This is a genomic window from Chitinimonas taiwanensis DSM 18899, from assembly GCF_900119825.1.
Lineage (GTDB): Bacteria > Pseudomonadota > Gammaproteobacteria > Burkholderiales > Chitinimonadaceae > Chitinimonas > Chitinimonas taiwanensis.
Genome location: NZ_FPKR01000011.1, coordinates 55,559 through 109,134, shown reverse-complemented (window position 1 = coordinate 109,134; position 53,576 = coordinate 55,559). Strand labels below are relative to the sequence as shown.

The window sequence follows — 53,576 nt, the reverse complement described above, 5'->3', positions numbered from 1 at the left end:
CTATCAGCTCCCCGCCTGCTCGGCATCCCGCAGATTGGGGATAGACGCGGCCGCACCGGTCAGCAGCCAACACCGCCACCAGCCCTAAGGCCCAGGCCCGAACAAGAAAAAGCGCCCACCCGATGGTTCGGGGGGCGCTGATGAATTTTTCGAACGGAATCTGGCGTCTAGGTTAGCGGTGGGGTACAGCGGGCCGCATTCGGCGGCTTGCCGCCGCGCACCGAAACCGCCCTAACTCTCTTCAGTCAGGGCTCGAAGAGAGCGCTGTATTTCAGCAGCATCAACTTCCGGCTGGCTTCGCAACTGTTTGTAGATCCCGTACTTGTATGCCAGATCCACTACTCTAAATCTTGCCTCAGCAGGTGGAGTTAGATATCGCGGTAATATGTCCTCCTGTAACTTCATCCCCGCGTGTGCTACTTGGTGGAGCCTTAATAAAAAACCGGCCAAACTGTCCTTTCTCCAGCCTTCGTAAAACCATCCAGTTTGGTTTGGATATCCTGTCGCATCCCAGCAATTAAGTGATTTGTCCACAAAATTCGAGAACACACAGACGTCATTTACGACAACAAAGTCAGCTTGATCTATCGGCTCAATACCGTGATCTTCATAGAACTCAAGAATCTCAAACCCTGTTTCGATTGGAGAGGCTTTGCACTGCATGGCAAATACACCAAAAGGGACGCGCTTTGCCCACTCCGACATGGGATGCTCGTTACGAATAAGAGCTGTAGTACTACGTCGCAATTTCTTGACTGTGAGTCCCTGCTCAAGCGCGCGGTGAAGTTCAGCCTTATCGGCGATATTAGGCTTTACCTCTACGACTGAGTCCACACCTTCTGCCAAAAGTAAGGTGAATTTGTCTCTAGAACTTACCGTGTATGGGTGATTCGGCGCACAGATTACACAATCAATAGATGCGGCGATGTTGCCAAACGAGTCGCGAACCTTGCCCTTTGCGATCCTATGGGGAAATGGGAAATAACGCGCTAGAAACGCTTGGACAGCATTCTCTCTAAACTCCGCAACTTCTTGTGAAGTGCCTTTGCCCTGAATAGACGCTTTACGAAAATCACTAGATAGTTGCAATGCGTCTTCACGCAATAGTTCGTATAGATCGTTCATAGGAAATTTGGATAAATAATCAGTGGTACGCTTGACTACTGGATTAGCTCACACCAGAGAATATGCCAATCTTAATAGCCTTTATCGCCTCTTCATAGAAACGCTTACCCTTAGACTGTTCTAGAGGGGTTCTCTCCTCGCCTTCGTTCACCGAGAGAGAAAAGCTCATATTGTTCCACTCGTGCACGTGGTAGAACTTTGCTTCCTCTTCGGCGAATTCAAGGTAATACCATGACTCATTATTTCCACCGACACCGCTCTGTCCGATCTTTACACGCATGTTTTATCGCTCACATTAAGTAGAAGTCCTAAACAAAAACTTTAAACAAAACACTGCAACGCCAATTTCTAGTCATTACTTGGCGCGTGATCGCTTTGTATCAGGTTCTAGGTGATCAGGCATCCTACAGCCAAGGGAAAAAGCGTCCCACTCACACAAGGAGCTTGGGGTGCCGCCTCTCGTACAACACATTTATATTAGCTCGCCCTCGCGGCGCGTGCTTGTGCGGCTAGTGCAGACTAGCCAGCCACCGCACGCCAAAGCCCCCACTATCGCGTAACGAAGCAGCGCAAAATGGACTGCCCCCCCATCACTCAACCCAAAACCTTGCACAACACCACGCTGTGATAGCTGCGGCCGCTGAAGCGCAGCGATTCTTCGATTTGGAAGCCGTGCCGCAGGTAGTAGGCAAGCAGGTGGCGGGCGGGCTGGGGCGTGTCCAGGGCCAGGCGGCGTTTGCCTTGGGCGCGGGCACGGCGTTCGGCCAGGCGTAGCAGCGCTTCGCCTACGCCCTGCCCTTGCCAGGCGGGGTCGACGGCGAACTGGTGGATGCTGGCGACATCGGGCGCGCGGTAGCTGTGGGCCTCGCTATGCGGCTGGCTGTCGTACAGGCTCAGCGTGCCGATCAGCCTGCCGTCCAGTTCGGCCACCAGGGCCTGGCCCTGCTGCAGGCGCTGCGCGGTCTGTGCCGCGCTTTGGCGCCCGCTGGCGCAGTCCAGGCCCTTGCGCGCCAGGCCGGCAAACGCGCGGTGCAGCAGCTCGGTCAGCGCCTGGCTCGAATCGCTGTGGCGCCAGGGGCGCAGATAGATGGGCGCGCGCCAGCTTGCAGTGGCACGCATGGCTTAAAAGCGCACCACGCGTTTGCTTTCCACCTGCAGGCCACGGTGCAGCACGGCTTCGCTATCGCGGAAATAGCGCTGCATATCGGCCAGCCACTGGGTGCCGCCGCGCTGGCACAGCAGCAGGCCGCTGCCATCGGGGCTGCTCAGCTCATCCAAGAGGCCATGTGGCTCGGCGGCATCCAGCAGGTGCACGGCCGGCAGGCCGGCGGCCAGCGCGGCCAGGGCGTGGCGCAGTACGGGGGCGGCCGGGTGGCTGGGGTGGGCGTGCAGACAGGCTTCCAGCGAGGGGGCATCGCTCAGCTGTGCGCTCAGCTCGGCATAGCGGGGCTGGCTGTGCAGGAAGAGTAGATGGCACGCGCCGATCTGCTTCGCCACGCTGATGGCCAGCGCTTCCGGCGATAGCAGCGTTTCCTCGCCGTGCGCATTCGGTGCCAGCGGCATCAGCACCGGCACGGCCGGATAGCCCAACCAGTGGCGCAGGATCTCCGCGCGTAGCCCGGCCACGCCGTGCAGGCCGGCGGCATCGGGCTGCGCATCGGCCTGGGCCAGCTCGGCGTCATAGCCACTCAGGCCTATGGCCTGCAGGCCGCTGCGGCTAAGCAGACGCACCAGTTCCAGGTTCAGCTCGGCCAGCGTGCTGCGTGCCAGCTGTTGGCGTAGTGCGGCCGGCGGCGGGGCGCGGTGGCCGGCCACATCCTGCAGCTGCGGGGCGGCCCCCTGCACCAGCAGGGGCCGTGCGCCAAGCTGATGCAGGCTGGCCAGGTCGCGCAGCAGTGCTTCGCGCAGGGCGGGCTGCAGGCAGCTTGGGCCATCCACCATCACGACCAGATACTGGCCCTGCAGCGCGCGCAGATAGGGCAAGGCCTGGCTCAGGGCGGCGGCGGTCGGGGTGGCGGAAGTGAGGGTGGCGCGCGCGGCTGGCGAGCTGGCGGCGGCGCAGAAATGGCGTATCGAAGCGGTGATCATGGCGGGCTTCCTCTCGCTTAGGCGGCCAAGGCCAGCGGTTCCAGCAAGAGGCGGCGCACGGCAGCGGGTGCCTGGGCGCGGCGCAGCGCCTGGCGGAAGGGGCGCGAGCAGAAGCGTTGCGCGGCCTCGGCCAGCAGCTGCAAGTGGGCGGCATTCGCATGCTGGGGCACCAGCAGCACGATGGCCTCGCTAACCGGCCGGCCATCGGGCGCGGCGAATTCGATCGGTTCGCTGGGGCGCACCAGCACCGCCAGCGGTGTGCTCAGGCCCGGTACGCGGGCATGCGGCAGGGCCACACCATGGCCCAGCGCGGTGGAACCCAGCACCTCGCGCTCGGCCAGCAGGCGGGCAATCGGCTCGGCAGCCAGGCCGTAGCGCTGTTGCAGGTGCAGGGCCACCCGTTCAAACAGCTGGGCGCGGTTGCACACCGGCAATTCAAGCAGGATGTCTTCCTCGGGACATAGTCGGGCTAGCGTATACATGGCGACTCCAATCGCATGGCTGGCCTGCTCCCGGGCCAGCCGCGGCGGGACGGTAGCCAGCCGCGCCAGGCGGTGCATACCGTGCCACGATGGTAGTCAGCCCCCTGTATGGGCGGTGCAAAGATCAGGCCGCGCCGAATAGGATTCGTATCAAGATGCGCGGCTAGCCCTTGCCTGCCGCCATTCCACAAAGCGCAGAGAAACAATCAGCAAGACTAGTCCAAGCACCAGCCCCCCAAAAAATGGCCGTGTAGATCAGCATGCTGGCGGGCATGGTGTGTTCCTCCATAACCCCAACATTGCGCGATGTATGCATGGGACATGCCTAGCCAGGCAAAGACAGCGACTAGTTCGCCAAATCGTTCAGATTGAGCTCACTGCCAGCAGGGGAAACCCATCTCGCAGGCCCCACAAATTCGCCACCGCATACCTCGCCTGTTTCCTGGGTAAGAACACGAGCCGTGGCCATTTGAACGAAAACGCAAGATGAGACTTCGTGCCACTGCTTCTTTCCAGCCCCTTCTACATAACCCCCTAGTAGCTGCGCCAAGACCGCATAGCGACCATCCGGAGAAACCAGCGGGCGAGCACTGCCATCGAAGTAACCGTATTCAGGATTCGCCCTCAAGCGACGGACAGGTGCCTGAGGCGCATGTATTGAAACCGCTTTATAGAGCTGCCCCCAGGTCTCACGTGCGTAATGCGCTCGATACAAGCCACCGGGGACACGCTCTGCATAACGAAATTCAATACCCTTCACACTCACAATACCGTCTTGTTCTTTTGCCCAGCATGGCAGTGTGACTGCCATGGCACTGCCTATTAGGAAGGCATAAATGCCGGGAATGAAGACTGACCGTTTGAGATCCATGGTCATTTATCACCTAGCGCTACGCTACCGATCAAGCAGGCAGCATGGTTGAGGGCAACTGGCCCAATGATGGCCTGAAGCATGTTCAAGCGGGCGAATCGCCCCCCCTTATGTCAGGCATGCTTTCTTGCAACATAAGAAGCTACCTAGCGCAGGGCTCTGCCGAATAGCCAATGTACAGCCATTAGATATTCAATCGGTGGCTGCATAGATAGGGTTACATCAAGGCTAAACCCAGGTCGCCGAGCAAGGCATTCAGCGCTTCCACGCAACCGGCTGCGGTGCTCACGCACACGAGACGCGTATTCTCTTCCGCGAAAAAGGCTGCTTCATCTAACGTGCATATCTCAAGCAACTGGAGATTATGCTTAGCAAGCTGTGCCTGGAGCGTGGGCATAAAGAATTCATATGGATCATCACTCTCAACATCGATAGGCATACCAATCTCATCATACAATTCATCGACGCTGAGCAAGATCTCCGAATTTTTGATAGGCAAGAGTGCATTCACACTATCGATCCCCCATGAATCGAATTCACCCCATTCCACGCAGGCACAAAATGCTTCTCCCAATACCTCATCCAACTCCGCAGGTGTATCGCCAAATAATTCAGCAAGGCGCGCATTATTTGCCTTAAAGAATGGGATAGCCTTTTCCAATGCCAAACCCAGAACTATCACGGCTTCGTTTTTCATACATCCCCAATCAAGCATTTCTAAAAATACAAACCATCAAACCATATCGCACAGGCTCTGCCAAATTCCACGCCAGCCTGGACGATTAACCCAAAATCAAACCCTCAACGCTCCCTTCAGAACATATTCAGTCAACAATCTGAGGTTACCCGTGGGCAGCATGATCAGACGTGAAGCGTACCGACTAGCGGTTTGCGTGCAACGTGAATCGCCACAATCCCCAAGGTCAAGCGTTCGAACTCGACGCTTTCAAAACCAGCATTCAGCATTTCCGCCGCCAAGCCTTCTGCTGAAGGAAATTCCTTGATCCCTTTAAGTAAATACTTATAGGCAGAGGTATCTCCGGCAGTCATCAGCCAGCCAAGTAGCGGTATGCAAATGGACATATACACAAGGTAAAGCCTTTGGATAAACGCATAGCGAATATTGGACGCTTCCAGCACAATCAATCGACCACCCGGCTTTAACACTCGCAAAGCCTCCTCCAACACCCGGTGCCGATTGCATATCTTCAGCGCTAGTGAAATCGAATAAGCATCGATACTGGCACTGGGAATGGAGGCCATATTTTCTGCATCCAGACGAACCAAGCTGACATTGCTTGGCATGGGCATCAGCTTTCTATGTGCGACGCCCAGCATCTTTTCACTAATATCAGCGGCAATGATATTTTTCTTCTTGTCGGAGATTTTCGAGAATATTCGAAGCATGATATCGCCCGTACCGGTCGCACCATCCAATAAAGTGACCCATGTTTCGCCAGCAATGCGCTGCGCCATTCTGTGCTTCCAGAGGCGATGTAGGCCAAAACTAAACAAGTCACATAGCCAATCGTAGCGCGATGCGATTCTTCCGAATACATCATCATTTGGCCAGATGAAATCCGCGGCATTATCCGTTAATTTCGACTGATATTCCGCCATAAAAACCTCTCAACAAGCCTGGCTTGTGAAATTCAAAATGCGCTTCAAAGGCGATAGAAATTTGGCCCACCAAAGCTGCTCATATTGACCATTAACGACCGAACAAAGAGACTCATGGGCGTGATCTTCATCGGAATCAGCTTCACCAAGATGTGACTTACCACATCCCCCAAAGCACCCCACCGCGCCCACCAATACATGCAGATACCCTCAATAATTCTGATTAATAGCTCAACCAAAATTGTATTTAACAGGTGAGTCCTACTGGGCCGGCACTGAGTAACAAGTAGCTCGCAATTACCGCCAAGACCCAAAAAATAACCCAAAGCATAGCCTTGGGTTGACGTACCGACTGAAATTTAAATCAATTAATTAAACGAATTAATCCCTGTATCAAGAAAATCACCGCAATAACCAGCAAAATATTTTTTTGCTTACCACTGAACTTGTAGACGCCATCCTTCCTTTTAGCGTAGACCTCACCGGTAAGGCAGATAAGAATCGTAGCCGGACAAAATATCAGCATCGTTATAACAACAAACCATCTTTTTCTAAACCATTGAATATTCTCGTAACTTAGATCAACCGGCTCAAAAGCGTCATGTGCCACCTTATGCATCTCCACAGGTAATTAGTAGTACCAAGATTAATTCAACGCCCAAAAAGATATGTTCAAACACATCACTACGACATAGGGTTTCGATCACTGCCTGACGTTCTGGCGCTTTTTATCAGCTCTTGCTTGATTAGGCATCCCGCAACTAGGGGAAAAATTACCCGACTCCAGAAGCCTGCACGCTGCCTGTCACCCAAGGAGCGACTCCAACCGCATAGCTGACCTGCTCCCGGGCCAGCTGCGGCGGGACGGTAGCCCGCCGCGCTGAATAGGATTCGTATCAAGCTGAGCGGCTAGCCCTTGCCTGCTGCCAGACCCGCGCAGGGGTCGGGCCGGTACTGGCGCGGCAGCACCCAGCTTTGGTCGTAGGCTTGCGGTTCAGGGCTTTCCAGCAGGCCCAAGGCGCGCGCCTCGGGCAGCCAGTGCGGCACGCCCAGGTCACGGCGCACATGGCCGTTGCCGGCAATCAGCACCACGCCGCGCGCGCGGTAGGGGGCGATGGCGTCGGCCATCACCACATCGCGGGCGATCTGCGCGCGCGCCATGCCGGGCAACAGGCTGTCCGGCAGCTGATTGCAGTGGCCGATGGCAATCGCGCGCATCTGGCCGGCCTGCAGCGCATCCGGCACGCCGGCATCCAGCTGGTAACGCGCAATCTGCTCGGCCGATAGCGCGGCGGCATAACCCTGCTTGACCACCTTGCTCGCATCGGCGCGCGACAGATTGGCCGCCACGATGGGCAAGTCGTAACGCAGCGCCAGCACCAACAGCGGGCGATAGAAATCCCAGTGCCAGCCCTTGCCGGCTGGCTTGGCGCGGGCGATCAGCGCGTCCACATCCTGCGGCGCCTCGCGGCGCGCCGCGTCGATATCGGCCTGGCGCTCGCGGTCGAATTGCTCGAAGGCCAGCGCCGGGCGCCAGCCGGCCGCCAGGGCCCGCTCCAGCGCCTGGGCGCGCAGCGCATGCACTGCGGCGTTGTCGTGCACCTCGCCGATCAGGGTAAAGCCGGGCTGGCCAAGCGCGGCGCGCAAATCGGCCACGGGCTGGGCCGGGGTGCTTGCGCAGCCGGCCAGCAGCAGCGTGGCCGCCAACACGGTGGGCAGGGAATAGGACATGGGAAGACTCGCAGGCAAAGCCGCCGTAGCGGCGTGGTTGGAATACAGCGTAGACGGCTGCGGCGCCGGGCCGCAGCCCACCAGCAGCTAAGCCACCTCGCCCACCGCCAGCTGCCAGTGGCCGGCCGCATCGGGCCAGAGGCGCACCGGCCATTGGTAGGCGCGGCTGAGCTCGGCGGCGCTCAGGCAATCGGCCGGCGCGCCCTGGGCGAGCAGGCGGCCTTCGCCCAGCAGCAGCACATGGTCGGCCCAGCGTGCGGCCTGGGGCAGATCGTGCAGCACCGCCACAATGGTGCGGCCCTGGGCCACTTCGGCGCGCAGGCGGCGGAATAGCAGGGCCTGGTGCTTGAGGTCGAGGTGATTGGTCGGTTCATCCAGCAGCCAGAGCGGCGCATCCTGCACCAGGAGGCGCGCCAGGCCCGCGCGCTGGCGCTCGCCACCCGATAGCTGGCCCCAGCGGCGCTGCTGGGCGCCGAGCAGGTCGAACTGCTGCAGTGCGGACGCGACACGTGCGAGGTCCGGCGCGCTAGCCTGGCCAAAGCTGCCCAGCGTGGGGCGCAGGCCCAGCAGCACATAGTCGTGCAGGCTCAGTGGCAAATCGGCCGCGGCAAACTGGCCCAGCCAGCCCAGCTGGCGCGCGCGTTCGGCCAGCGGCATGGCGGCCAGTGGCAGGCCATGCAGCAGCACCTGGCCCTGGCTCGGGGCTTGCAGGCCGGCCAGCAGTTTCAGCAGCGAACTCTTGCCAGCACCATTCGGGCCGACGATGGCGGTAAAGCGCCCGAGCGGCAGCTGAGCGTCGATGCCCTCCAGCAGCGCGCGCGTGCCGGCCTGCAGGCCGAGCTGACGCAGCAGAAAAGCCGGCATGGCCGGTATGGCAGCGGCGTTCATGCCAGCCTCCGTGCGCGCAGGCGGAATAACCAGAAGAAGCACAGCGGGCCGATAAAACCGGCCAGCAGACCCACCGGCAAATTGACCGGGTAGGCAATGCCACGCGCCAGCGTATCCATCAGTAGCAGGAAGAGCGCACCGGCGAGGCTGGATACCCAGATCAGGCGCCGCCGCCCACCGCCGAGCAGCAGCGCACAGGCATTGGGCACCATCATGCCGATAAAGCCGATGATGCCGGCCACCGACACCGCCGCGCCCACAGCCAGCGCGGCGCCGATGGCGGTCCACAGCCGTACACGCTCCACCGGCACCCCCAGGCTGCGCGCCTCATCCTCGCCCAGCAGCAGGCAGTCGAGCTCGCGCCCCATGGCCAGCAGCAGGGCGATGCCGGCCAGGGCAAACGGCGCGGCCCAGGCCAGCGGCGCGCCGGTGCTGCTGCCCAGCTGGCCCGATAACCAGCTCATCGCGCTGCGCAGGGTCAGGTCATCCGATAGAAATAGCAGCATGCCGGTGGCCGCCGCGGCCAGGCTGCCCAGCACCAGGCCAAGCAGCAAAAGGCTGATCTCGCCCCCGCCCAGCAGGCGCGACAAGCCCAGCAGCAGCCAGGTGCTGAGCAGCGCGCCAATAAAGGCCGCCGTGGGCAGGCCGATGCTGACCAGACCCAGCGCCATCACCGCCACCACGGCCAGGGCGGCGCCGCTGGCGGTGCCGATCAGGCCAGGGTCGGCCAAGGGGTTGCGGAACAGCGCCTGCAGTGCGGCCCCGGCCGCCGCCAGCGCCGCGCCCACCAAGAGGGCCGACAGCACGCGCGGTAGGCGCAGCGCGCTGACCAGCGGGTCGGCTAGGTCCGGCCACTGCCAGCCATCGCCGGCAAAACCGAGCGCGAACACGATCAGGCCGGCGCTGGCGGCCAGCAGGGCCAGGCGCGGTAATAGGCCATAGAGGCCCGCCAGCAGGGGAGCAAACACAGGCGGACGGTGCGGCCAGCGCAAACGGGCTTCGGACGTGGGCATGACAGTCGGCTCACAAAACGCATAAAGCGCCACACGCCTTGGCCAGCAGGCTGCCCCCATCAGGGCCAGCCATTGGCGAAAGGCGCGGGCGGGGTTCAGCTCAGGCTTTTCAGTTTCTTCACCGCGGCCGGGCTGCCCAGGTTCACGCTGAAGAATTCATGCACGGGCACTTCGAACACCTTGCCCTGCTTGCCAGCCGGCGTGCTGGCGATATCGGCACGCTGGCGCAGCTGGGCCAGGCCGCCGTACACGGCCTGATTGTGTTCGGCCACCAGGATCAGATCGGGCGCGAGCTTGGCCAGCGCCTCGGCATCCAGTGGCTTGTAACCGCTGATGCCGGCCGCGGCATTGATGCCACCTGCGGCGCGGATCAGCGTATCGGACGGGGTATCGCGCCCGGCCACCGTCTTGCCTTCGTAGGTGATCAGAATGCGCTTGCCCAGCGCGGCCTGCGGGCGCATGGCCTGCTGCCAGTCGCCGGCCAGCTTGGCGGCCTGGTTTTCGGCCCCCACCAGGGCGCCCACCGCGCGGATCGCCTCGGCGTAGTCGGCACCATCTTCGCGGCTGCCCACCTGCACGGCGCGCAGGCCGAAGTCCTTCAGCTGGCTCCAGATGCCGGCCGGCATCACCATGCGGCTGCCAATGACCAGGCTGGGCTTGAGGCGCAGGATGGGCTCAGCGCTGAGCGAGCGCGACAGGCCGATATCACTGGCCTGGGCCAGGGCCGGCAGCTTGGCCGAGCGGTCGCGCCCGACCACCGCGTCAGCCTTGCCCAGCGCCACTACGATTTCAGCCACATCGGCGCTGAGCACCACAATGCGGTCGGTGGCCAGGGCCACCTGGCTGAGCAGCGCGGCAACGGCCAGGGCGAGCGATTTACGCAGCATGGGCAAGCTCCAGATCAGGCAGGCTGAGCGCCAGCTCAGCCCAGGCCGCCAGTTCCGGCTTGCCCGGCTTGCGCTCGCCAAAGAACTGCACAATCAGCTCGCCGGCCGCGTCATAGCACTCAAGCGAGGTCACTTCGCCATCGCGAGTGGGCTTGCGCACCACATAGGCGTGGGCGAACAGGTCCATGCGCAGATGCAGATTGAAGCCCGGATCGAGCACATTCAGCCACGGCCCCATCGGCACGATCTTGTTGACCGGGCCGGTGTGGATTTGCAGGCAGCCATGGTTACCGGCAAACACCATGATGGACAGCTGGGTGCGCGCCGCCGCATGCAGCAAAAGGCTCACCGATTCCAGCGTAACCGGGCGCACATAGCCCTGCGGCGCCAGGCGCAGCGCCTGCGGACGGCGCAGGCCAAAGCGGCGCAGCAGCGGGAAGAAATCGTGGGTGTCCTGCAGATTGAGCCAGCCCTGGCGGAAGGCGGCCAGGTCGATGGCGGCGTCGGGCTGCTCATTGGCGGCCTCGCGCTGCAGGTCGACTTCCACGCAGGCATGGCTGCTGGCGTAGCGGCTGACCAGCTCGTCGTAGGCGGCGGCATCGGACAGCGGGGTCAGGAAGATCTTGTGCACCGCATCGCCATGCCGGTCGAAGAACTGGATGGACGGGCGCTCGCCGCGCAGGGCAAAGCCGTAGCGCCAGCTGTGCAGGAAAAAGCGCAGGTCGATCTCGGGGTTGAGCGCCAGGCCCATCTCGCCCTGGATGCTGACATTGGCGTAAATGCCGGTCTTTTCGTGTACGGCCGCTTCGTTGCGGGTCAGGGTCATCACCGGGCCCAGCACTTCCAGCGCGCCCAGGATGTCGGCCCACTTGGGGAAGAGCGTGGTGGAGAGCGGATCGGCCGCCACCAGCTCGGCTTCGCTGACGCCCAGGCGGGCCGCGGCATCACGCGCGCGTATCTTCGGCTCGGCGGCCTTCAGGTGCAGATAGTTCTGCCAGAGCGTGCTTGCATTCATGGTTGCACTCCTTCGCAAATGAAAAAATGGCATCGGGCAGCGCCGGCTTCCCGGACGACGCTGCCCCTGCCAAAGGCCAGTTCTGGCCTCCTCCAACAACAGGGTGAGTAGCTGGCCGCAAGGCTTGCGCCCTGGGCTGGTACGGCAGTCAAACCGACGCTACGCTACTCGGAACCTCAGCCAGTACCTCCCCGCCCGGCAAAGCCGGGCGCTACAGGGCATAGCGGAATCAAGCGGCTGTCGCTGATTGATTCCACTCCCCCCGCCCTCGCCTCCGCGAGGGAGCTTCGCTGACGCTCAAGTTGATTCGCGCAGTACCTACTTAAAAGCGGTATTCGAAATTGGCCGCCGCGGTGCGGCCGGCCTGGGTGTAGCGATCAAGCACCGTGCTGGCGGCGGCCTGGCCCTTCACATCGCTCCACAGCCAGTACTTCTTGTCGGCCAGGTTGTAGATGCCGGCCTGCAGGCTGGCCTGGCGTGTGAGCTGGTAGCTGGCGCTCAGGTCAAGCACGCCATAGCCGGGTGCCTGGAACAGGGTGGCGGCGCTGGTGCGCGTCTTGGCGCGTGCGCCGCGCAGGCTCAGGCTGCTGCCCCAGCCCTGGCCAGCGTAGTCGAGCGCCAGCAAGCCGTTGAGCGGCTCCACGCCGTCGTAGGGCACATCGCTTTCCAGGTCGTCGGCCTTGGCATAGGCCAGCGCACCGCGCAGCTTGAGCTGCGGCAGCAGGCGCCAGGCGGCCTTCAGCTCCAGGCCCTGGATACGGATGCGGCCAAGGTTCTGCGCCTGGAACTCGGTGGCCACGCCGTTGGCATTGGTATCCACAGCCGACACCAGGGTGGAGGCGATGAAGTTCTTGTAACGGTTCTGGTAGGCGGTGGCGGCCAGCTCGAAGCGCTCGCCCTGGTAGCGGGTGCCGAATTCCATGCTGCGGCTGGTTTCCGCCTTCAGGTCCGGGTTCGGGCGGATTTCATAACCCTGGGCGGCGTTCACGAACACCAGCACGCCGTCGTCGAAGTTCGGGGTACGGAAGCCAGTGCCGAACTGGGCAAAGCCGGTCCAACCCTGTGCCAGCGGCAGGCTGAACATCAGGCGCGGCGAGACGGCCGAGTCGGACGATTTGCGCACGCTGGCCGGATTCGGATTGGCATTCGCATACAGCGCGTCGGGCTTGGGGGTGAGGCTGTAGCGGTCGTAGCGCAGCGAGGGGGTGACTAGGAGGCCAGAGGCGAAGGCGATCTCGTCCTGCACGAACAGGCCGATCTTCTCGCTGTCGTTGTCGGGGAAGGTCTTCTGCGGAAAGACCTCGCCGGCCACCACGGTGCTGACGCTGCCATTGGCATTGATCTGGGTGCGCATGCGCGGCCGGCTGGATTCGGTGTGGTCATAATCGGCGCCCCACACCACGGTATGCAGCAGGCTGCCCTGGTCGAAACGCTGGGTCAGCTGGGTATCGATGCCCCAGGCGGTCTGCTCGAAACCCGAGTTATTGGTGCGGCGCACATTGCCGGCGCGGCTTTCCAGCGTGTCTTCGCGGCTTTCGCCGTACTGGCGGTAGACCGAGACATGGGCGGCGCTCAGGCCGCGCGCTTCGCCCTGGTAGTCGTAGCTCAAGCTGCTGCGGTCGCGCTTCATCGTGTCGGTGCTGGTCTGGGCCAGCACGGCGGCGCTGCGGCTGCTCAGGTAATCGCCCTCGCTATGGCGGCGGAAGCTGTCCTGGGTAAAACCGAGGCTGTGGCCGCGCGCCAGCTGCCAGTTCAACTTGGCCAGCAGCGCATCGCTATGCCAGTCGAGCGGGTTGGCGGTGGTGCGCGCGCTGCTGGCGCTGTCGTTCTTGCCCTGGGTTTCGTTGTTCTCGCCCTGGCGGCGCGTGTAGCTGAACAGCGCGCTGACATCGACACTACGCAAGGCGGCGGCGGCGGCGGCCTTATAGCTGTCATCCACGCCGTAATAGCCGAGGCGCATGCGGCCGCCCACGCTGGCGTCCTTGTCGAGCAGATCGGCCACATTCAGGCTGCGGTAGGCCACGATGCCACCGAGCGCATCGGCGCCATACAGGCCCGAGTACGGCCCCTTGACCACTTCCACTGCGCTCAAGCTGTCCAGCTCGACCATATCGCGCCCGGAAATCGCCGCGCCGCCGCCCATATACACCTGGGGCAGATTCACCCCGTCGATGCTCATCTGCACGCGGTTGCCATCGATACCGCGGATGCTGACACCGGCATTGCCGCGCCGGGCCGGATCGCGCGCCACATCCACGCCGGGCTCATCGGCGAACAGGCTTTGAATATCGTGCACCCGGCCGGCGTCCTCGCCCTCGGGGGCCAGCACCGACACATTGGGTGCCACGGCATCGGCGTCCTTGGCCAGACGAGTCGCGGTAATCGACACGGCCGGTAGCGCATCGGCCGCGGCAGCATCGACAGCCGCACTGGTGTCGGCCTGGGCGGGGAGCAGGGCCAACGCAGTGGCCAGGGGGGTAAGGCGAAGTAGAAGCGTGTTGCCAGTCATTATGTCCAGGGTCCAAAAAATGCCCCGCCGCCGAAAAGCGGCGGGGGCGTATAAGGGCTGGCTTGCTGGCACGGGGCTGGCTGGCTGGCTACATCGTCATGGAAGGGTGGGCTGCGCCATGCGCAGCGGGTTCATTTGGTCAGGATCAGCTTGCCGTTGCGGGTCATGCGCAGGCGATAGATCTCGCCACGATGGGCAATCTCCAGCTCCTGCCGACCCTGCAACAGCGTCAGCGCATCGAGGCGGATACGCTCGAGCGACTGGGCTGATGGGGCGGCCTTGTTCGGTTCGTTTTTCATGGATGAATGATAATTGTTATCATTTGATAAATGCAAGTCATTCTTATCTAGTGCGAGAAATGCTTGGCGCAATCTCTCTCGAACAAGGCTCACCCAAGGACGAAGAGCAGGTGAAATTCCTTATGCATTCATGTACCTAAGCAACATCTTGCAGATGCATGAGTGGCAAGAGAAGGCTGTGCGTGTTGTACGCCCGGCAGCTCAGCAAAGCACAGGGCGAGCGCTGCCCGGCTGCGCAGCGACAAGGGGAAAATGAGGGCGTAAAGGCCAGCGCCGCCGGCATGGCCCCACACCAGTCGAAACGCCGCCATGCGCCAAGCACGCCGCCGGCTTGAACAAAACCCCGCTTAGGAGGCTTTGTTGCTGACCTGCCTTACGCACGACGACACTTTGCGCTAGCCTGCGCGCTTGTGCGGCCCTCAAGCATCTGCGTCCAATGCCATCTCAGGGTACGAGCGCTAGTGGCAGCGCATGCAAAGTGTTGTTGGACCTGCCGCCTTGTTAGGCGACATGCTATGGGAAGTACATCAAGGACTTCGCGGCAACAGCGGGTGGATAACTCAGGTCGTTTTAATATTTTTGTTGCCCCATTTGGGGTCGGATTAGGGTTAGAGAACACATCTATGCCCATGCTCAAAGCATCCTCATCCATGCATGCCATCGCTAACCGAATCCTCAGCCTTAGGCGACGGAAGTTCCTCCATTCCAAGCCGCTCTTTGAGCAATTTCGTCCGATCTCAGCAATAGACATCGACCAGATCGAGCGCCAGGTAGGCGCCACAATCCCGCAAGACCTAGCAGCCTGGTTGCTGGCAGTCGGATACGGTGATCTGGATGAAAGTTTGAGCTTCAGGTTTGAGTGGTTTAAGTGGTTTAAGTGGGTCGAACACAGTGAGCTGGAGGACTTGGTCATTTTCGCTCAAGACGAACTAGGTAACTTCTACGCCTTCGTTCCAGAGCGCGGCACCATCGTATTTCTCTCAAGGTCGGCTCCAACGTACACCGTTCTAGCCAGTAGCTTCGTTTCATTCATGAGCGAACTCGAACGTCGTGATTTCAAGCTCATCGAGTGGGCGGAGTCCCTTCCGGCACTGCCCTATGCAAGGGATGCCTAATCCCCCACCCAACGCATTGACACCAACGTGGCTTTACCACTTAGCCATGTAGGGCGGGTTGGCTTTATCACCCGCGCAGAAACCACGCTGATTTCAGCTAAAACGAGCGGTGTTGTGTAATCCGATTTTTGCGGGTTACGCCTACGGCTAACCCGCACTACCACTGTTGCCTTTGGGCCTTATTTCATCCGTGCCCCAATGCGTCATTCCACAGTGGGCCGCCTAACTCAAACCTTGTGCAACCCGTCACGCCATGCCCGAATACGCCGTCGCCGCCGTCATGATCCACGTTGGAAACGTCCCAGAAGCATTAGCTTGGTACCAGCGCGCATTTCCCGATGCGGTTCGTCAGCGCTTGCCCGATTCAGACTTTGAATATCTTTGCCTTGGCAATGTCAACCTCGAGCTTGTGCCATCAGACGTCAAAGTACCCTCTGGTCCTGCCGGCTCTGTTGTCTACTGGCAGGTACGCAATTTCGAGGCATCGCTCCAACACTTCCAAGCCATCGGTGCACGTTTGTATCGTGGCCCAATGCTCATTGAGAACGGCCAGGCCATATGCCAAGTCCAGGACCCTTGGGGTAATTGCATCGGGCTTCGTGGCCCTTCCACCGAAAGCCGGCAAAGTTAGAGTCCACCCGATACAGACATGTAGGGCATGGTTGGCTCCATCAAGCCACTTGGAAATCCCGCTGATCGCAGCTGAAACCGTCGGTGGCGTGCAATCTGATTATTTTGCGGGTTACGCCTACGGCTAATCCCCCTACCAACTATGCCGTCGAGAGAGAGGCCACGCTGTGCTTGGCAAACGCGTGGCTTGATCAGCGTGCGCGGCGGCGCTATGGCGTCGGCTTGAGCGTCGCCGAGCGATTCGCCAGTCGTGCCGCGAAGTGCTTCATCCGTTCGAATTCCGCCATGTCCGGCTGGTAGTTCATTTGCTTGGGCCATTGTTCAGCGGCGATACGGTGCCAGTAGCGCACCTCACGCCCATCGCCGCTGCGGTCGTTGTTACGGTAGATGTATTCGAGGGGTTTGCCACCCTCGAAGCGCCAGGTGCGCTGAATGTCGCCCGGCTCTTCAATGTGCACCTGCTCTTCACTGCGCACCTGCATCAGCTGGCCGTCGGTGAATTCGTAGAAGTAGCGCACGCGATGCTGGAGTTCGCCTTCGCTGTGGTGGCCTTCGAGCTCGATGGCGCACAGGCCTCTGCCTGGCGGCCGATAGCGGCGTACTTCGACTTGCGGATCAAATGGCCATCCGTCGGCGGCGCTCAGTCGCCAGATTCCGTCGGCAACTTCGTAGCCGTTTCCAACTTTTTCAAGCGGGCACAGATCACGGAAATGGTTGCGCCCGTATGCCGGGTTGGGTAGCCAGCCGCCCTTAGCGGTGGGCACGGCGCTGTAGGCGCTGAGCAAGGTATCGCTCTGCCCGTAGTCGTCCTCGCCGAAGTGGCCCTTGAGTATCGGCATCACGGTGTCCCGCTGATACCAACCCGGCCATTCGCCTCGCTTCAGTGCGCATTCGGCGGCTTCGGCGCTGGCGGTTGCGCCACGTTGGTAGCGCAGCAGCAGATCCTCGCCCACCACCTCGTCGCTGGCATCAGCGCGATGGCAGCGCAGATCGATGTGGAGCCTTTGCTCCGGGCAATCGCCGCTGCAGCGGCGGTAATCGAGATACAAATCGCGTATCCGGTAGCGGGCGCCGCCATCCGTTACCACGGGTTCGAAGTTCACCAGCACCGATCCGCCAGCATGCTGGATCTGGCTCGCTGGCAATTGCCGCTCGAGGGTCTTCGAGAAGCTGCGGGTGCAGGGGAACAGGTTAGGCAAGGGCACGAAGACCACGCCGCTGCTTTTCTTGCAATTCGAGTAGCTCGTTGATTCGGTGCTGGTGCCGGGCTGGCTGCTATCGAGTGGCGAATAGAGCGCGACGACCTGGGTACGCCATTGCTCGGCCGGGGCTGCGGCACCGATTGGTGTGATGCTGATCCGGTGATGCGTCGCGGCCAAGGCTTCAGCCTTTACCGGCGCGGGCAGTTCGAGTGGCTCCGCCCCGCAGCCCGCCAGTAAGACCAAGATAAAAACCGAGAACTTGTACATCCACTCACCCTTGTCTTCGCGCGGTGCCGATCCGTTTGAGCGCGCATGCGTTAGCACGATGGAGCCGGCGCGTCCCATGCCGGCGGCGAGGTGCAGTAGACCGTATCAGGGCGGCGGGTGTCGAGCGCGGCGTGCGACACGCGCGTGCCGAATGTCGCAATGGCGGCCGCGAAGGCGGGGAGCCTTTGGCGCGCGGAGAAGTTAGACCGCTTGGGTTGGAAGCGGAACCATGTGCTCTCGCCGAGCTTTCACCCCAAAGCATTGCCCAGCCTCATGGACAGGCTTCTCAGCTTGATTGATATGTTATAACATTTGTTACGGTATAACATTCCACACAACGAGACCGCCATGAACGCTTTTCCTTCCGCACCACGCCGGCTGGCTGCCCTTTTGCTGCTCAGTCTGCTGGCCGCCTGTAATTCCGAAACCCAGCAGGGCAAGCCCAGCGCGGATGCCGGGCACGATGATGACCATGCGAGCAGCACGCTCGGCCGTCTGGCCATTAGCGAAGCCGGCGCTACCGCGCTGCGCGTGTATGACCTCGACAAACAGGCTGTCGCGCAGAGTTTCACCCTCGCCTATGCGCCCAGCGCGCTGTATGCCAGCCCCGACCGCCGCTATGCACTGGCGATTCAGCGCACCCAGGATGCGGTGCAGATCGTCGATGGCGGCGTATGGCAAGAGGACCATGGCGACCACTTGCACGACTACGCCGAGGCGCCGCGCCTGCTGTCGTATCAGCTCAATGGCGTGCGCCCCACGCATTACGAAACCCATGACCGCCTAGCCGCGCTATTCATGGATGGCCTGGTGAGCAGCAATAGCCCGGCCGGCGTGGTGACGCTGTCGGATGCCAGCATCGCGGCATCGCGCGCCGAGGCCACGCTGACGCTGGATAAGCCCATGCACGGCACGGCCGAGCCGCGTGGCGAGTATTTGCTGACCACCTATCGCGCCCCGGATAACACCGACACGCTGCCCAGCCAGGTGGAGCTGTACCGGCGCCAGGGCAACAGCTACCAGTTTGTGCAGCGCTTCGATACGCCCTGCCCCGGCCTGCACGGCAGCTATTCGAATGTCAATTACAGCGCCTTTGGCTGTAGCGATGGCGTGCTGCTAATCCGCCAGGATGGCGCCAACTTCACCGCCAGCAAGCTGGCCAATCCGGCCGATATCGGCACCGGCGTGCGCATTGGCACCATTACCGGCCACCACGAGCAGGCGCGCTTTGTCGGCATCGCCTCGCCCGGCCATCTGTTCGAGATCGACCCGGACAAGGCCACCATCACCCGCATCAACTGGGCAACGGGCCGCACGCAACGCGGTGTGGCTTTCGACCGGCATGGCGAGCAGCTGCTGGTCTTGGACGACCAGGGCAGCGTGCATGTGCTCGATAGCGCCGCGGCTTGGGCCAAGCGCAGCAGCCTGAGCGTGATTGCCAGCATGCCCACCGCCAGTCCCTTCCCCAGCCTGACCATCAGTCAGTCCGATGACCTCGCCTATCTGGCCGACCCCGCGGGCCGCCAGATCGCCGTCATCGATATCGCCCAGGCCAGCCTGCGTGCGCCACTTCCCCTCAACTTTTCCCCCATGGGCCTGACCTGGCTCGGAATTGCACACCATGATCACTAAGTTCGCCCTTACCCCCCTAAGCCTCGCCTTCGCCCTGAGCCTGCTGCCCGCACAGGCCAATGAGGCCGCCCCCAGCAGCGCAGCGCTGGAGCTGGGCCTCACCCTGGATGGTGGCTTCAGCAGCCGCGACCTCGCCCTGGGCAGCCGCGAGCGCGGCTTCTCGGTCGGCCATACCGAACTGAGTTTGGGTGGCGCCATCGACCCGGCCTTCAGCGGCCGCGCCACCGCCGTGCTGCACCAGCATGAAGGCGCAACCGAGCTTGAACTGGAAGAGGCTTATGTCGAGACCCAGACGCTGCCCGCTGGCTTGCAGGTGCGCGCCGGGCGTTTCCTGTCGCAGATTGGCTACCTGAACCCCCAGCATGTGCACACCGATGACTTCAGCGAACGCCCGCTGCTGTATCGCGCCTTTCTGGGCAGCCATTATTTTGACGATGGCCTGCGCGTGAACTGGCTGCTGCCCACGCCGTTTTACTGGCAGCTAGGCGCCGAAGCGCTGAGCGGCAAGACGCTGACCGGCGTGAGCGAAACTCGCCAACGCGTGGGGGCGTATACGGTCAGCAGCAAGCTGGGCGGTGATATTGGCACCGCGCATAGCTGGCAGTTCGGGCTTAGCTATCTGCGCAACCAGCTGCTGGGCGAAGCACCAGCCGAGGAAGAGGAAGAACACGTGCACAGCCACGAGGACGAGCACGGCCACAGCCATGCGGGCAGCTACCAGGGGCGTCACCTCTACCTTGCCGATGCGGTGTGGAAGTGGGCGCCGGGTGGCAATAACCGCGAGCGCCAGCTGCGCCTGTCGGCCGAGTACGCACGCCTGGCCCAGCCCAGTCTGGCCGCCAGCAAGGACGACGCCCACCAGGCCTGGTACTTGGCCGCCGCCCTGCGCCTGAACCCGCAATGGGAAGTGGCAGCGCGCCTGGATGAGCTGAAAGTGCTGGAAGCGCACGACGATCATTTCCACAAGGGTCGCTTGCAGGAGCGCAGCCTGGCGCTGGCTTACAAGCCCTCGCACTTCTCCACGGTACGCCTGCAGTTCAGCCAGCAGCGCGACCGGGGCGGCTTTGCTGCGGCCAGCAATGCCGTCAGCCTCAATTACACGATGAGCCTGGGAGCCCACGGTGCGCATGCGTTCTAAGCTGGCGGCCCTGCTGCTGGGGCTGGCGGGCCTGCCCGCCTGTGCGGCATTGAATGTGTTTGCCTGCGAGCCGGAATGGGCGGCGCTGGTGCGCATCCTAGCGCCCGACGCCAAGCTGTTCATCGCCACCCATGCCGGCCAGGACCCGCACCATATCGAGGCCCGCCCGGCGCTGATCAGCCAGCTGCGCCAGGCTGATCTTGCCATCTGCACCGGGGCGTCGCTGGAAGCGGGCTGGTTGCCGCTGCTGCAGCAAAAAGCCGCCAACCCGCGCGTGCAGGCCGGCCAGCCCGGCCTGTTCTTCGCGGCCGAGCAGGTGGAGTTGCTGGATGCGCATCAGCACGTCGACCGCAGCATGGGCGATGTGCATGCCGAGGGGAATCCGCATCTGCACCTCGACCCACGCCGCATGCTGCGGGTGGCGCAGGCGCTGAGCACACGGCTCGGCCAGCTCGACCCGGCCCAGGCCGGCGTGTACCAGCAGCGATTTGGCAGCTGGGCCGAAGCCTGGCGGCGCCAGGTATTGCGCTGGGAAGAACGCGCCAGCGCCCTGGAGGACCGCGCGCTGATTGCCCAGCACAGCAGCTTTGCCTATTTGTGGCATTGGCTGAATCTGCGCCAGGTGGCGGACCTGGAACCCAAGCCCGGACTGCCACCCAGCGTCGTGCATCTGCGCAAGGTCTTGCAGTCGGCGCAGCAGGCACAGCCCTTTGTCATTGTGCAGACCAGTTATCAGGACCCGCAGCCGGCGCGCTGGCTGGCCGGGCAGATCAAGCTGCCAGTGCTGAGCCTGCCCGCCACGGTGGATAGCCAGCGCCTGGACCTGAACGCCTGGTATGAAGGGCTGCTGACGGCGCTGCTGAATGCCGCCACGCCAGCGGGGCGGTCATGAGCACCTTCGACTGGCTGCTGGCCCCGCTGGTCTGCGGGCTGCTGGTGCTGATCAGCCATGTGGCGCTCGGTCGCCAGGTCTTGCAACGCGGCATCGTGTTCATCGACCTGGCGGTGGCCCAGCTGGCGGGCCTGGGCGTGCTGCTGGCGGCAGGGCGCTTTGCGGCCGACTGGGCCAATAGTCTGGCGGGCAGTGCGCTGGCCCTGCTTGGAGCCGGCGGGGTGGCCTGGCTTAGCCAGTGCTGGCCGGCGCGGCGCGAGGCGCTGATCGGTCTCGTCTATATCGGCGCGGCCGCCCTGGCCGTACTGCTGCTGGCCGCCGACCCACATGGCCATCAACGCTTGTCCGGCCTGCTGGCCGGGGATGTGCTGTGGGTGAGCTGGTCAGCCATGCTGCCCCTGGCGTTGCTCAGCAGCCTGTTTCTGCTGTGCCTGGCCTGGCGGCCGCAGCGCCTGGCCCAGGCAGGCTTTTTCTACACCAGCTTCGCCCTGCTGGTCAGCCAGTCGGTGGCGCTGCTCGGTGTGTATCTGGTGTTCGCCAGCCTGATCGTGCCCGCCCTGGCCTGGCGCCGCCCCGGCTGGCGCGGCTTCTGGCCGGCTTTCTTGCTCGGCGCTGCCGGCTATCTCGCGGGCCTCTTGCTGTCTTGGTGGCAAGACTGGCCCAGCGGTGCCTGCATTGTGCTGAGCCTGATCACGATTGCCGTGCTGGCCTGGCTGCCCGCACGCCAAGCCGCTGCTTTCTGAACCACTCTTCCAACGAGGCTTCCCATGCCAGCTTTACCACTGGGCGATACACGCCTGCCCGTTACCGTGCTGTCCGGCTTTCTGGGCGCCGGCAAGACCACCTTGCTCAACCATGTGCTGAACAACCGCGAGGGCAAGCGCGTGGCGGTCATCGTCAACGATATGTCCGAGGTCAATATCGACGCGCGCCTGGTGCGCGAGGGCGGCGCGCAGCTATCGCGCGCTGAAGAGCGTCTGGTCGAGATGAGCAATGGCTGCATCTGCTGCACGCTGCGCGAGGATCTGCTGATCGAGATCCGCCGCCTCGCCGCCGAAGGCCGTTTTGATTATCTGCTGATCGAATCGACCGGCATTTCCGAGCCGCTGCCCGTGGCCGAGACCTTCACCTTCCGCGATGAGCATGGCCAGAGCCTGTCCGATATCGCGCGGCTGGACACCATGGTGACCGTGGTCGATGTGTATAACTTCCTGCGCGATTACGGCAGCGAAGACAGCCTGGCCGCGCGCGGCGAAACCCTGGGCGAGGAGGACCAACGTGGCGTGGTCGACCTCTTGATCGAGCAGGTGGAGTTTTGCGATGTGCTGGTGCTGAACAAGCTTGATCAGGCGAGCGCTGAGCAACTGGCCCAGCTTGAGCACATCCTGCATGCGCTGAACCCGCGCGCAAGGATTTGCCATAGCGAGTTTGGCGCGGTGGCGCTCGATCAGGTGCTGGACACCGGCTTGTTCGATTTTGAAGCCGCGGCCAATGCGCCGGGCTGGTTACAGACGCTGCGCGGCGAAGCCCGCTCGGAGAGTGAGGAATACGGCATCAGCAGCTTTGTCTACCGTGCGCGCCGCCCCTTCCACCCGCAGCGCTGGTGGCAGATGATCCAGCGCGAATGGCCGGGGGTGCTGCGCTCGAAGGGCTATTTCTGGTTGGCCAGCCGCCCCGACTTCGTGGCCAACTGGTCTCAGGCCGGCCCGCTGGCCCGCCATGGCGCGGCCGGTATCTGGTGGGCCGCGGTGCCAGAGCGGGAGTGGCCGCAGGACGCCGAGTCGCAGGCCAGCATCCGTGCCGAGTGGGATGCGCAATACGGCGACCGTATTCAGGAAATCGTGCTGATCGGCCAAAACATGGATGAAGCCGCGCTACGCAGCGCCTTCGACGCCTGCCTGCTGCGCGATGAGGAAAGCCAGCTGCCCATTCGCGCGCTGCCTGACCCCTTCCCGGTCTGGCGGCGCGCCGAGTAAGGCGGCGTGCAATTCGCGTGTTTAGCCCGGCAGCTCGGCCTTGATGCGTGCCGCATCGGCCAGCAGGCGCTCGAACAGATCGGCCACCGCGGGCAGATCGCGGATCAGGCCTTGGGCCTGGCCGATCAGCTGCACGCCGTGGTGGTGGTCGCCTTCCTCGATGGCAAGGCGTATCGATTCGGTGGCTGCGCCAAACTGGGCCAGCTGCTTGATGGCGGCCGGCTTGGCAAAGGCGCCAGCCAGCACGGTGGCCATCGACATGCCGATCTTGCGCGCGGCCAGCATGGCGCGCGGCACCGCCTCGAAAATGGTCAACGCCCGCGCCGATTTGCGTCTGGCGGTCGGGGTATCCATCATCCGGCACGGAATCCCGTCGAACTTGGCGCTATAGATCGTCTCACTGACATTCTTGCTGACGATCATGCCCTTGGTGGCCGCATGCACGGGGCTTTCGCGCGTGGTGGCCAGGCGGGTGCCCATGGCAATCGCATCGGCACCCAGGGCCAGCGCGGCCAGCAAACCCCGCCCATCGGCAAAACCGCCAGCCGCGATAATGGGCAGCTTGACCGCATCGCGGATGGCCGGAATCAGCGTCAGCGAGGTGACCGCGCCGCCATGCGCGGCGGCTTCGTGGCCGGTGACCAGCAGCGCATCCACGCCGATCTTCTCGGCCGCCCGCGCGTGCTTCTCGGTGGTGACGGTGGCAATCACCTTGCCGCCATAGCGCTTGGCGCCCTCGACAATCCAGTCGCCCTTGCCGAGCGAGAAATTGATCACCGGCACCTGCTCTTCCAGCGCCACCTTGGCATTCTCGGCCGCGCCCGGCATCAGCAGGGTCACGCCCACGCCAAACGGCTTGTCGCTCAATTCGCGCACGCGGCGGATCGCCGCACGCGTCTGCTCGGCATTCAAGGGGCCCGTGGCCAGAATACCCAGGCCGCCCGCATTCCCCACCGCGGCCACCAGCTCGGGCACGGCGATATAGCTCATGCCCGGGCAGATCAGCGGGCGTTGGATGCCGAACAGTTCAGTGATACGGGTACGCATGGCGGCGGCGCTCGAAAAGAAAGAAAATAAGGTTTCAGATTGTACTTATATAGTCGAGCGCTTGCTTGAATTATCCCTATCCAGCCCGCGCGCTGTTGTATAGGCAGCTCGCCCCGATCTCCGCCACCCTTGCATCGAAAGCACCACCGCCATGCTGATCGTCGCCATCGCCTATTTCTACGTCATCGGCATGGTGGCCATTGTGGCCATGCTGAGCGGGCATTTCTTCTCCGGCTTCTTCACCCTGCTGTTCGCCGGCATCCTGCCGGCCTTTCTGTGGCTGGGCACACTGAGCAAGAAACGCCGCGCCGCGCGTGACCGCGCACTGGCCGAGCGGCAGGCGCAGACGGACGCCGCCTCAGGCGATGCAGCGGAGCGCGTTTCGCCAGACTAATCGTCCAAGCTCCCGACGAGCTGGCTTGCCGCAGATGTTTGATACGTTATAACATCAGCGCCATGCCCCATGCTCATACCCATTCCCTGGAAGACAATCTCAGCGCCGCTGCGCAATGGTGCGCCAAGCGCGGCGAAAAGCTGACCGAGCAGCGCCGCGAGGTACTGGCCCTGCTGCTGAGCGCGCCCGGCTCGGTCAAGGCCTACGACCTGCTGGCCGCGATCCAGAAGCAAAAGCCGACCGCCGCGCCGCCCACCGTGTATCGCGCGCTGGATTTCCTGGTCGCCGCCGGCCTCGCCCATAAGCTCGAATCGAAGAACGCCTTCGTGGCCTGCTGTGATTTCGAACATCCGCACCATGGCGTGATGCTGATCTGCAACCAGTGCCACACGGTGAAGGAACTGACCGACCCGGTGCTGGAAGCGCGCCTGGCCGAGGATGCCAAGGCCTGGGGCTTTAGCGTGGCGCCGCAGGATATCGAGGTGAAGGGTCTGTGTGCGAACTGCCGCCATGGCGATGGCGAGGCGCAGGCATGAAGCGTTCGCGCCTGATCGCCCTGTCGGCCTTCCAGCGTGTGCTGCTGGTGCTGCCCATGCTGGCGGTGCTGTGGCTGGCCGTCTGGTGGGCCTTGCGAGGCGCAGCATGAGCCACGCCCACCACCATCATGCGCATGCGCAGCACGCGCCGGCCGCTGCGCCGCGCGGTGCGATTGCGCTGCGCAATCTGACCCTGACCTATCACCGCCACCCCGTCGTGCACCATGTGTCCGGCCAGTTCGCGCCTGGCGAGCTGACCGCCATCGTCGGCCCGAACGGTGCCGGCAAGAGCACGCTGCTGAAAGCCATCGTCGGTCTGATGCAGGCCAATCATGGCAGCGTGGAAACCGGCGGTCTGAAGCCACACGAGATTGCCTATCTGCCGCAGCAGGCTGCGATTGCACGCGACTTTCCGCTCGCGGTGCAAGATGTGGTGCTGCTGGGCGACTGGCATAGCTCGGGCTGGTTCGGTCGGGTCAGTCGCAGTGCGCGCCAGCGTGCCGACGAGGCCTTGGCGCGGGTCGGCCTGGCCGGCTTTGGCAAGCGCCCGGTCGATGAGCTATCGGCCGGCCAATTCCAGCGCGTGCTATTTGCCCGCCTGCTGCTGCAGGACGCCAGGGTGATCCTGCTTGACGAGCCATTTACCGCGCTCGACGCGCGCACCACGGCCGAGCTGCTGGAGCTGGTGGCCAGCTGGCGGCGTGAAGGCCGCACCGTAATTGCCGTGCTGCACGATTATGAACAGGTGCGCAGCCACTTCCCGCACACCCTGCTGCTGGCCAAGGAATGCATTGCCTGGGGCGATACCGCCACCGTGCTGACCCAGGCCAATCTGAATCGCGCCAATGGCATGCCGCAAAGCTGGGATGAACAGGCGCCGGTCTGCCACCGCGACGAAACGCCGCTCCCCACGCCACCGCACGACCACGCGCACAGCCACTGAAGCCCGCATGAGCCCCTACGAACTCCTCTGGCAACCGTTTGCCGACTTCGCCTTTATGCGCCACGCGCTGATCGGCTGCCTGGCCCTGGCCCTCGGTTGCGCGCCCATCGGCCTCTTCCTGGTGCTGCGCCGCATGAGCCTGATGGGCGATGCGATGAGCCATGCCATTCTGCCCGGCGCCGCGATTGCCTTTATCGTCTATGGCCTATCGCTGACCGCAATGAGCATCGGCGGCCTGCTCGCCGGCCTGGTGGTGGTACTGGCCGCCGGCGTGGTCACCCGCGCCACCCAGCTGAAGGAGGATGCGAGCTTCGCGGCCTTCTACCTGGTCTCGCTCGCCTCGGGCGTGCTGCTGGTTTCCAAATGGGGCAGCAATGTCGACCTCATGCACATTCTGTTCGGCACCGTGCTGGCCGTGGATGCCGCGGCGCTGATCTTCCTGGCCAGCGTGGCCAGCATCACCCTGCTGGTGCTGGCGCTGTTCTACCGCGCCCTGGTGGTGGAAAGCTTTGACCCGGAATTCCTGCAAAGCATGGGCGGGCGCGGCGCCTGGGCGCACTTCGCCTTCCTGATCCTGGTCGTGCTGAATCTGGTGGCCGGCTTTCAGGCCCTGGGCACGCTGATGGCTGTGGGCCTGATGATGCTGCCTGCCGCCAGCGCGCGGCTGTGGGCAAAAGAGCTGCCTGCCCTCTTGGCCATCGCACTCGGCATCGCGCTGGTGGCTGGCTATATCGGCTTGCTGATCTCCTACCACGGCGACCTGCCCTCGGGCCCGAGCATCATCCTGACCGCCGGCCTCGCCTACTTCGTCTCGCTGGCCTTTGGCGCGCGCGGCGGTCTGATCTGGCGCTGGCTGGGTCGCGAACATCTGGAAGCCTGAGTCGACACGCTCACGCACGCCCGCATCACTCGATACACCTGCTGCGCGCCCCCAAGGGCGCCCAAAACCGGCCGCCCATGGGCTGCCTAGCCCGGGCTACGCCCGCCTTCTGGAGAATGATGATGAAACTCAGCCCTAGCCTGTATGCCCTGCTCGCCGGTCTGGCCCTGACCACCCAGGCGGCCGATAAGCTGCCGGTGGTCGCCTCCTTCAGCATCCTCGGTGACCTGGTCCAGCAGGTGGGGGGCGACAAGGTGGCGGTGCAGACCCTGGTCGGTCCGGATGGCGATGCACACGTCTATCAACCCAGCCCGCGCGACGGCAAGACACTGGCCAGCGCCAAGCTGCTGGTGGTGAACGGTCTGGCTTTTGAGGGCTGGATGGAACGCCTGGCGCGCGCCAGCCAGTACAAGGGCGCCCGCGTCGTCGCCAGCGACAAGGTCAAAACCCACACCATGGCCGAGGACGAGCATGGTCACGACGACCATGACCACGGCCACGATCACGGCAAGGTCGACCCGCATGCCTGGCAGAACCCGGCCAATATCCATATCTATGTGGCAAATATCGCCGCTGGCCTCAGCCGTGCTGACCCGGCCAATGCCGCCTACTACCAGCAACGCGCGGCCAGCTATGGCAAGGAGCTGCAGGCGCTCGAGCAGTGGGCGGACAAGGAGGTGGCTAGCATCCCAGCCGCCAAGCGCCGTGTGATCACTTCGCACGATGCCTTCGGCTATCTGGGCCAGCGCTTCAAGATCCAGTTCCTCGCCCCGCAAGGCATGAATACCGAGGCCGAAGCCTCGGCCAAGGGCGTAGGCAAGCTGATCCAGCAGGCCAAGCGCGAAGGCATCAAAGCGATCTTTGTCGAGAATGTCAGCAACCCGAAGCTGCTTGAGCAGATCAGCCGCGAAACCGGCGCCAAGGTCGGTGGCCGCCTGTATTCGGATGCGCTGTCCCAGCCCAGCGGCGTGGCCGGCAGCTATCTGGCCATGATGCGTTACAACATCGCCACCCTGGTGGCCGGCATGCGGCAGAACTGATGTTCCGCCTGCACGCACTGCGCTATCGCTACGGCCAGACGGCCGAGCTGCGCTTTCCCGACTGGTCGCTGCAGCAGGGCGAGCAGGCGGTGCTGCGCGGCCCATCGGGCAGCGGCAAGAGCACGCTGCTGTCGCTGCTGGCCGGCTTGCTGCAGCCCCAGCAGGGAGACATCTGGCTGGCCGAACAAGCGCTGGCCGCACTGCCGCCCGCGCAGCGCGATGCCTGGCGCGGCCGGCATATCGGCTTCATTCCGCAACGCGCGCATCTGCTCGCCAGCCTGAATGTGCTGGAAAACCTGCAGCTGGCCCAATACCTGGCCCGCCTGCCGCAGGATGCCGCGCAGTGCCAGCGCGTGCTGGCCAGCCTGGGGCTGATCGAGCTGGCCGGGCGCCGCCCGCAGCAACTGTCACAGGGCCAGGCGCAACGCGTGGCGATTGCGCGCGCCCTGCTCAACCACCCCAAGCTGCTGCTGGCCGATGAACCGAGCGCCAGCCTGGATGACGCAAACACCACTGCGGTGCTCGACCTGCTGCAAGGCGCCGCCCAACAGGCGGGCGCCACGCTACTGATCGCCAGCCATGACGCGCGCGTGCATGCGCGCTTCGACCGCCAGTTCCTGCTCGAGGCGCGCGTATGAATCTCTTCTTGCTCGCCCGCCGCCAGCTGCTGGCGCGCCCACTGCACAGCGCGCTCAATCTGCTGCTGCTGGCGCTCGGTATTGCCACCATCAGCCTGCTCTTGCTGTTCAGCCGCCAGCTGGAAGACAAGCTGCTGCATACCGCGGCTGGCATCGATCTGGTGGTCGGCGCCAAGGGCAGTCCGCTGCAGCTGATCCTCTCCAGCGTCTATCACGCCGACATCCCGACCGGGAATATCGCCAAGGCCGAAGCCGACAAGCTGGCCCGCCACCCCTTGGTGGCGAGCAGCATCCCGCTTGCGCTGGGCGACAATCTGCAGGGCTTTCGCATCGTCGGCACCACGCCCGACTATCTGCAGCTGTATGGCGCCAAGCTCGCCCAGGGCCGCCCCTGGCAGGTGTCGATGGAAGCGGTGCTGGGCGCCAAGGTGGCGCAACGCAGCGGGCTCAAGCTCGGCGAGGAATTTGCCAGCTCGCATGGGCTGGCAGCCGGCGGCCCTTTACACGACGACAATCGCTACCAGGTGGTCGGCATCCTGGCCCCCAGTGGCAGCATCCTCGATGAGCTGGTGCTGACCGATCTGCAAAGCGTGTGGGATATGCACGAGCACCACGCCAGCGAAGACGATGCCGAGGATGGCAAGCCGCGCGATATCACCGCGCTGCTGATCCGCTACAAAACGCCACTGGCCATCCTGGCCCTGCCGCGCCAGATCAATGCCGAAACCGCGCTGCAGGCGGCCTCGCCGGCCATGGAAGCCATGCGTCTCTTGAACATCCTGGGCTTTGGCCTGGACGCCCTACGCGCGTTTGCCGCGGTGCTGATCTTCTCGGCCGCGCTCTCGCTGTTCGTGGCCCTGTACGGCAATCTGCGCGAGCGGCGCTACGACCTGGCCGTGATGCGCCTCTTGGGCAGCAGCCGCTGGCGCCTATTCGCCAGCGTGCTGCTGGAGGGATTGCTGCTGGCCGCGGCCGGCGCCGCCCTCGGTTTACTGCTCGGGCATGGCGCAGCCGAGGCCATTGGCCGCGCAGGGCTGACCCCCGGATTAAATCTGACCGGGTTGATATGGCTGAAGGAAGAAGCCGCGCTACTACTGCTAGCCCTGCTGGTGGGCGTGCTGGCAGCCTTGCTGCCCGCGATACACGCCTGGCGAACCGATATTGCCGCCCTCTTGTCTGAACGTTGACCTTGCAAAGGAAGCCCCATGCGCCTGCACCTGCTGACCACTGCCTTGCTGACCGCCCTATTCAGCACCAGCGCCCTCGCCCACGATGAAAGCCCGTGCACGCAGGAGCCGGAGAACAAATGGCAGCCGCTGTCGGCCGCCCTGCGCAAGGCCGAGCAGGCCGGCCACACGGTGAAGAATGCCGAGGTTCACCATAAATGCTACGAAATCCGCGGCCGCACACGCGACGGCAAACGCTTCGAAATGATCTTGAACCCAGTCACGCTGGAAGCACGTAAAGCTGCGCAGTAAGCTGCTGACTCACACCATGAAAGTTCGCCGCATGTTCTCGAACCCGCTTCTCAGTCTGGCCATCCTGATCAGCAGCAATCTGGTCTCCGCGGCCGACCCGTCCAGTCTGCCGCCTGGCCCCGCGCCCAAGAACGGCGCCGCTTTCGGCGTCACACCGGCTGGTGGCCCCAGCCTGCCCGAGCGCGCGGGCTTCGTGTCCTGGCGCCTGTTGGCGCAGATTGAATCGGTGCAGCAGGGCCAGCGCATGGTGCCGCGCTTTGACAAGGGCATCAGCGCGTTGCAGAAGAAGACCGTCAAGCTGCAGGGCTTCATGCTGCCACTGAGCATGACCGAGAAGCAGAGCCACTTCATCCTGACCGCCAGCCCACCGAGCTGCGCATTCTGCCTGCCGGGCGGGCCGGACTCGGTCATCGAAGTGAAGGCCAGCGTGCCGATCAAATACGGCTACGAGCCGATCACGCTGAGCGGCAAGTTCGAAATCCTGCAGAACGACCCAATGGGGCTTTACTACCGGATCACCGAAGCCAAGCCGCTCAGCTAGTACTGCCCGCTTGCAAGCCGGGGAACCGACATGCGCCGAGCCGGTCTGAGCCAGCATTGCTAATTTATGCTTGGAGCTCAGCATGCACTGCCCCGTCTGCAAGGAAACCGCGCTGGTGATGAGCGAGCGCGCCGGTGTCGAGATCGACTATTGCCCGCAATGCCGTGGCGTCTGGCTTGATCGCGGCGAGCTCGACAAGATCATCGAGCGCAGCCGCCAGGAATCGGCCCCCAGCCCACAAGCCGCTCCGGCCGCGCCGGTCTACCGCGACGAACGCAGCCACGCGCCGCAGCACTACGACAAGGGCTATGACAAGCATTACGGCCACAAGCCCTATCGCAAGAAGAGCTTTCTGGAAGAGTTGTTCGACTGAGCGCAGCAGCGCCAGCAAAGAAAACGGCAACCCGCGGGTTGCCGTTTTCTTTGGTCTTGGCCGCTCAGGCGGTACGCCAGATCAGCGCCGCCATACGCCCAGTGGTCTGCTCGCGCCGGTAGGAAAAGAAGCGCGCCGCATCGCTCACCGTACACAAGCCGCCGCCATACACCTGCTGGATGCCGATGGCCGCCAAGCGCTGGCGCGCCAGTAGATAGATGTCGGCCCACCATTTACCGGCCGCCTTGCCAGGGCGAAACGCCGCAGCTGCCGCCCCATCGTGGGCCAGAAACGCGGCACGCACCTCCTCGCCCACTTCAAAGGCAGCGGGGCCAATGGCGGGTCCTAGCCAGGCCATCAGCTCATGGCCGTCGCCCAGCCGCGCCGCGGTCGCCTCCAGCACGCCAGCATGCAGACCGCGCCAGCCTGCATGCGCGGCGCCCACCGCCATGCCGTCACGGCGGGTAAACAGCACGGGCAGGCAATCTGCGGTCATTACCACGCACACCGCGCCCGCCACACGGCTCACCGAGGCATCGGCCTCCGGCACGCCCAGATCGGGCGCAGCGGCATCCACGACCGCGATGCCATGTACCTGCTTGAGCCAGGCCGGCTCGGCCGGTAGCTGGGCACGCAGCAGAGCGCGGTTGGCCGCTACCGTGGCCGGCACGTCGCCAACATGATCGCCCAGGTTCAGACTCGCATAGGGCGCGAGGCTCAAGCCACCTAGCCGCGTCGTCATGCAGGCGCGGATATTGACCGGTGCCGGCCAGTCGGGCTGCAACGCAGCCGTCATCCAGTTGTTCATGCCACTTCCTTGCGCAGTTGCGCGATCAGTTGCTGCATATCCTCGGGCAGTGGGCTTTCCCATTGCTGCACGTCACCGCTGTCGGGGTGAACCAGGGCCAGCTTGGCCGCATGCAGCGCCTGGCGGTCAAAGGCGGCCAGCACGGCTTTGAGTTCATCGGACAGCAGGCCGGGCTTGCCGCCATATACGGGGTCGGCCGCCAGCGCATGACCAAGATGGGCCATATGCACACGGATCTGATGGGTGCGGCCGGTTTCCAACCGGCATTCGACCAAGGTATGGCGCGCAAAGGTCTCGATCACGCTGTAATGGGTGAGCGCCGGCTTGCCGTTCTCCACCACCGCCATCTTGAGGCGATTGCGCGGGTCGCGCCCGATCGGGGCATTCACGCTGCCATCGCGCTTGAGCACGCCCTGGGCAATGGCCAGATAGTGGCGCTTGACCGTGCGCGCCTGCAGCTGGCGCACCAGATCGGTCTGCGCCTTCAAGGTACGCGCCACCACCATCAGCCCGCTGGTGTCCTTATCCAACCGGTGCACGATGCCGGCGCGCGGTACACCGGCGAGGTCGGGGTAGCGATACAACAGGCCGTTGAGCAGGGTTCCCGACCAATTTCCGGCCGCCGGGTGAACCACCAGGCCGGCTGGCTTGTCGATGACCAGCAGCGTTGCATCTTCGTAGACAAGCGGGAAATCCACTGGCTCGGCGCGGTAAGCCACCTCCTCGGGATCGGGTTCGGTCATCACCTCGACCGTCTCGCCGCCCCAGACGCGGGTTTTCGGGCTGGCCGGCTTGCCATCGAGCAGGATGCGGCCTTCGTCCATCCAGCGCACCAGGCGGCTGCGCGAGTAGTCGCTTAATACGGCAGCCAGCGCCGCATCAAAACGGCCGCCACTGTTATTCCTTGGCAGCGTGACGCGTACGAGCGCGTCCGACTCGCTATAATCCTCGGCTTCGATATCGGAGTGTTCCATGAAGCGCATTGTAACGTTACTCACCGCCGCCCTACTGCTCTCGGCTTGCGCGGGCACACCCAAACCCGATGCGGAGAACGCCGGCCCCAGCGTGGAAGAGCTGTACAGCGAAGCCAAGTCGGAAATGGACAGCGGCAATTACAACCGTGCGGTCAAGCTGTTCGAGACCCTGCAGGCGCGCTATCCCTATGGCAAGTACGCGCAACAGGCCGAGCTGGAAGTCGCCTATGCCAACTTCAAGGACCAGGAACCGGAACTGGCGCTGGCCGCCATCGACCGCTTCCTCAAGCAGCACCCGACCCATCCGAATGTCGATTACGCGCTCTATCTGAAGGGCCTGGTCAACTTCATCGAAGACCGCAGCCTGTTCGCCAGCCTGTCCAAGCAGGATATGGCCGAGCGCGATCCGAAATCGGCGCGCGAATCCTTCGAGGCCTTCCGCGATCTGGTCAGCCGCTTCCCGAACAGCCGCTACACGCCTGATGCGCGCGACCGCATGGCCTTCCTGGTGGTGGCCCTCGCCGACCACGAGCTGCACGTGGCCAGCTACTACTTCAAGCGTGGCGCTTACCTCGCTGCCGCCAACCGCGCCAAGAGCGTGCTGGAGAACTACAGCAACACCGACCGCGTCGAGAAGGCGCTATTCGTGATGGCCGCCTCCTACGACCGCCTCGGCCAGCAGGAGCTGCGCGACGACACGCGCCGCGTGATCGCCAAGAACTATCCGCAAAGCCAGCTCAGCGAAGAAAAGGTGGTCGGCGATGTGGCGTGGTGGAAGTTGTGGTGATTTTTTGAAAAAGGGGCTTTACAAGTCATAACAAGCTCCTTATGATGCGCGTCTCTTCGCCGCAGCATCACCGCAGCGAAGCCCGAGTGGGGGTATAGCTCAGCTGGGAGAGCGCTTGCATGGCATGCAAGAGGTCATCGGTTCGATCCCGTTTACCTCCACCACAGAATTCGATGCAGCGGTGCAAACCGCCACATCAATAGGCTAAGTCCCCATCGTCTAGAGGCCTAGGACACCACCCTTTCACGGTGACTACCGGGGTTCGAATCCCCGTGGGGACGCCACCACAGAAATCGGTTCGCCGGTTTCGCCATCAGGCGGCGTCACAGTAAGATCAGCCTGATGCGCAACGCAAGTTGCAAGCAGTATCTTGGGGGTATAGCTCAGCTGGGAGAGCGCTTGCATGGCATGCAAGAGGTCATCGGTTCGATCCCGTTTACCTCCACCAAGAAATAAGATTGATCAGCCCCACACTGATTGATCGATAGGCTAAGTCCCCATCGTCTAGAGGCCTAGGACACCACCCTTTCACGGTGACTACCGGGGTTCGAATCCCCGTGGGGACGCCACCACAGAAAAGCCCGCTTCGTTGCCGAAGCGGGCTTTTTCTTTGTGCTTTTTTTGCGCACTCCCCGAGCGCTCGCTGCATTAGAAATGCGCGCGTAGCGCCAGGTAGAGCGCCTGATAGCGCGCATGGCGCGCCTGCAGCATCGCTTGCATGCTCGCATCGGGCTGCAGCAACTCGCCCCCGCTGGGCGGGCAGACCTGTGCAAGCTCGCCCCCATCGGCCAGCCAGGCCAGCCTTGCGGCGCCCAGGGCCGCCGCCACCGGCGCATGCTCGGGCCGGTATAGCGGACGCCCGAGCTGCGCGGCCAGTAACTGCCCCCAGGCGCTGCTGCGTGCACCACCGCCGACCAGGGCCAGCGCCTCGCCCGGACCCGCCTGCCCCATGGCCTGCATGCCATCAAGCAGGCCAAAACCGACCCCTTCCATGACCGCATAGCCGAGCGCCGCCGCATCATGCTCATGACGCAGGCCGATGAACACGCCGCTGGCAGCGGCATTGTTATGTGGTGTGCGCTCACCGCTCAGGTAGGGCAGAAACAGCGGCGCGCGTTCGCGGTCTGCGATAGGCAGTTGCGCAACCTGGGCGGCCAGGCTGACGGCATCGGCGCTGCCAGTCAGCCGGCTGACCCAGCCGAATGCACTGGCGGCACTCAGCATGACCGCCATCTGGTGCCAACTGGCTGGCAAGGCATGGGCAAAGGCATGCACGGCCTGGGCCGGTGCAGGGCGAAAACCATCGCTGACCAGGAAGGCCACGCCCGAGGTGCCGAGCGAGATAAAACCCTGTCCAGGCGCCACCGCGCCGATGCCGATGGCACTGGCGGCATTGTCGCCCGCCCCACCCGCCAGCTTGACGCCGGGCGGCAGGCCCCAGCGCCTAGCCAGCTCGGTGCGCAGCGTACCGCTCAGGCTACTACCCTCCACCAAGCGTGGCATCTGCGTCTCATCCAGCCCGCAGGCGGCCAGCATGGTCGCGCTCCAGCGCCGCGCGCCGACATCCAGCCACAGCGTACCCGAAGCATCCGACATCTCGCTGATCGCCTCGCCGCACAGTTGCAGACGCAACCAATCCTTGGGCAGCAACACCTTGCGGATACGGGCGAACAGCGCGGCTTCGTGCTTGCGCAGCCAGCACAGCTTAGGTGCGGTAAAGCCGGGCATGGCCAGATTGCCGCTGATGCGGCGCGAATCAGGCACCGCCTGCTCAAGCTCCGCGCATTCCAGTGCCGCACGGCCGTCATTCCACAGAATGGCCGGGCGCAGGACCTGGTCGCGCGCATCCAGCAACACCGCGCCATGCATCTGGCCCGAGAGGCCTATCGCGCATACCGCCTGCCAGGCCGCGGGCGCCTGGTGGCGCAAAGCCGCCACCGCCAGCTCCAACCCGGCCCACCAGGCTTGCGGGTCCTGCTCGCTCCAGCCCTGCTGCGGCTGCTGTGCGCTCAGCGGCGCGTCGGCCGTGGCGATGATGCGCTGCTCAGCATCCAGCAGCAGCAGTTTGAGGCCGGAGGTGCCAAGGTCGATGCCCAGATACATGCAAACTCACTTTTGCGGACCGAAGCGGCGCGTAGCCTGGCGGCGGAATTCGCGCGGCGTCATGCCCTTGATGTCGAGGAAGCGCCGATTGAAGTTGGCGATATTGTTGAAGCCGACTTCGTAACCGATGTCGGTGATCAGGCGTTCGGACTCCATCAGCAGCTGGCAGGCGCGGTTGACGCGCACATGGTTGATGAAGTCGGTAAAGGTATTGCCGGTGGCGCGGCGGAAAAAGCGCGAGAAACGGCTCTGGCTCATACCCAGCTCATCGGCCAGCTCGGCAGCCGAGAGCGGGTCAGCCAGATGATCGGTGATCCGGTTCACGATGCGATTGATCTGCTCGAGCTGATCGTCATCATCCTGGCTTTGCAGGCGCGCGCTGGACAGCAGTCGGTAGTCGGGGCAGCGTGCCAGCTCGCTCATCAGCACGCAGAAGGCACCGAAGCGGGTCAGCCCGCGCGTGGCCTTGATGCGCAGCCAGTGCTCGCGCGCCAGCTCATGCAGGCCGAAGAACTCGATGCCGTGCTTGGCGCGCTCGAGCATGGGCAGCACCTCGCGCAATTCGGGAATGCTGCGGCTGCCGGCCTCGATCAGCGCATGCGGGAACTGAATGACCAGATCGCGCTCGAGCACGCCGCCCTCGGGCAGATCCATGCTCACCCAGTTATGCGGCAGGCGCGGCCCGGTCAGCACCAGCTGACCGGGCTGGAACTGCCCTATCCAGTCGCCCACGAAAACCTTGCCCGAGGTAGCGGTAATCAGGTGTAACTCGTACTCATCATGGCAGTGCCAGCGCGCCAGCGGCGTCGGATAGCCGTGCGCCAGGCAGCGGATCGAGCCGGCCTCGCTCTGCGCCTCGTAGCCAAGGTCGCTGGAGCGGCCGGCATCGATTTCCAGCTCGGGCTTGATGCGGCGCGGAATGACAAGGTTCTGGGGCATGGTCAGCGGCATAAACGGCAATCAGGACATCACATTACCGCCATCCACATTCAGTGTCTGCGCGGTGATATAGCCAGCCTCGTCACTGGCCAGGAACACGGCCGCGCCGCAGATATCGTCCGGCGCGCCCATATGGCCGAGCGGCACGGCCGCCCCCACCTGGCGCTGCTTTTCGCCCAGCGGCAGGTTCTCGTAGCGCGCGAACAGGGCATCCACATGCTGCCACATCGGTGTGGCGATTACGCCCGGTGCAATGCCATTCACGCGTATGCCATGCGGCGCCATCGCCAGCGCGGCACTTTGCGTATAGCTGATGATGGCGGCCTTGCTCGCGCAGTAATGCGACACCAGCGCTTCGCCGCGCCGACCGGCCTGGGACGCCATATTGATGATCGCGCCGCGCGTGCCCTGCGCCACCATGCGCGCCAGCACCTTCTGCATGACGAAGAAGGCACCCTTCACATTGACCGCGAACAGGCGCTCATACATCGCCTCATGGCTTTCCAGCAGCGGGGCCATATCGAAAACCGCAGCGTTGTTGAATAGCGTGCTTAGCGCACCGAAGCGTGTCTCGGCAGCGGCAATCAGTGCGTCAATCTGCTCAAGCTGGGTGATGTCAGTGGGCTGGTAGTGCAATGCCTGCGGGTATTCAGCAAGTAGTTCAGCCAATGCCGCGCTGGGCTGGGCGCCGATGTCCGCCACCGTGCAGCGCGCGCCTTGGGCCAGGTAGGCGCGTGCCACTGAAAGCCCAATGCCACCCGCGGCACCGGTCAGCAGCGCATGCTTGCCATGCAGACGGGCGCTCATGCGCGCTGCTCCGCCACGAAGGCTTCTACGCGCTGGCTGGCCAGGCGCAAGGCCGCCAGCAGGCGTGCATCACCGGCCAGCTCACCCCATAGCGTGGTATCGGCCGCAAAAGCGGCCACCGGGTCGGGCGCCGTACAGATCGCCTGGGCAGCTGCCGGGTCCATGGCCTGATCCTGATAGCGATAGCTGAGCGCGCCGGCATGCCAGCGCTGCAAAAAAGCCAGGAAGAGCGCAGGCAGCATGGCCACGCAGGCAATCGACTCACCGCGTGCCAGCCGTTCGCGCAGCGTGGGGGCGATAAAGCCGGGGATCTTGGCAAAGCCATCCATGGCCACGCGCTGATTGGTATCGGCAATCGCCGGGTTGGCGAAGCGCTCGAGCACCTTGTCGCGGTAGGCATGCAGATCGAGCGGGCTCGGCTGCGCAGGGGTATCGAGCACCGGAATCGTGTCCTCGCTCACATAGTCGTAAGCGAGCTGGCGGATCGCCGCATGCTGGGTGCCCTCGTGGATATAGTGCAAACCGAGCAGCGTGCCGGCCCAGGCGATGCAGCTATGGGTGGCATTGAGCAGGCGCAGCTTGGCCTCCTCATAGGGCTGCACCGAAGCGACCATCTCCACGCCAACCCGCTCCCAGTCGGGCCGGCCGGCAATAAAGTCATCCTCGATCACCCACTGGATGAAGTCCTCGCTCATCAGCGCCGCCGCGTCGTCCACACCAGTGGCGGCCAGCACGCGCTCGCGTACCGCAGGCGTGGGGCGCGGTGTGATACGGTCGACCATCGCATTCGGGCTGGCCGTGTTGCGGCTCACCCATTCGGCCAACTCAGTCTCGCCCGCGAGTTCCAGGAACTGCAGCAGGCCACCGCGGGCACGGCTGCCGTTGTGCTGCAGATTGTCGCAATTGAGCAGGGTGATCGGCCCCGCTGCTGCGGCACGACGCGCGCGCAAGATGGCGCTCAGCGCGCCATACAAGGTGCTGCCGGCACGGCCCGCTCGGGCGGCGGCCAGGTCGGCCTGGATATCGGCCTGGCTGGCATCGAGCTGATGGCGGTTGTCGAGGTAGTAGCCAGCCTCAGTGACCGTGAAGGACAGAATGCGCGTGGCCGGGTCGGCCCCCAGCCAGATCAGCGCGGCCAGATCGGGCGTATAAGGCAGTACCTGCTGCAGGGCGGTGATGCGTGTGTAGCTGCGCTGACCGGCAGCCGACACCGTCTCCAGCGTGTAAGCACCGTGTTGGGCGATCAGGGCCGCGATCGTCTCGGGCATATCGGGGCGGATATTGCCGCCGGCCAGCGCCCAGCGCCGGTCGCCGCTTGCCTGCAGCGCATGCAGATAGACCGCCTGATGGGCACGATGAAAGGAGCCCAGCCCCAGATGCAGGATGAGATGGGTATGCGTGGACATGATGGCCTCTTAGTGAGTCTGCGCGGCGTGGCCGTGACGGGTGATGCGACCTTGCGCATCGAAGAGATGGGCGGCCTGGGCGTCGATCTGCACGCCAACCGCATCGCCCAGCTGCAGCGGGCTGCGACTGTGCTGGCGCGCCACCAGCTGGGCGCCGAGCGGGGTGCTCACGTAAATCAGCGTCTCGGCCCCGAGCGCCTCGATCAATTCCACCTGGCCATCCAGCGTGCCCTGGCCAGGCCGGCACAGCGCCACATCCTCCGGGCGCAGGCCGACCGCACCCTGCAGGGGCGTCTCGAGGCCGAAGGCGCGGTGCAGACCCGGCAGTAGCTCGGCCTGCACGACATTCATCTGCGGCGTGCCGATAAACTGGGCGACGAACTGATTGGCCGGCTGGTCATACAGCTCAAGCGGCGTACCGACTTGCTCGATCTGCCCATCGCGCAGCACCACCACGCGGTCGGCCAGGGTCATGGCCTCTACTTGGTCGTGGGTGACATAGATGGTGGTGGCGCCCAGTTCGCGGTGCAGCTTGGCGATCTCCACCCGGGTCTGGCCGCGCAGGGCGGCATCCAGATTGGACAGCGGCTCGTCGAACAGAAACACCTTGGGCGCACGCACGATGGCGCGCCCGATCGCCACCCGTTGGCGCTGGCCACCCGACAGTTCCTTGGGTGTGCGCTGCAAATAAGGGCTGAGGTTGAGAATGCGCGCGGCGCGCTCGACCTTCTCGCGTATCACCGCCTTGTCCACCTTGGCCAGCTGCAGCGCAAAGCTCATGTTCTCGAACACGCTCATATGCGGGTAGAGCGCATAACTCTGGAACACCATGGCCAGGTCGCGCTTGCTGGAGGGCAGCTTGGTGATATCGCGCCCATCCAGCACCAGCTCGCCACCATCGATCTGCTCGAGGCCGGCGATCAGCCGCAGCAGCGTGGACTTGCCGCAGCCCGATGGACCGACGAAGACGATGAACTCGCCCTGGTGAATGCTGAGATCGATGCCCTTGATGGCGCGATGCTCGCCGAAGAATTTTTCTATGCCTTTGAGTGCCAGGTAAGCCATGACGATGTCTCCTCGAATTATTTGACGGCGCCGAAGGTCAGGCCTTGCACCAGCTGCTTCTGGCTGAACCAGCCGAACACCACGATGGGCGCAATGGCGAGCAGGGAGGCGGCCGACAACTTGGCCCAGAACAGCCCCTCGGGGCTGGAATAGCTGGCGATCAGGGTGGCCAGCGTGCCCGCTTTGGCGGAACTGAGGTTCAGGCTCCAGAAGGCCTCGTTCCAGGACAGCACGAGGCACAACAGGCCGGTGGACGCCATGCCGCCCATGCCCAGCGGCAGCAGCACGCGGCGGAATTCCTGCCACAGATTGGCGCCATCCATGCGGGCGGCTTCGAGGATTTCCGGCGGAATGTCCTTGAAGTGCGAGTACAGCATCCAGACCATGATGGGCAGGTTGGACAGCATGAACAGGATGATCAGCGCCAGCTTGGTATCGAGCAGGCCGCTGTACTGGGCCAGCACATACACGGGCACCAGCGCGCCCACCGCCGGCATCATCTTGGTGGATAGCATCCACATCAGGATGTCCTTGGTGCGCGGGCCGCGGAAGAAGGCCATCGAATAGGCGGCCGGCACCGCAATCAACAGGCCCAGCAGCGTGGACACCACGCTGGTGATCACCGAGTTCTTGGCGAACAGCAGGTAGTCGCTGCGCGTATGCACTTCGCGAAAGCTCTCCAGCGTGGGGCTGAAGATCAGCTCGGGCGGCACGGCAATCGCCTGCAGCTCGGTCTTGAAGGCAGTCAGGAACAGAAAGGCGAGCGGGAAGAACAGCAGCAGGGCGACTGCCCAGGCCAATACGGTGCGGGCCATCAGGGTTGGGGTCAGACGGGATCTAGCCATGGTCGTCGTCCTTATTTATCCAGGTTCTTGCCGACAAGGCGGATCAGGAAGGCGGCGGCGATATTGGCCAGCACCACGGCGAACAGCGCACCGGCCGAGGCCACGCCGGCATCGAAATTGAGCAGCGCCTGTTTGAAGATCAGAAAGGCGACATTGGTGCTCGCGTCGCCCGGCCCGCCACCGGTGGTGGTGAAGATTTCTGCGAAGACGCTCAACAGGAAGATCAGCTCGATCATCACCACCACGGCCACCGAGCGGGCCAGATGGGGCAGATACAGATAGCGCAGCTGCTGCAGATAGTTGGCGCCGTCCATGCGCGCCGCCTCCAGCTGCTCGCGGTTCATGCTCTGCAGCGAGGTCACGAAGATCAGCGTGGCAAACGGCAGCCATTGCCAGGACACCATGACGATCACGCTGAACAGGGGGTGTTCGGTCAGCCAGTCCACCGGCTGCGCGCCGAAGAACTGCCAGACCTGGGCCAGCACGCCGTAGATCGGGTTCATCATCATGTGCTTCCACAGCAGCGCATTCACCGTGGGCATGACGAAGAAGGGCGAGATCAGTAGCACGCGTACGATGCCGCGACCGGGAAAGGGCTCGTCGATCAGCAGCGCGATCAGGACGCCCAGCAGCACCGTGATCAGGATCACGCTGCCCAGCAGCAACAGGGTATTGAGCACCGCCACCGAAAAGGACGGATCGGTGACGAAGTATTCGAAGTTCTCCAGCCCGGCAAAGCCGTGCTGGTCGGGTTGCAGCAAGTTAAAGCGGATCAGCGAGAAATAGATGCTCATACCCAGCGGCACGATCATCCACAGAAACAAGGTGGTGACGGCCGGGGCCAGCAAGAGGCGCGGCAACAGACGGTTCATGGTGGCGTACTCGGAAGGTGGCAGCGAGCACGGCGCCCGCCGCAGCGGGCACCGTGGGTTCAACAAGCAGGGTCGCTTAGCACCTTACTTGTAGTAACCAGCCTTCTTCATTTCCCGCTCAGCAGCAAACTGGGATGCCTTCAACGCTGCATCCACCGTGGTCTTGCCGGCCAGGGCCGCGCTCATCTGCTGACCCACCGTGATGCCGATGGCCTGGAACTCGGGAATCGCCGCGAATTGCACGCCCACATAGGGCGACTTGGGCAAGGTGCTGTCGTTCGGGTTGGCCGAATCGATGGCCATCTTCTCGGCGGCGGCAAAGCGGGCCGCCTTCTGGAATTCCGGCGTGGCATAGGTGCTCTTGCGCGTGCCGGTCGGCACGGCGTGCCAGCCTTCCACCTTGGCCACCAGCTGGATGTATTCCTTCGAGGTCGCCCAGGTCACAAACTTGCGCGCGGCCTCTACCTTTTGCGAGCCCGCCGGAATGGCCAGCGTCCAGGCCCACAGCCAGTTGGCACCCTTGGGTGTGACCATGGTGGGTGCCTGGGCAAAGGCGACCTTGTCCGCCACCTTGGACTGCTTGGGATCGCTGACAAAGGAGGCGGCAATCGTTGCATCCACCCACATGCCGCACTTGCCCTGGTTATACAGGGCGAGGATCTCGTTGAAGCTATTGCTGGACGAGCCGGGTGGGCCGTACTTCTTCATCATGTCCACATAGAAACCGACCGCATCGCGCCAGGGCTTGCTGTCGATTTGCGGCTTCCAGCTCATATCGAACCACTGGCCACCGAAGGTATTCACCATGGTGGACAGGAAGGCCATATTGTCACCCCAGCCCGGCTTGCCGCGCAGGCAGATGCCATACACACCGTTCTTCGGGTCGTGAATCTTGGCGGCCAGATCGCGGATCTGGGTCCAGGTCGGGCGCTCGGGCACCTGCACGCCCGCCTTGTCGGCCAGGTCCTTGCGGTACATCAGCATCGAGCTTTCGCCATAGAAGGGCACCGCATACAGCTTGCCGCCCACCGACAGCCCATTGCGCATGGCCGGCAGCAAATCGTCCACATCGTAGGCCGCATCGGGCTTGATCTCCTGCAGCCAGCCCTTCTTGCCCCAGATCGGCGTTTCATACATGCCGATGGTCATCACATCGAACTGACCGCCCTTGGTGGCGATATCGGTGGTGACGCGCTGACGCAGCACTCCCTCCTCGAGGGTCACCCACTTGAGCTGAATGCCGGGGTTCGCCTGCTCGAAATACTTACCAAGCTTCTGCATCTCGATCATATGACCGTTATTCACGGTGACAATCACGAGTTCGGTGGCGGTGCTGGGCAGGGACAAGGCCGCGACAAGGGCCAAGCCCAGAAAGGCTTGCTGTTTCATCTTACTGTCTCCGTTTTATGGGCACTTGGGTGCGTGATCAGTGCTCTATCGCATCGGCACTGTGGAGCTGAACAGTAACGATGTTTTATCGAGTGACTAATACGGATTTCAGCAAGATCAGTACGATTTTTCGTGCATATGCACTAAGTCTGGCAACTCATGGTCATTAAGCGCTTGATTCTGGCTGGCTAGAGCGCCGCCAACCTTGCCAGCACGGCATCTGCGCTATCGCGCAGCGCCGCGGTCAGCGCATCGCGCAGCGGGTTGGCCGGGCGGTGCTCGGGCAGCACGAGGCCGACCCGGTAGGGAATCGATACGCTGAAGCGGCGCAGCACCAGACGCGGATCGGCGCAGGCGGCGGCACTGAGCGGGTTGACGATGGACAGGCCCACGCCCTCAGCCACCATCGCGCAGACCGCCACCGCGCTATGGGTTTCCAGGCATAGCGCACGCTGCACGCCGGCGGCGGCGAATACCTGGTCGAGCTGGGCACGGTAAGGATCCTGGGCCGACAGGCTGATAAAGGGCTGGGCGGCGAAATCGGCTGGCGCCAGCACGCTGCGGCTGGCCAATGGATGGCTGGCCGGCAGCACGCATACTTCATCGGCGACCAGCAGTGGCTGCACGCGGGTGCCAGGTGGCGCTTCGATATGTTCGGTCAGGCCAAGGTCGAAGCGCTGCGCGCTGAGCCAGGCCTCCAGCAGCGGCGATTCCTGCGGGGTGATGGCCAGCTGCGCGCCCGGATGCTGCGCCAACAGGCGCGCACAGGCGGCCGGCAGCAGTGCCTGGGTCAGCGCGGGCAGGCTGAGCACACTGAGCGAACCACGCTCGCCCGCCGCCAGCTCGCGCGCCAGCCCCACCACCGCATCAAGCCCCTGATAGCTGCGCTGCACTTCCTCATACAACAGCAAGGCGCGTGCGCTGGGTTGCAGGCGACCCTTGCTGCGTGCAAACAGCGCGTAGCCCAGCAGCTGTTCCAGGCGCGCCAGCTCGCGGCTCAGGGTCGGCTGCGAGCTATGCAGCAGGCGCGCTGCCTCGGTCACATTGCCGGTACTCATCACGGCGCGGAACACCTCGATCAGACGGTGGGAAATCAGCTCGGCCATCCTAAATCCATATCAAAATTGAATTGATACGCCAAAAATCAGCATTGGACAGCATACTAACCAGCGCGCAGCATGGCGGCAATCTTTCAGAAAGCCGCCACCATGCTGAACCCCACCCGCCTGACCGACCTGGCCCACCGCTATGGCACCCCGCTGTGGGTGTATGAGGCCGCCACCATCCGCCAGCGCATTGCCGATCTGCAGCGCTTCGATACCGTGCGCTTTGCCCAGAAGGCCTGTTCGAACACCCACATCCTGCGCCTGATGCGTGAGGCCGGCGTGAAGGTGGATGCGGTATCGCGCGGAGAAATCCTGCGTGCACTGGCGGCCGGCTTCGACCCGGCCAGTACGCCCGATGCCATCGTGTTCACCGCCGACCTGCTCGACCGCGCCACGCTGGACACCGTGGTCGAGCACCGTGTGCCGGTCAATGCCGGCTCCATCGATATGCTCGAGCAGCTCGGCGCAGTCTCGCCCGGCCATCCGGTCTGGCTGCGCATCAACCCAGGTTTTGGCCATGGCCACAGCAATAAGACCAATACCGGCGGCGAGCACAGCAAGCACGGCATCTGGCATAGCGAGCTGCGCGCGGCACTGGATGCGGTGCGCAAGCACGGCCTGCAACTGGTCGGCCTGCATATGCATATCGGCTCGGGCGTCGATTACGGCCATCTGAGCCAGGTATGCGGCGCCATGGTGCAGCTGGTGCGCGAAACGCGTGCGGCCGGCCACGATCTGCACGCGATCTCGGCCGGCGGTGGCCTGTCCATTCCGTATAAGGACGGCGAGGCCAGCATCGACACCGAACACTATTTCGGCCTGTGGGATGCGGCACGGCGTGAGGCCGAAGCCGTGCTCGGTCACCCGCTGCAGCTGGAAATCGAACCAGGCCGCTATCTGGTGGCCGAAGCGGGCTGCCTGATCAGCGAGGTGCGCGCCACCAAGCAGGCCGGCAGCAATCACTTCGTACTGGTGGATGCCGGCTTCAATGAGCTGATGCGCCCAGCCATGTATGGCAGCTATCACGGCATCAGCCTGATTGCCCACGATGGGGCCGAGCGCCCGGCCGGCCATAGCGTGGTGGCCGGCCCGCTGTGCGAATCGGGGGATGTATTTACCCAGGGAGATGGCGGCGTGGTACTGCCGCGCGCCCTGCCGCGCGCGGAGGTGGGCGATCTGCTGATCCTGCACAACACCGGCGCTTACGGCGCCAGCATGTCGTCCAACTACAACTCGCGCCCGCTGATTGCCGAAGTGCTGGTGGACGGCGACACCGACCGCCTGATCCGCCGCCGCCAGACCGTGGAAGAGCTGCTGGCACTGGAAGCGCTGTAAGCGCAGCTTCCCAGCAAAACAAAGCCCCGCCAGAGCGGGGCTTTGTTTTGGGGCGACTTTGCGCTAGCGGCCGGCCTACCACCAGGCGTGGAAGTGATGGACCGGGCCGATGCCCTGCCCCACCGCCAGCCGGTCGGCCGCCTGTAAAGCCGCGTGCAGATAGTCGCGCGCGGCGGCCACGGTGGCCGGCCAGTCGGCATGGCGCGGGCGCAAGGCGGCCAGCGCGGCCGACAGTGTGCAGCCGGTGCCATGGGTGTTTCGGGTGGCCACGCGCAGCTGGCTGAAACGGGTCTCGCCCTCCGGCGTAATCAGCCAGTCCGGGCTTTCCGCGCCGCCCAGGTGGCCGCCCTTCATCAGCACTGCCTGTGCGCCGGCCGCCAGCAGCGCGCGGCCCTGGGCGCGCATCGCGTCCTCGCTGTCGGCTGGCGCGCAACCGAGCAGCGCGGCGGCCTCGGGCAGATTCGGGGTGATCAGGCTGGCCAGCGGCAGCAGCGCACTGCGTATCGCCCCCACCGCATCGGCCTGCAGCAGCGGGTGGCCGCCCTTGGCGATCATCACGGTATCCAGCACCACATACTGCGGCGCATAGCGGCGCAGGCCGTCGGCCACGGCGTGGATGATGACGGCATTGGCCAGCATGCCAAGCTTGAGCGCATCGACGCGGATATCGGCAAACACCGCATCAAGCTGGGCCGCCACGAAATCGGCCGGCACCGGATGCACGGCGCTCACCCCCTGGGTGTTCTGCGCAGTCAGCGCGGTCAGCACGCTCATGCCATAGGCGCCCAGCGCCGAGAAGGTCTTCAGGTCGGCCTGGATGCCGGCGCCGCCGCCCGAGTCCGAGCCGGCAATGGTCAATGCATGAGGAATGCTCATGAGCGTGCTCCGCGTATCTCGTTCAGCAAGGCGGCCGTGGCGGCGGCCGGGTCGGGTTGGCCGCAGATGGCCGATACCACGGCCACCCCATCCACACCGGCCGCAATCAGCGGCGCGGCCATGCCGGCCTGGATGCCACCTATCGCCACCGCGGGCAGGCGCTTGTCGCGCATCAGCTGGCTGAAGGCAGCCAGGCCGATGACCGGTGAGGCATCGGGCTTGGTCCCGGTCGGATAGACCGGCCCCACGCCCACATAATTGGTCAGATGCAGCGGCGCGGCCGCCAGCTGGCTGGCATTCGAGGTGGACAGGCCGATCAGCTTGTCCGGCCCCAGCAGGCGGCGCACCACCTCCACGGGCAGGTCGGCCTGGCCTACGTGCACGCCGGCTGCATCCACGGCCAGCGCAATATCGAGATGGTCGTTGATGATCAGCGGCACGCCGAGCGGGTCGAGCGCCGCCTTCAGCTCAATGGCGGCCTGCAGATACTGGCGCTTCTTCCACTGCGGCGCACGCAGCTGAACCACGCTGGCCCCAGCCTGCGCCGCGCGGTGCGCAGTCTGCACCATGCCGGCCAGGCCACCGCACAGCTCGGGGTCGAGCACCAGATAAAGCGATAGATCGAGCTTGCTCATGCGGATTGCCCCGTGAGATGGGTCGGTGCCAGCTGGTACAGCGCATCCAGCCAGGCCGCTTTGAAGGAACCCGGCCCCTGGCTGGCGGCCATGGCCTGCTCGCCAGCCAAGCCGGCCATCGCACAGGCGGCGGCGACTGCATCCAGACGGTTGGGGGCGCCCGCACAGAAGGCCGCCACCAGTGCCGATAGCGCACAGCCGGTGCCCACCACGCGCGTCATCAGTGCATCGCCCCAGGGCGTGGCCCAGGCTTGCTCGCCATCCGTGATGTAATCGACTGCACCGGTCACCGCCACTACCGCGCCAGTCTGGCGTGCGAGCGCCATGGCGGCCGGTAGCGCCTGCTCGGCGGCATCGGTGCTGTCCACACCACGCCCGCCACTGCCCATACCGGCCAGGGTGAGGATTTCCGAGGCATTGCCGCGGATGGCAGCCGGCCGCAGCTGCAGTAGTTCGCGACAGGCTTCACGGCGATAGGCGAGCACACCCACCGCCACCGGGTCGAGCACCCAGGGCACGCCGGCCGCATTGGCTGCCAGTACGGCCGCGCGCATGGCCGCGTAACGGGCCGGATAGAGCGTGCCGACATTGATCAGCACGGCGCCGGCCATGGCGGCAAAGTCGGCCACCTCCGCCTCGGCCACGATCATGGCCGGCGCGGCACCGGCGGCCAGCAGCACATTGGCGCTGATCTCCTGCACCACTTCATTGGTAAGGATATGAACCAGCGGCGTACTGGCGCGCAGGCGGGCGACTTCATCGGCCAGCCGCGCGAGCGGGAAATTCAGGGGGGGCATAGGGCTTCTCCTTGCGCGCAGAGAAGGCCAGGGAGGCGGACTTCCCTACGCCGGCATGATCCGGATCAGGTGATGCGGGTGTGTCTCAGCCCCGGCCAATGGCGGGGCACCCCGAGTCGGCGTGAATTGTCCGCCCAGATCGCGGCAGGGACAAGCTGCGCAGATGGCGACAGGGAAAGTCTTGGTGTAATTTTCCTGACGCCCCGCGCACTCGGCCGCATATCGGCGCGCCGCGTCCCGCCCTCCCAACTGCCCGCGCAGGCTGCTGCCTGGCAGTGAACAAGAAGGTGTTTGAGCATGCATATAGAACCGATCAGCGATCTGCGCGCTGCCCAGCAGCTGCTCGCGGCCATGGACCTGCCCTATGCCGATCTCGCCACGCTGCCTGATCTGACCCTGGTTGGCATGCATAGCGCCGGCGAGCTGGTGGCGATGGCCGGCATCGAAGGCCATGCGCAGATCGGTCTGCTGCGCTCGCTGGCCGTGGCGCCCGCCTATCGCCAGCAGGGCCTGGCCTCGCAGCTGATCGCCCACTTGGAACAGCTGGCGCGCCAGCAGGGCCGGCACACGCTGTATCTGCTCACGACCAGCGCCGAAGCTTTCTTCGTCCGTCACGGCTATCAGGCCATCGCGCGCGAGGCAGCACCACCCGCGCTGCGCCAGACCAGTCAATTCAGCACATTGTGCCCGGCCTCCGCACGCATCCTGAGCAAGCCGCTGACCTGAAGCCCGCCGCTCAAAGCGGGCCCGTGCGCCCCCTTACAAGGCGGATGAGCTGAGGCGATACGTAGGTTTTTCAACACGACGCAGCACAAGGCACAGCTGGAGCGCGCGCAGATGACGCGCCTGTGGCTTAATCTGGCTTATACAAGCGGGCTGCACGTGGGGCCGAGCGCCCAATCTGACTGCCGCAGCGTCGATCAATCGCCAAGAGGACCCGATATGGCACAAGCCGAAGAACCGCTATTCATGGCCGTGGACGCCGAGTCCGATGCCTATCTGCAGACCATAGCCCAGGCCCATGCCAGTCTGGCTGGCTTCAAGCAGGCGCTGCAGGCCTTGCCTGAGGCCGATCTCGCCTGCGTGAAGTTCTTTGTGCCGGAAAGCCCGGATGCCAGCGAGGGTGCTTATCTGTGGCTGATGCATCCCGAGTTCAGCGAAGGCTTCTGCTATGCCAAGCCGTTCGAGCTGCCGGAAAACTTCCGCTGGATACAGGTCGGCCAGTGGCTGAAGTTCAGCGAGGACAGCCTGCTGGACTGGTATCTGCTTAGCGAATCGGGCGAGATGCATGGCGGCTTTTCGCTGCGCTACCAGCGCGAGCAACTCCCGGAAGACCAGCGTGCGGCCTTCGATGCACGTATCGGCGTACGGCAATATCTATAGCCCCACCCGCCGACTAGCGTGCCTAGCGCGGGCTAGCGGCGGACACCGGCCCTGAAAAACCCCAGCATGAAAACTACCCTCGCCCTCTTCGCGCTGGCCGGCCTGACTGCCTGTCAGCCGGCTCCCGCCATTCCCACCCAGCCGCCCAGCGCGACCGACGCCCAGCGAGCCATCGGCGAGATGTTCGGCCCGAGCATGGCCAGCGTGCTGCAAAGCGGCAGCGTGGTGTTGGGCACCTGCTTGGCCACGCCGGCCAAATATCAGCCCGAGCCCGGGCAGTTTTCCTGCAGCTTTCTGCTCAATAGCCCGGGCGGCAGCTCGGAATCGCAGGCTGACTTCGTGATGACCGAGACCGGCTGGCAGGCCCAGCCCAGCGTCGCCCAGGACGAGCTACCTTTCCCCGACCCGAAATTACACGGCAAGTAGGCGTGTCGTCACCGCTAGGCATACAGACAGGTAGAGGGCGATTCATGCATCCCAGCAAAGTCATCCGCGAGCGCGTGAGCAAGCTCACCGATCTGCCCAATATCGGCAAGGCCGGTGCGGCCGACTTGCAGCGGCTGGGCATCCACAGCCCAGCCCAGCTGCGCGGCCGCTGCGCCTACCAGCTCTATGCCGAGCTCTGCGCGCAAACAGGCAGCCAGCACGACCCCTGCGTGATCGATGTGTTCATCTCGGTGATCCGCTTCATGGAGGGTGAGCCGGCCCAGCCGTGGTGGCATTACACGGCCGAACGCAAACAGGCTAGGAAAATAGCCTAGGCGGCGGACAGCATGCCTGGGCCGGCATGCACAGCCCGCGCGCACCGGCTTAGGCAGTCGGCAGGCGGATTTCGATCCGGCCACCGCCCAGCGGGCTGCGCCCGAGGGTGATCTGCCCCGCATAGGCGGCCACGATATCGGCCACCACGGTCAGCCCGATGCCATGGCCGGGCACCTGCTCATCCAGACGCACGCCACGCTGCAAGGCGGCCTGGGTGTCGCTGAAACCGGGACCATCGTCCTCGATGCACAGCTGCAGCTCGCGCTGCACGATGCGCAGCTTGCAGCGCACCCGCGAACGCGCCCATTTGGCGGCGTTGTCGAGCAGATTGCCGCACACCTCGAAGGCATCCCCCTCATCGAGCTTCCAGCTCAGTTTGTCCGGGCAATCGAGTTCGAACTGCAGATTGCGCTCGGCATACACCTTGGCGAGCGAATCGACGATGCGCTGCAGCACCGGCGCCAGCTGCAGCGGCGCGGCAAAGCGATTGGCGCCGCTGGCGGCGGCCCGCCCGAGCTGGTGCTGCACGATGCCATCCATGCGCGCGACCTGGTCTTCCACGGTCTGCGCAAGCTGGGCCGGCTCGGCCAGGCCGCCGCGCAGCACGGCCAGCGGGGTCTTCAGGCTGTGAGCGAGATCACCAAGCGCATCCTTGTAGCGCTGCTGGCGTGCGCGCTCCTGCTCGATCAGGGTATTCAGATTATCGGTGAGGGCGGCCAGCTCGCTCGGATAGCGCCCCTCGATGCGCGGCTGGTCGCCGGTTTCGATGCGACGGATCTCGCGCGCCACGCGACGCAACGGCGCCAGGCCCCAGCCCAGCAGCAGGGTCTGGGCAAACAGCAGCACCAGGGCTGCGCCGCCCAGCCAGGTCCACAGCGTGGTGCGGAATTGGCCGAGTTCGCGCCGGTACTGGGTGTCTTCCTCCACCACAGCAAAGGTCAGCGGCCGCGCACGCGGGCCATCCGACCAACGCACGCCATAAGCGGCACTCAGATAGCGCTTGCCGTTTTTGACCCGCTCATCGAACAGCCATTGGCCGGCCTGCAGATCGCGCGGGAAAGGCGGACGTAGGCCGAGCGTGGAGGCAGACTGCCATTCCTCGCGGTGATTGGGATTGGCCACGTTCGCATACAGGCCGGAGGCCGGCAGCGAGAAGCGCGGTTCGGCCAGCGAGGGCGGCATGATCAGCCCGCCCTCGGGGTCGAGTTCGGCCGCCGCCATCAGCAGGTAGACATCACCCTGCAGGCGCGCGTAATGGGCAGAACGGGTGCTTTCGGAAAAGGCCCGCTCGAGCGCGTAGCCGGCGCCGGCCAGAAAGATGGCCAGCACGAAGGTCGCGCCCAGGATAAGCCGGGTGCGAATCGAGCCTGGCTTCATTGCCCGGCTTGCAGCACGAAGCGATAGCCGCGCCCGCGCAGGGTTTCAATCGGTGCCAGCGTGCCGTCCGGATCGAGCTTGCGGCGCAGGCGGCCGATCAGCACTTCCAGCACATTGCTGTCGCGATCCTCATCGTGCGGATACAGGTAGTCAGAGAGTTCCTGCTTGCTGACCACGCGCGCGCGTTCGCGCACCAAGTACTCCAGCATCCGGTATTCAAAGGTGGTCAGCTCCACCGGCTGGCCATTCAGCTGCGCCTGCTGGGCCGAGAAATCCAGCCCGATCGGCCCCAGCACCAGCGTGTCCGAGGTCGCCTTCAGCGCGCGGCGCAGCAGGGCTTTCACCCGCGCGGCCAGCTCCGGGTATTCGAAGGGCTTGACCAGATAATCGTCGGCGCCAGCTTCCAGGCCCTTGACCTTGTCTTGCCAGCTACCACGCGCGGTCAGGATCAGGATGGGCAGCGCCTTGCCCTCGGCGCGCAGTCTTTCCACCACCTCCATGCCGCTGAGCTTGGGCAGACCCAGGTCGACAATGGCGAGGTCAACCGGGTATTCGCTGGCCTGGAACAGGCCATCTTCGCCATCGGCCGCCTCGTCCACCCGGTAGCCGTCGGCTTCCAGCTGCTTACGCAGGCTCTGGCGCAGCGGGGCTTCATCTTCAATCAGCAGTAGGCGCATGGTTCAGATCGCCCGACCGCTGGCGGCATCGATGAACACCACCTTCACCTCGCCCTGTTCGGTCACCACCTTGACCCGCCATACCGGGCGGCCGTCACGCTCGCTGCGGTCCACCGACAGCACGCGGCCGCCAGTCTGGCGTTGGGCGGCGGCGGCCGCATCATCGCGGCTCACATCGGCCCAGGCAGGGGTGGCTGCCAGCAACATCAGGCAGCTCAGGCAAAGCAGAAGCCATTTCATCATCGTGCTCACTTGGTTCAGCCAACAATGGGCCGATTGTATTACGAGCGCCGCACCCGGCGGCAGCCTGCGCTCAGATCAAGGGTTCGACCGACACGCGCACCGGCAGCGACTTGCCCGGGTTTTCGTTCATGAAGGTCGTGTATTGCTGGCCGCGGTATTCATAGGTCACGCGGTAGCCGACCAAGCGGCTCTGCCAGTCTTCTACGGTGCGGCAGCGCTTGATCTCGCGCGGAATCTCTTCCACATAGCCACCGCTGCGACCACGGTTATCGATATTGTCACCCGCCAGCGCGCCAACCACGGCACCCACAGCGGTCGCCGCTTCGCGCCCATGGCCCTTGCCCACTTGGTTGCCGATCAGGGCGCCGGCCAGGCCGCCGATCACGGCGCCACCATACTGGCGCTGGGCGGGCACTTCGCGGGTCTCGGTCACCCATTCGCTGCTGCATTCCTTGCGCGGGGTGCTGATGCGCTCGTACTCGGGCGTGGCGCTGCGCACGCGGGCGGTGTCGTTGAAGCTATCGGCCTGCGCCGCCACAAAGCTGGTCGCAAGCAGAGTAAGGATGGCGAGGCGGTTCATGACGTGCTCCTGTTGAGTTGGTGCACGCAGTGTGCGCGGGGCGCAGTGAACCGAAACTGAATGATGGCCGGGCAAACAAAAACCGGCCACGCGGGCCGGTTTCGATGTGCTGCGCAGCGGCATCAGAATGCTTCGGGCAGCTTTTGCAGAATGATCAGGCGGCGATTTTCCACCCGCACATAACCGCCGAACACCAGCTCCTTCATGATGCGCGCCACCATCTCGCGCGAGGAGCCGACCCGGTCGGCAATCGCCTGCTGGGTCATCGGCTCTTCCACCATGTATTGGCCTTCGCGCTCCACGGCCAGATCCTCGAACAGGATGCGCACGCGGGTATACACATCGCGCAGGGCCAAGTTCTTCACCGCCTCGGTCAGCTGGCGCGTGCGACGCACCAGATTGACCAGCACCTTGAACTGGATCTGCGGGTGATTGCGCATCAGGGTTAGGAAGTCTTCCTTCTGGATCACCAGGAAGGTGCTCTGCTCTTCCGTCTCCACCGACGCGGTGCGCGGCTCATCGTCGAGCAGGGCCAGCTCGCCCACATATTCGCCCGGGCC

At 64.0% G+C, this 53,576-nt stretch carries 58 protein-coding genes, 4 tRNA genes, 1 pseudogene and 1 riboswitch (1 of these 64 cut by a window edge); of the genes and pseudogenes, 27 read left to right on the top strand and 36 right to left on the bottom strand.

All coding sequences use genetic code 11. The features are described from left to right. Window positions 1–231: 231 nt before the first annotated feature. The 15 genes from BT173_RS19395 to hemP form a co-directional block, all read right to left on the bottom strand. Complete coding sequence (locus tag BT173_RS19395) at window positions 232–1,125, bottom strand: DUF6602 domain-containing protein (RefSeq protein WP_139256171.1); 894 nt, start codon at window positions 1,123–1,125, stop codon at window positions 232–234. A 43-nt stretch (window positions 1,126–1,168) separates the two neighbouring features. Next, window positions 1,169–1,405 carry a hypothetical protein gene (locus BT173_RS14120; protein ID WP_072429312.1) on the bottom strand — a complete coding sequence of 79 codons (237 nt, stop codon included), beginning with the start codon at window positions 1,403–1,405 and terminating at the stop codon, window positions 1,169–1,171. A gap of 314 nt (window positions 1,406–1,719) precedes the next feature. Continuing rightward, window positions 1,720–2,244, bottom strand: a complete 525-nt coding sequence (locus tag BT173_RS14115) for a GNAT family N-acetyltransferase (protein ID WP_072429311.1) — start codon at window positions 2,242–2,244, stop codon at window positions 1,720–1,722. Between the two features lie 3 nt (window positions 2,245–2,247). Next, entirely contained in the window at window positions 2,248–3,213 is a 966-nt protein-coding gene (locus BT173_RS19665) for an amino acid kinase family protein (protein WP_072429310.1), read from the bottom strand. Between the two features lie 17 nt (window positions 3,214–3,230). Beyond that, on the bottom strand, window positions 3,231–3,695 hold the full coding sequence (locus tag BT173_RS14105) for a PTS sugar transporter subunit IIA (protein ID WP_072429403.1): 465 nt from the start codon (window positions 3,693–3,695) through the stop codon (window positions 3,231–3,233). 346 nt (window positions 3,696–4,041) lie between these two features. After that, the gene (locus BT173_RS19385; protein ID WP_139256170.1) at window positions 4,042–4,572 is read right to left on the bottom strand and encodes a hypothetical protein; all 531 of its coding nucleotides are present in this window, start codon (window positions 4,570–4,572) and stop codon (window positions 4,042–4,044) included. A gap of 211 nt (window positions 4,573–4,783) precedes the next feature. Continuing rightward, window positions 4,784–5,263 carry a DUF6630 family protein gene (locus tag BT173_RS14100; protein WP_084658640.1) on the bottom strand — a complete coding sequence of 160 codons (480 nt, stop codon included), beginning with the start codon at window positions 5,261–5,263 and terminating at the stop codon, window positions 4,784–4,786. A gap of 164 nt (window positions 5,264–5,427) precedes the next feature. Further along, the gene (locus BT173_RS14095) at window positions 5,428–6,186 is read right to left on the bottom strand and encodes a ubiquinone/menaquinone biosynthesis methyltransferase (protein WP_072429309.1); all 759 of its coding nucleotides are present in this window, start codon (window positions 6,184–6,186) and stop codon (window positions 5,428–5,430) included. A gap of 909 nt (window positions 6,187–7,095) precedes the next feature. Then, window positions 7,096–7,917 (bottom strand): ChaN family lipoprotein, encoded by an 822-nt coding sequence (locus BT173_RS14085; protein ID WP_072429307.1) that lies wholly within the window; start codon window positions 7,915–7,917, stop codon window positions 7,096–7,098. 87 nt (window positions 7,918–8,004) lie between these two features. Then, the gene (locus BT173_RS14080; protein WP_217651472.1) at window positions 8,005–8,805 is read right to left on the bottom strand and encodes an ABC transporter ATP-binding protein; all 801 of its coding nucleotides are present in this window, start codon (window positions 8,803–8,805) and stop codon (window positions 8,005–8,007) included. Further along, window positions 8,802–9,818 (bottom strand): FecCD family ABC transporter permease, encoded by a 1,017-nt coding sequence (locus BT173_RS14075; protein WP_084658637.1) that lies wholly within the window; start codon window positions 9,816–9,818, stop codon window positions 8,802–8,804. Before BT173_RS14075 ends, BT173_RS14080 begins: the two co-directional genes overlap by 4 nt. Before the next feature lie 95 nt (window positions 9,819–9,913). Next, window positions 9,914–10,705: a heme/hemin ABC transporter substrate-binding protein gene (locus tag BT173_RS14070; protein ID WP_072429306.1), complete on the bottom strand. Its 792-nt coding sequence runs from the start codon at window positions 10,703–10,705 to the stop codon at window positions 9,914–9,916. Next, window positions 10,695–11,720, bottom strand: a complete 1,026-nt coding sequence (locus tag BT173_RS14065) for a hemin-degrading factor (protein ID WP_072429305.1) — start codon at window positions 11,718–11,720, stop codon at window positions 10,695–10,697. Before BT173_RS14065 ends, BT173_RS14070 begins: the two co-directional genes overlap by 11 nt. Before the next feature lie 322 nt (window positions 11,721–12,042). After that, on the bottom strand, window positions 12,043–14,181 hold the full coding sequence (locus BT173_RS14060; protein ID WP_072429304.1) for a TonB-dependent hemoglobin/transferrin/lactoferrin family receptor: 2,139 nt from the start codon (window positions 14,179–14,181) through the stop codon (window positions 12,043–12,045). A gap of 179 nt (window positions 14,182–14,360) precedes the next feature. Further along, the gene (gene hemP, locus BT173_RS14055) at window positions 14,361–14,528 is read right to left on the bottom strand and encodes a hemin uptake protein HemP (RefSeq protein ID WP_072429303.1); all 168 of its coding nucleotides are present in this window, start codon (window positions 14,526–14,528) and stop codon (window positions 14,361–14,363) included. Between the two features lie 623 nt (window positions 14,529–15,151). Between hemP and BT173_RS14050 the strand changes: the two genes are divergently transcribed. Together BT173_RS14050 and BT173_RS14045 are read left to right on the top strand one after the other, a co-directional pair. Beyond that, the gene (locus BT173_RS14050; protein ID WP_072429302.1) at window positions 15,152–15,643 is read left to right on the top strand and encodes an SMI1/KNR4 family protein; all 492 of its coding nucleotides are present in this window, start codon (window positions 15,152–15,154) and stop codon (window positions 15,641–15,643) included. Window positions 15,644–15,896: 253 nt separating this feature from the next. Further along, window positions 15,897–16,274 carry a VOC family protein gene (locus tag BT173_RS14045; RefSeq protein ID WP_072429301.1) on the top strand — a complete coding sequence of 126 codons (378 nt, stop codon included), beginning with the start codon at window positions 15,897–15,899 and terminating at the stop codon, window positions 16,272–16,274. A gap of 208 nt (window positions 16,275–16,482) precedes the next feature. Here BT173_RS14045 and BT173_RS14040 read toward each other — a convergent pair whose 3' ends face one another. After that, the gene (locus BT173_RS14040; protein ID WP_072429300.1) at window positions 16,483–17,742 is read right to left on the bottom strand and encodes a hypothetical protein; all 1,260 of its coding nucleotides are present in this window, start codon (window positions 17,740–17,742) and stop codon (window positions 16,483–16,485) included. A 348-nt stretch (window positions 17,743–18,090) separates the two neighbouring features. On the opposite strand from BT173_RS14040, the gene BT173_RS14035 reads away from it, so the two are divergent. From BT173_RS14035 to zigA, 5 genes are read left to right on the top strand one after another with little or no spacing between them, the layout of a single operon-like run. Then, window positions 18,091–19,374, top strand: a complete 1,284-nt coding sequence (locus tag BT173_RS14035; protein WP_072429299.1) for a beta-propeller fold lactonase family protein — start codon at window positions 18,091–18,093, stop codon at window positions 19,372–19,374. Further along, window positions 19,364–20,512, top strand: a complete 1,149-nt coding sequence (locus BT173_RS14030; protein WP_072429298.1) for a hypothetical protein — start codon at window positions 19,364–19,366, stop codon at window positions 20,510–20,512. The genes BT173_RS14035 and BT173_RS14030 overlap by 11 nt, the downstream gene beginning before the upstream one ends. Beyond that, complete coding sequence (locus BT173_RS14025) at window positions 20,502–21,404, top strand: metal ABC transporter solute-binding protein, Zn/Mn family (RefSeq protein WP_139256176.1); 903 nt, start codon at window positions 20,502–20,504, stop codon at window positions 21,402–21,404. Before BT173_RS14030 ends, BT173_RS14025 begins: the two co-directional genes overlap by 11 nt. Continuing rightward, complete coding sequence (locus tag BT173_RS14020; RefSeq protein WP_072429296.1) at window positions 21,401–22,147, top strand: metal ABC transporter permease; 747 nt, start codon at window positions 21,401–21,403, stop codon at window positions 22,145–22,147. The genes BT173_RS14025 and BT173_RS14020 overlap by 4 nt, the downstream gene beginning before the upstream one ends. Before the next feature lie 24 nt (window positions 22,148–22,171). Then, window positions 22,172–23,380: a zinc metallochaperone GTPase ZigA gene (zigA, locus tag BT173_RS14015; protein ID WP_072429295.1), complete on the top strand. Its 1,209-nt coding sequence runs from the start codon at window positions 22,172–22,174 to the stop codon at window positions 23,378–23,380. Between the two features lie 21 nt (window positions 23,381–23,401). On the opposite strand, the pseudogene BT173_RS14010 reads toward zigA, so the two are convergent. Continuing rightward, window positions 23,402–24,436: pseudogene (locus BT173_RS14010) on the bottom strand (NAD(P)H-dependent flavin oxidoreductase); the annotation flags it as partial. A 142-nt stretch (window positions 24,437–24,578) separates the two neighbouring features. Here BT173_RS14010 and BT173_RS14005 point away from each other — a divergent pair. The 10 genes from BT173_RS14005 to BT173_RS13960 all read left to right on the top strand — a co-directional run bounded on the left by BT173_RS14005 (window position 24,579) and on the right by BT173_RS13960 (window position 31,250). After that, complete coding sequence (locus tag BT173_RS14005) at window positions 24,579–24,821, top strand: hypothetical protein (protein ID WP_072429293.1); 243 nt, start codon at window positions 24,579–24,581, stop codon at window positions 24,819–24,821. A 62-nt stretch (window positions 24,822–24,883) separates the two neighbouring features. Beyond that, window positions 24,884–25,357, top strand: a complete 474-nt coding sequence (locus tag BT173_RS14000; protein WP_084658632.1) for a Fur family transcriptional regulator — start codon at window positions 24,884–24,886, stop codon at window positions 25,355–25,357. Between the two features lie 106 nt (window positions 25,358–25,463). After that, on the top strand, window positions 25,464–26,300 hold the full coding sequence (gene aztA, locus BT173_RS13995; protein ID WP_084658629.1) for a zinc ABC transporter ATP-binding protein AztA: 837 nt from the start codon (window positions 25,464–25,466) through the stop codon (window positions 26,298–26,300). 7 nt (window positions 26,301–26,307) lie between these two features. Beyond that, window positions 26,308–27,180, top strand: coding sequence for a metal ABC transporter permease (locus BT173_RS13990; RefSeq protein WP_072429291.1), 873 nt, complete (start codon window positions 26,308–26,310; stop codon window positions 27,178–27,180). Window positions 27,181–27,302: 122 nt separating this feature from the next. Further along, the gene (locus BT173_RS13985; RefSeq protein ID WP_072429290.1) at window positions 27,303–28,220 is read left to right on the top strand and encodes a metal ABC transporter substrate-binding protein; all 918 of its coding nucleotides are present in this window, start codon (window positions 27,303–27,305) and stop codon (window positions 28,218–28,220) included. Then, entirely contained in the window at window positions 28,220–28,858 is a 639-nt protein-coding gene (locus BT173_RS13980) for an ABC transporter ATP-binding protein (RefSeq protein WP_072429289.1), read from the top strand. Before BT173_RS13985 ends, BT173_RS13980 begins: the two co-directional genes overlap by 1 nt. After that, on the top strand, window positions 28,855–30,045 hold the full coding sequence (locus tag BT173_RS13975) for an ABC transporter permease (RefSeq protein WP_072429288.1): 1,191 nt from the start codon (window positions 28,855–28,857) through the stop codon (window positions 30,043–30,045). The genes BT173_RS13980 and BT173_RS13975 overlap by 4 nt, the downstream gene beginning before the upstream one ends. Before the next feature lie 18 nt (window positions 30,046–30,063). Further along, window positions 30,064–30,336 (top strand): PepSY domain-containing protein, encoded by a 273-nt coding sequence (locus BT173_RS13970; protein ID WP_072429287.1) that lies wholly within the window; start codon window positions 30,064–30,066, stop codon window positions 30,334–30,336. 16 nt (window positions 30,337–30,352) lie between these two features. Further along, complete coding sequence (locus BT173_RS13965; protein WP_072429286.1) at window positions 30,353–30,877, top strand: DUF3299 domain-containing protein; 525 nt, start codon at window positions 30,353–30,355, stop codon at window positions 30,875–30,877. An 82-nt stretch (window positions 30,878–30,959) separates the two neighbouring features. Beyond that, window positions 30,960–31,250, top strand: a complete 291-nt coding sequence (locus BT173_RS13960) for a TFIIB-type zinc ribbon-containing protein (protein WP_072429285.1) — start codon at window positions 30,960–30,962, stop codon at window positions 31,248–31,250. A 64-nt stretch (window positions 31,251–31,314) separates the two neighbouring features. Here the strand turns inward: BT173_RS13960 and pgeF are convergent, their stop codons facing one another. Both pgeF and rluD read right to left on the bottom strand, forming a co-directional pair. Beyond that, window positions 31,315–32,058 carry a peptidoglycan editing factor PgeF gene (pgeF, locus tag BT173_RS13955; protein ID WP_072429284.1) on the bottom strand — a complete coding sequence of 248 codons (744 nt, stop codon included), beginning with the start codon at window positions 32,056–32,058 and terminating at the stop codon, window positions 31,315–31,317. Beyond that, window positions 32,055–33,032 (bottom strand): 23S rRNA pseudouridine(1911/1915/1917) synthase RluD, encoded by a 978-nt coding sequence (gene rluD, locus BT173_RS13950; protein ID WP_084658658.1) that lies wholly within the window; start codon window positions 33,030–33,032, stop codon window positions 32,055–32,057. The genes pgeF and rluD overlap by 4 nt, the downstream gene beginning before the upstream one ends. Here rluD and BT173_RS13945 point away from each other — a divergent pair. The 5 genes from BT173_RS13945 to BT173_RS13925 all read left to right on the top strand — a co-directional run bounded on the left by BT173_RS13945 (window position 33,031) and on the right by BT173_RS13925 (window position 34,388). After that, entirely contained in the window at window positions 33,031–33,819 is a 789-nt protein-coding gene (locus BT173_RS13945) for an outer membrane protein assembly factor BamD (protein ID WP_072429282.1), read from the top strand. The genes rluD and BT173_RS13945 overlap by 2 nt on opposite strands. Before the next feature lie 88 nt (window positions 33,820–33,907). Beyond that, a tRNA-Ala gene (locus BT173_RS13940) sits at window positions 33,908–33,983 on the top strand. A gap of 44 nt (window positions 33,984–34,027) precedes the next feature. Beyond that, window positions 34,028–34,103, top strand: a tRNA-Glu gene (locus tag BT173_RS13935). 88 nt (window positions 34,104–34,191) lie between these two features. Then, window positions 34,192–34,267, top strand: a tRNA-Ala gene (locus BT173_RS13930). A 45-nt stretch (window positions 34,268–34,312) separates the two neighbouring features. Continuing rightward, window positions 34,313–34,388 (top strand) — tRNA-Glu (locus tag BT173_RS13925). Window positions 34,389–34,467: 79 nt separating this feature from the next. Here the strand turns inward: BT173_RS13925 and xylB are convergent. From xylB to BT173_RS13880, 9 genes are all read right to left on the bottom strand, one after another. Beyond that, a complete protein-coding gene (gene xylB, locus BT173_RS13920; protein WP_072429281.1) occupies window positions 34,468–35,922 on the bottom strand; it encodes a xylulokinase in 1,455 nt (484 codons plus the stop codon). Between the two features lie 6 nt (window positions 35,923–35,928). Next, on the bottom strand, window positions 35,929–36,861 hold the full coding sequence (locus BT173_RS13915; RefSeq protein WP_245794184.1) for a helix-turn-helix domain-containing protein: 933 nt from the start codon (window positions 36,859–36,861) through the stop codon (window positions 35,929–35,931). A gap of 21 nt (window positions 36,862–36,882) precedes the next feature. Beyond that, window positions 36,883–37,668 carry an L-iditol 2-dehydrogenase gene (locus BT173_RS13910; protein ID WP_072429279.1) on the bottom strand — a complete coding sequence of 262 codons (786 nt, stop codon included), beginning with the start codon at window positions 37,666–37,668 and terminating at the stop codon, window positions 36,883–36,885. Further along, entirely contained in the window at window positions 37,665–39,074 is a 1,410-nt protein-coding gene (gene dalD, locus BT173_RS13905; protein ID WP_072429278.1) for a D-arabinitol 4-dehydrogenase, read from the bottom strand. The genes BT173_RS13910 and dalD overlap by 4 nt, the downstream gene beginning before the upstream one ends. Before the next feature lie 9 nt (window positions 39,075–39,083). Next, the gene (locus BT173_RS13900; protein WP_072429277.1) at window positions 39,084–40,139 is read right to left on the bottom strand and encodes an ABC transporter ATP-binding protein; all 1,056 of its coding nucleotides are present in this window, start codon (window positions 40,137–40,139) and stop codon (window positions 39,084–39,086) included. Window positions 40,140–40,156: 17 nt separating this feature from the next. Next, window positions 40,157–40,984 (bottom strand): carbohydrate ABC transporter permease, encoded by an 828-nt coding sequence (locus BT173_RS13895; protein ID WP_072429276.1) that lies wholly within the window; start codon window positions 40,982–40,984, stop codon window positions 40,157–40,159. An 11-nt stretch (window positions 40,985–40,995) separates the two neighbouring features. Then, window positions 40,996–41,856 (bottom strand): carbohydrate ABC transporter permease, encoded by an 861-nt coding sequence (locus tag BT173_RS13890; RefSeq protein ID WP_072429275.1) that lies wholly within the window; start codon window positions 41,854–41,856, stop codon window positions 40,996–40,998. Between the two features lie 84 nt (window positions 41,857–41,940). After that, on the bottom strand, window positions 41,941–43,245 hold the full coding sequence (locus tag BT173_RS13885; RefSeq protein ID WP_072429274.1) for an ABC transporter substrate-binding protein: 1,305 nt from the start codon (window positions 43,243–43,245) through the stop codon (window positions 41,941–41,943). A gap of 188 nt (window positions 43,246–43,433) precedes the next feature. Then, window positions 43,434–44,351, bottom strand: coding sequence for a LysR family transcriptional regulator (locus tag BT173_RS13880; protein ID WP_072429273.1), 918 nt, complete (start codon window positions 44,349–44,351; stop codon window positions 43,434–43,436). 72 nt (window positions 44,352–44,423) lie between these two features. Between BT173_RS13880 and lysA the strand changes: the two genes are divergently transcribed. After that, the gene (lysA, locus tag BT173_RS13875; protein ID WP_072429272.1) at window positions 44,424–45,686 is read left to right on the top strand and encodes a diaminopimelate decarboxylase; all 1,263 of its coding nucleotides are present in this window, start codon (window positions 44,424–44,426) and stop codon (window positions 45,684–45,686) included. Window positions 45,687–45,761: 75 nt separating this feature from the next. Here the strand turns inward: lysA and thiD are convergent, their stop codons facing one another. The 3 genes from thiD to thiM are packed head-to-tail and all read right to left on the bottom strand — an operon-like array spanning window position 45,762 to window position 47,994. Then, window positions 45,762–46,562 carry a bifunctional hydroxymethylpyrimidine kinase/phosphomethylpyrimidine kinase gene (gene thiD / locus BT173_RS13870; protein WP_072429271.1) on the bottom strand — a complete coding sequence of 267 codons (801 nt, stop codon included), beginning with the start codon at window positions 46,560–46,562 and terminating at the stop codon, window positions 45,762–45,764. Continuing rightward, window positions 46,559–47,197, bottom strand: a complete 639-nt coding sequence (gene thiE / locus BT173_RS13865; protein WP_084658623.1) for a thiamine phosphate synthase — start codon at window positions 47,195–47,197, stop codon at window positions 46,559–46,561. The genes thiD and thiE overlap by 4 nt, the downstream gene beginning before the upstream one ends. After that, complete coding sequence (thiM, locus tag BT173_RS13860) at window positions 47,194–47,994, bottom strand: hydroxyethylthiazole kinase (RefSeq protein WP_072429269.1); 801 nt, start codon at window positions 47,992–47,994, stop codon at window positions 47,194–47,196. Before thiM ends, thiE begins: the two co-directional genes overlap by 4 nt. A gap of 25 nt (window positions 47,995–48,019) precedes the next feature. Then, window positions 48,020–48,118, bottom strand: a riboswitch (TPP riboswitch). 173 nt (window positions 48,119–48,291) lie between these two features. On the opposite strand from thiM, the gene arsN2 reads away from it, so the two are divergent. From arsN2 to BT173_RS13840, 4 genes are all read left to right on the top strand, one after another. Further along, window positions 48,292–48,720 carry an arsenic resistance N-acetyltransferase ArsN2 gene (arsN2, locus tag BT173_RS13855; RefSeq protein ID WP_072429268.1) on the top strand — a complete coding sequence of 143 codons (429 nt, stop codon included), beginning with the start codon at window positions 48,292–48,294 and terminating at the stop codon, window positions 48,718–48,720. 216 nt (window positions 48,721–48,936) lie between these two features. Continuing rightward, a complete protein-coding gene (locus BT173_RS13850) occupies window positions 48,937–49,377 on the top strand; it encodes a DUF2314 domain-containing protein (RefSeq protein WP_072429267.1) in 441 nt (146 codons plus the stop codon). 66 nt (window positions 49,378–49,443) lie between these two features. Beyond that, window positions 49,444–49,803, top strand: coding sequence for a hypothetical protein (locus BT173_RS13845; protein ID WP_072429266.1), 360 nt, complete (start codon window positions 49,444–49,446; stop codon window positions 49,801–49,803). A 44-nt stretch (window positions 49,804–49,847) separates the two neighbouring features. Continuing rightward, the gene (locus BT173_RS13840; protein WP_072429265.1) at window positions 49,848–50,138 is read left to right on the top strand and encodes a helix-hairpin-helix domain-containing protein; all 291 of its coding nucleotides are present in this window, start codon (window positions 49,848–49,850) and stop codon (window positions 50,136–50,138) included. Window positions 50,139–50,187: 49 nt separating this feature from the next. Here BT173_RS13840 and BT173_RS13835 read toward each other — a convergent pair whose 3' ends face one another. From BT173_RS13835 to BT173_RS13815, 5 genes are all read right to left on the bottom strand, one after another. Then, window positions 50,188–51,516 carry an ATP-binding protein gene (locus BT173_RS13835; protein WP_072429264.1) on the bottom strand — a complete coding sequence of 443 codons (1,329 nt, stop codon included), beginning with the start codon at window positions 51,514–51,516 and terminating at the stop codon, window positions 50,188–50,190. Then, complete coding sequence (locus tag BT173_RS13830; RefSeq protein ID WP_072429263.1) at window positions 51,513–52,193, bottom strand: response regulator transcription factor; 681 nt, start codon at window positions 52,191–52,193, stop codon at window positions 51,513–51,515. The genes BT173_RS13835 and BT173_RS13830 overlap by 4 nt, the downstream gene beginning before the upstream one ends. 3 nt (window positions 52,194–52,196) lie before the next feature. Next, window positions 52,197–52,436 (bottom strand): PepSY domain-containing protein, encoded by a 240-nt coding sequence (locus BT173_RS13825; protein ID WP_245794183.1) that lies wholly within the window; start codon window positions 52,434–52,436, stop codon window positions 52,197–52,199. A 70-nt stretch (window positions 52,437–52,506) separates the two neighbouring features. After that, the gene (locus tag BT173_RS13820; RefSeq protein WP_072429262.1) at window positions 52,507–53,016 is read right to left on the bottom strand and encodes a glycine zipper 2TM domain-containing protein; all 510 of its coding nucleotides are present in this window, start codon (window positions 53,014–53,016) and stop codon (window positions 52,507–52,509) included. A gap of 122 nt (window positions 53,017–53,138) precedes the next feature. After that, window positions 53,139–53,576: the 3' portion of a Crp/Fnr family transcriptional regulator gene (locus BT173_RS13815; protein ID WP_072429261.1), read on the bottom strand. It continues 216 nt past the right edge of the window; only the last 438 of its 654 coding nucleotides appear in the window; its start codon lies off the right edge, out of view — the gene reads right to left on this strand; its stop codon occupies window positions 53,139–53,141.

Excerpts from the sequence above, each read along its gene's own strand:
- BT173_RS13990 (WP_072429291.1), top strand. The coding sequence starts at position 26,308 with ATGAGCCCCTACGAACTCCTCTGGCAACCGTTTGCCGACTTCGCCTTT.
- BT173_RS14075 (WP_084658637.1), bottom strand. The coding sequence starts at position 9,818 with ATGCCCACGTCCGAAGCCCGTTTGCGCTGGCCGCACCGTCCGCCTGTG.
- BT173_RS13975 (WP_072429288.1), top strand. The coding sequence starts at position 28,855 with ATGAATCTCTTCTTGCTCGCCCGCCGCCAGCTGCTGGCGCGCCCACTG.
- BT173_RS19395 (WP_139256171.1), bottom strand. The coding sequence starts at position 1,125 with ATGAACGATCTATACGAACTATTGCGTGAAGACGCATTGCAACTATCT.
- BT173_RS14040 (WP_072429300.1), bottom strand. The coding sequence starts at position 17,742 with ATGTACAAGTTCTCGGTTTTTATCTTGGTCTTACTGGCGGGCTGCGGG.
- BT173_RS14030 (WP_072429298.1), top strand. The coding sequence starts at position 19,364 with ATGATCACTAAGTTCGCCCTTACCCCCCTAAGCCTCGCCTTCGCCCTG.
- rluD (WP_084658658.1), bottom strand. The coding sequence starts at position 33,032 with ATGGAACACTCCGATATCGAAGCCGAGGATTATAGCGAGTCGGACGCG.
- BT173_RS13970 (WP_072429287.1), top strand. The coding sequence starts at position 30,064 with ATGCGCCTGCACCTGCTGACCACTGCCTTGCTGACCGCCCTATTCAGC.
- BT173_RS14050 (WP_072429302.1), top strand. The coding sequence starts at position 15,152 with ATGCCCATGCTCAAAGCATCCTCATCCATGCATGCCATCGCTAACCGA.
- BT173_RS14005 (WP_072429293.1), top strand. The coding sequence starts at position 24,579 with ATGCTGATCGTCGCCATCGCCTATTTCTACGTCATCGGCATGGTGGCC.
- BT173_RS14035 (WP_072429299.1), top strand. The coding sequence starts at position 18,091 with ATGAACGCTTTTCCTTCCGCACCACGCCGGCTGGCTGCCCTTTTGCTG.
- BT173_RS13840 (WP_072429265.1), top strand. The coding sequence starts at position 49,848 with ATGCATCCCAGCAAAGTCATCCGCGAGCGCGTGAGCAAGCTCACCGAT.
- BT173_RS19385 (WP_139256170.1), bottom strand. The coding sequence starts at position 4,572 with ATGACCATGGATCTCAAACGGTCAGTCTTCATTCCCGGCATTTATGCC.
- thiD (WP_072429271.1), bottom strand. The coding sequence starts at position 46,562 with ATGAGCATTCCTCATGCATTGACCATTGCCGGCTCGGACTCGGGCGGC.
- BT173_RS13960 (WP_072429285.1), top strand. The coding sequence starts at position 30,960 with ATGCACTGCCCCGTCTGCAAGGAAACCGCGCTGGTGATGAGCGAGCGC.
- BT173_RS13885 (WP_072429274.1), bottom strand. The coding sequence starts at position 43,245 with ATGAAACAGCAAGCCTTTCTGGGCTTGGCCCTTGTCGCGGCCTTGTCC.
- dalD (WP_072429278.1), bottom strand. The coding sequence starts at position 39,074 with ATGTCCACGCATACCCATCTCATCCTGCATCTGGGGCTGGGCTCCTTT.
- BT173_RS13895 (WP_072429276.1), bottom strand. The coding sequence starts at position 40,984 with ATGGCTAGATCCCGTCTGACCCCAACCCTGATGGCCCGCACCGTATTG.
- BT173_RS13945 (WP_072429282.1), top strand. The coding sequence starts at position 33,031 with ATGAAGCGCATTGTAACGTTACTCACCGCCGCCCTACTGCTCTCGGCT.
- BT173_RS13980 (WP_072429289.1), top strand. The coding sequence starts at position 28,220 with ATGTTCCGCCTGCACGCACTGCGCTATCGCTACGGCCAGACGGCCGAG.
- BT173_RS14020 (WP_072429296.1), top strand. The coding sequence starts at position 21,401 with ATGAGCACCTTCGACTGGCTGCTGGCCCCGCTGGTCTGCGGGCTGCTG.
- BT173_RS13985 (WP_072429290.1), top strand. The coding sequence starts at position 27,303 with ATGAAACTCAGCCCTAGCCTGTATGCCCTGCTCGCCGGTCTGGCCCTG.
- BT173_RS13835 (WP_072429264.1), bottom strand. The coding sequence starts at position 51,516 with ATGAAGCCAGGCTCGATTCGCACCCGGCTTATCCTGGGCGCGACCTTC.
- hemP (WP_072429303.1), bottom strand. The coding sequence starts at position 14,528 with ATGAAAAACGAACCGAACAAGGCCGCCCCATCAGCCCAGTCGCTCGAG.
- BT173_RS13830 (WP_072429263.1), bottom strand. The coding sequence starts at position 52,193 with ATGCGCCTACTGCTGATTGAAGATGAAGCCCCGCTGCGCCAGAGCCTG.
- pgeF (WP_072429284.1), bottom strand. The coding sequence starts at position 32,058 with ATGAACAACTGGATGACGGCTGCGTTGCAGCCCGACTGGCCGGCACCG.
- BT173_RS14120 (WP_072429312.1), bottom strand. The coding sequence starts at position 1,405 with ATGCGTGTAAAGATCGGACAGAGCGGTGTCGGTGGAAATAATGAGTCA.
- BT173_RS13900 (WP_072429277.1), bottom strand. The coding sequence starts at position 40,139 with ATGGCTTACCTGGCACTCAAAGGCATAGAAAAATTCTTCGGCGAGCAT.
- BT173_RS14025 (WP_139256176.1), top strand. The coding sequence starts at position 20,502 with ATGCGTTCTAAGCTGGCGGCCCTGCTGCTGGGGCTGGCGGGCCTGCCC.
- aztA (WP_084658629.1), top strand. The coding sequence starts at position 25,464 with ATGAGCCACGCCCACCACCATCATGCGCATGCGCAGCACGCGCCGGCC.
- BT173_RS14000 (WP_084658632.1), top strand. The coding sequence starts at position 24,884 with ATGCCCCATGCTCATACCCATTCCCTGGAAGACAATCTCAGCGCCGCT.
- BT173_RS14095 (WP_072429309.1), bottom strand. The coding sequence starts at position 6,186 with ATGGCGGAATATCAGTCGAAATTAACGGATAATGCCGCGGATTTCATC.
- BT173_RS14105 (WP_072429403.1), bottom strand. The coding sequence starts at position 3,695 with ATGTATACGCTAGCCCGACTATGTCCCGAGGAAGACATCCTGCTTGAA.
- zigA (WP_072429295.1), top strand. The coding sequence starts at position 22,172 with ATGCCAGCTTTACCACTGGGCGATACACGCCTGCCCGTTACCGTGCTG.
- BT173_RS13825 (WP_245794183.1), bottom strand. The coding sequence starts at position 52,436 with ATGATGAAATGGCTTCTGCTTTGCCTGAGCTGCCTGATGTTGCTGGCA.
- BT173_RS14070 (WP_072429306.1), bottom strand. The coding sequence starts at position 10,705 with ATGCTGCGTAAATCGCTCGCCCTGGCCGTTGCCGCGCTGCTCAGCCAG.
- thiM (WP_072429269.1), bottom strand. The coding sequence starts at position 47,994 with ATGCCCCCCCTGAATTTCCCGCTCGCGCGGCTGGCCGATGAAGTCGCC.
- BT173_RS14065 (WP_072429305.1), bottom strand. The coding sequence starts at position 11,720 with ATGAATGCAAGCACGCTCTGGCAGAACTATCTGCACCTGAAGGCCGCC.
- BT173_RS13915 (WP_245794184.1), bottom strand. The coding sequence starts at position 36,861 with ATGCCCCAGAACCTTGTCATTCCGCGCCGCATCAAGCCCGAGCTGGAA.
- lysA (WP_072429272.1), top strand. The coding sequence starts at position 44,424 with ATGGCGGCAATCTTTCAGAAAGCCGCCACCATGCTGAACCCCACCCGC.
- BT173_RS13850 (WP_072429267.1), top strand. The coding sequence starts at position 48,937 with ATGGCACAAGCCGAAGAACCGCTATTCATGGCCGTGGACGCCGAGTCC.
- BT173_RS14045 (WP_072429301.1), top strand. The coding sequence starts at position 15,897 with ATGCCCGAATACGCCGTCGCCGCCGTCATGATCCACGTTGGAAACGTC.
- BT173_RS14100 (WP_084658640.1), bottom strand. The coding sequence starts at position 5,263 with ATGAAAAACGAAGCCGTGATAGTTCTGGGTTTGGCATTGGAAAAGGCT.
- BT173_RS13845 (WP_072429266.1), top strand. The coding sequence starts at position 49,444 with ATGAAAACTACCCTCGCCCTCTTCGCGCTGGCCGGCCTGACTGCCTGT.
- BT173_RS13880 (WP_072429273.1), bottom strand. The coding sequence starts at position 44,351 with ATGGCCGAGCTGATTTCCCACCGTCTGATCGAGGTGTTCCGCGCCGTG.
- BT173_RS14080 (WP_217651472.1), bottom strand. The coding sequence starts at position 8,805 with ATGAACGCCGCTGCCATACCGGCCATGCCGGCTTTTCTGCTGCGTCAG.
- xylB (WP_072429281.1), bottom strand. The coding sequence starts at position 35,922 with ATGTATCTGGGCATCGACCTTGGCACCTCCGGCCTCAAACTGCTGCTG.
- arsN2 (WP_072429268.1), top strand. The coding sequence starts at position 48,292 with ATGCATATAGAACCGATCAGCGATCTGCGCGCTGCCCAGCAGCTGCTC.
- BT173_RS13820 (WP_072429262.1), bottom strand. The coding sequence starts at position 53,016 with ATGAACCGCCTCGCCATCCTTACTCTGCTTGCGACCAGCTTTGTGGCG.
- BT173_RS13890 (WP_072429275.1), bottom strand. The coding sequence starts at position 41,856 with ATGAACCGTCTGTTGCCGCGCCTCTTGCTGGCCCCGGCCGTCACCACC.
- BT173_RS13910 (WP_072429279.1), bottom strand. The coding sequence starts at position 37,668 with ATGAGCGCCCGTCTGCATGGCAAGCATGCGCTGCTGACCGGTGCCGCG.
- BT173_RS14085 (WP_072429307.1), bottom strand. The coding sequence starts at position 7,917 with ATGTCCTATTCCCTGCCCACCGTGTTGGCGGCCACGCTGCTGCTGGCC.
- BT173_RS13965 (WP_072429286.1), top strand. The coding sequence starts at position 30,353 with ATGAAAGTTCGCCGCATGTTCTCGAACCCGCTTCTCAGTCTGGCCATC.
- thiE (WP_084658623.1), bottom strand. The coding sequence starts at position 47,197 with ATGAGCAAGCTCGATCTATCGCTTTATCTGGTGCTCGACCCCGAGCTG.
- BT173_RS14115 (WP_072429311.1), bottom strand. The coding sequence starts at position 2,244 with ATGCGTGCCACTGCAAGCTGGCGCGCGCCCATCTATCTGCGCCCCTGG.
- BT173_RS19665 (WP_072429310.1), bottom strand. The coding sequence starts at position 3,213 with ATGATCACCGCTTCGATACGCCATTTCTGCGCCGCCGCCAGCTCGCCA.